Origin of the sequence: Microbispora hainanensis (assembly GCF_006874475.1) — a bacterium.
In the GTDB taxonomy this organism is placed as follows: Bacteria; Actinomycetota; Actinomycetes; order Streptosporangiales; family Streptosporangiaceae; genus Microbispora; species Microbispora hainanensis.
Genome location: NZ_VIRM01000060.1, coordinates 1 through 57397, shown reverse-complemented (window position 1 = coordinate 57397; position 57397 = coordinate 1). Strand labels below are relative to the sequence as shown.

Below are 57397 nucleotides of genomic sequence, written 5' to 3'. Positions count from 1 at the left end.
CCATCACCCAGCCCATCACCGAGCACCACACCGAGCCCCTCACCGTCCGCGTCGCCCAGCGGCGGTTCGGGCACCTGCCGGGTCAGCGCCACCGTCAACGCCTGGAACGACGGCCTGACCGAGCAGATCGCCATCACCAACACCGGCTCCTCCACCGTCAACGGCTGGTCCCTGACCTTCACCCTGCCCGGCGGGCAGACCATCACCAACGGATGGAACGCCACCTACTCGCCCAGCAGCGGACAGGTCACCGCTAGCAATGTGAGCTACAACGGCACGCTGGCCCCCGGAGCCTCCACCGAGATCGGCTTCCAGGCCACCCACACCGGCAACGCCGGCAAGCCCACCGCGTTCACCCTCAACGGGAACCCCTGCACGGTCGCCTAGGTTGATGCGCGGCCCGGACTCCGGGCCGCGCATTTCCGGCTTCCGCGTCAACTCAGTTGCGGCTCCACTGCTGGTTCGCCCCTCCGTTGCAGGCCCACAGGACGATCTTCGTGCCGTTGGCCGTTCCGGCGCTGTAGGCGTCCAGGCACAGCCCGGACTGGACACCGGTGACGGTGCCGTCGGCGTTGAGGTTCCACTGCTGGTTCGCCCCGCCGGTGCAGTCCCAGATGACGACCTGGGTGCCGTTGCCCGTTCCCTGGCCGTAGGCGTCGAGGCACTTGTCGCCGTACACCTGGAGCTGCTTGCCGGAGGTGTGGATCCACTGCTGGTTCGCCCCTCCGTTGCAGTCCCACAGCGCCACCTGGGTGCCGTTGGTGTGCGACTGGCTGGGCACGTCGACGCACCGGCCGCTGGCCAGACCGCGCAGCACGGTGCCGTTGCCGGGGTTGCCGCCGCCCTGGCCCGGTGTGATGGACAGGTTGTCGAACTGGGCGGTTTGGGTGGTGCTGGTGCCCACCCCGATCTGCCCCGCGCCCCAGGTGCCGTCGGTGACCGAGGCCACCTGCGTCCCGTCGATGCTCGCGGTGATGGTGCTGCCGGAGAAGCCCAGGGCCAGGGTGTGCCAGCGGCCGGTGCCGAGCCCGGCGACGCTTCCGCTGCGGATCGTCGTCATCGCGTTGTCGACGTTGTTGCGGATGATCTGCCAGGCGCCGCCGTCGGTCACCCGCAGGTAGTAGGCGTTCAGTCCCTCGGGGCCGAAGGCGTGCTGGGCGCCCGCCCGGCCGATCAGCTCCACGTAGCCGCTCTGCTCCAGCATCACGTCCGCCGAGACCGTGTAGTTGCTCCAGCCCAGGTCGCCCAGCAGGGCGTACGGGTGGGAACCGCCGGTCCAGAGGATCGGCTGGCGCGGGGCCATCTGGCGCACGCATCGGCCGGACCGGCCGCCGCCGCAGCCCACGATCTCGAACGAGCCCTGCATGTCCATCAGGTACTTCGCCTCCCGCCCCACGGCGTAGGAGTCGAAGTCGTCGGCGTACGGCAGGGCCATGGAGCCCCGGGAGGGACTGGTCGTGGTGCCCTTGCCCTGACCCGTCGTGGTGGTGATCGAGTACACGTACCCCGGCTGGGCCGTCAGCGAGAACGCGCCGTTGGACGGGTTGACGTCGCTAGCGTGGACGAAGTAGTCGGCGGAGTTCCCCGAGTTGAGGTTGGTCGCCCACACGTGCACCTGCCCGGTGGACAGCCCGCCGGTCACGGTGAAGTTCAGCGTCTGGGCGCTGGTGGCGTCCATCGTCTCGACGATCGTGCTGTAGTCGGACCCGCTGGGCGACCTCAGCGACACGTAGCTGCCGTTGTTGCGATTGCCGCCGATGTAGCCGCTGGAGGAGTCCAGATACTTCCAGCCGGGAGCGGTGAACTGCGTGGTGTGGGCCATCACCCAGGCGTTCTTGCCGATGGCGTAGTAGCCGGACCACGGCTGCGGCGCCACCGCCACGCCCATCGTGGCGAAGGGCAGGTTCGGAGTGATCGCGGCGATGACCGGCCAGTTGATGTAGGCGGTCATCTTCCCGTCGATGTAGTCCCGGTTGATGCCCCTGGCCATCGCCTTGGCCCCGTCGTTGTAGTCGTCGGAGCCGTTCTCACTGGCCCACAGCACCTTGCCGGAGTTGATCGCGGTGGTGGAGCTGGGACAGCTCGACTGTGGTCCGCGGTAGCCGCAGACGTAGTGCGACCCGAACACGTCCACCGCGTTGCGGAAGGCGGCGTTGTTCGCCGCGTCGTCGGCGACGCCGAAACCCCAGTCGTCGGATGCGACGATCTTCACGTTGCCGAAGCCGCGGGAGTCCAGGGCGGCGTTGAGGTTGACGTACCAGTTGAGATCGCGGCCCTTCTCGTTCCAGCCGCCCAGGTAGTCGATGGTCAGTCCGTGGCTGTTCTTCGCGCAGCCCAGCCAGTCGACCAGGTAGTTGATCGTGTCCTGGGACCAGAAGTTGCCGTTGCCGAGCCAGCCCGGGGCGCCCCAGGCGAGACCCACCAGCTTGATGCCGGGGTTGCGGGCCTTGGCCTGCTCCATCAGCCACCATTCGTAGCCGCGGTTGCAGTCCAGGTCGCCGGAGGTGTGCCGGTGGCTCGGCTCGGCTCCGTCCGTGGAGTTGGTGTCGCCGCCGATCTCGACCTTCAGGATCTGCATCGACGCGCCGTACCCGGGCTTGAACAGGTAGTCGAGGATCTGCGACCGCTGCGGCTCGGGGTAGTCGACCAGCAGGCGGCTGTTGCCTCCGCCGCCGCTGATCGCGCCGACACCGTCGAACGTGCGGCCGCCGGAACCACCGTTGATCGTGATTCCGACCGCCGCGCGCGCCGGCGACACGGCCACGAGGGACATCGCGACGGACAGGAGCGCGACCACCACACTCAGGGCGACACGCGCCACGCTTGCTCTTCGCCGACTCATCGGGGTCCTTTCGCTGGGGGGTGAAGCGAAATCGGCATCGTCCCTCAGGCTGCGGTGCACATGAGGGACGATGCCGAGGGAGTGCCGTCCGCTCAGACGCGGGTCCATTTCTGGTTGTTCTGGCCGTTGCAGGTCCAGATGATGACCTTGCTGCCGTTGGCGGTGCCGTTGTTGTAGACGTCGAGGCACTTGTTGGCGCCGACTGCGGTGATGGAGCCGTCGGAGTTGAGGCGCCACTTCTGGTTGTTCTGGCCGTTGCAGTCCCAGATGATCACGCTGGTGCCGTCGGCCGTGGCCGCGCCGTTGACGTCGAGGCACTTGTTGCCGTAGACGCGCAGCTCACCGGCGCTGGTCGAGGTCCACTGCTGGTTGGACTGGCCGTTGCAGTCCCAGACCTGCGCCAGAGCGCCGTTGGCCTGCGACACCCCGCTGACGTCGAGACACCGTCCCGACGCGACGCCCTTGAGCGCGCTCGTGCTCCCCGACGGCGACGACGGAGACGAAGAAGGAGAAGGTGACGGAGAAGGTGACGTCGGCGGGGTCGTCTGGAACTGCGTCAGGAACTTCCACGCCTCGGCCGAGGTCCAGGTCCGCCAGCCGTCGCAGGCGCACCCGTCTATCGGGCCCGGGGTGTGCCCGCCGTCGAACGCCGCCCAGACCACCGGATAGCCGGACCGGCACCCCGAATAGGTGGTGACGATGTGGCTCAGGCTGCCCGACCGCGGCTCGGGCGGGCTCTGGGCGGTGCAGCCGTTGTTCCTGACGAACCTGTCGCGCAGCCCCCGCCCCTGCGAGATGTTGAGCACCGGGTCGCCGATGCCGTGCACTCCCATGTACGCGATGGGCTGGGTGCCGCCGTTGCACCCGCTGAGCTGGGCGCCGGAGTAGACCACGACCCCGCGGAAGACCGTCGCCCGGGCGCAGGCGAGCGCGTAGCTCATGCCGCCGCCGTAGCTGAAGCCCGTGGAGAAGATCTGGTCGGTGTCGACGCACAGGCCGGCCTCGATCTGCCTGAGCATGTCGTCGACGAAGGTCAGGTCCTGGCCGTTGGGATTGGCCCAGCCGTTGTTGTTGCCCTGCGGCGCGACGAAGATCGTGCTGTTGTTCTCGGCGTCCGCGAGGCGCCTGAGCCCGTAGTACGACCAGTTGTACCCGTCGGTTCCGCCCGAGTCGACGTCGTTGGCGGTGCCGCCGTTCCAGTGGAACCCGAAGACCAGGCGGTAGGGGTGGTTGCCGTCGTAACCGGAGGGCACCCGCAGGATGTAGCTGCGATTCTGGCCGCCGCTCGCGATCGAGTGCGTGCCGCTCGCCAGTGCCGGGGCCTTGCCGCATCCGGCGGTCCCGGCGGCGGCCGCGGCGACCCCGGCGGCGGTCCCGGTAGAGGTCCCGGTAGAGGTCCCGGTAGAGGTCCCGGTAGAGGTCACAGTGCTGTGCGTGGCCGGCGTGGTTCCGGCGAGCGCCGCACCCGCGGTTCCCGCGGCGACGAGCACCGCCGCCGCGATGGTGGAGAAGAAGGATTTGGCGAGGAAGGATTTACGGCTCAACGTGCACAACTCCTTTCGCGGGGTGAAGGTCAGCGATAGCCGGCGGCGACGATGTCGGCCTGCACGGCGTTCTCGGTGGCGTCGGAGGGGTAGCCGGAGACCATCGCGCCTTCGTAGAAGGTCCCGGCGCTGAGGTTGGCGCCGCCGTCGGGCTTGCAGCAGTCGCCGCCGCTGCCCAGGACGATCGCGCCCTGCTTCTTCATGGGGCTGTAGCCGGGGGGAAGCGCGCCGTCATAGAGGGTGTAAAGGCTGCCGGACTGCGCGTTGCTGCCCTTGATGGCGAAGCGCGACGTGCCGTTGTTCTTCAGCGTCGCGGTGACGAACTTGCTGGTGAACGCCCGCTGGTTGGGGTTCCACGACTGGCTGCCACCGGGGTAGAGCCCCCATTCGAGGTCGGCCTGCACCCAGGGACCGGAGCCGGAGCAGCCGCCGAACCAGCAGCTCGTGCCGAAGTAGATGGCGTCCATCGCGCCGGCGGCGTCGGCCTTCCTGGTCGTCTCGCTGTTGCCGTAGTCGAAGCAGCAGCCGCTGTTGACGTGGGTGCCGCTGGTGACCATGTACATGCCCTCGGGCGCGGTGCCGGTCGGCACGCCGGTCAGGTGACCGTCCCGCCAGTAGCTGTTGCCGGGGTTGATGTACAGCGAGTAGGCCTTGTTGCCGCCCACCGACAGCGACTCGGTGGTGGCGATCGCGGGCTTGCTCTGCGGCGAGCCGGGCACCGCGCTCGACCCCTGATACCACAGGTCGTTGCCGCGCCCCGACTGGTCGTACACGACCGTGACGACGCACGTCGTGCCGGCGCAGAAGGAGTCCTGGGCCGCCGCGTCGGCGGAGCCGCCCGTGGTCAGCACACCGATGTTCCTGGTCGCGTTGTCGGAGGAGCGCCGCACCTGGTAGAGGCTGCCGCTGTAGGAGCGGAAGAGCGCCCGCGTCGTGCTGTGCGCGGCCACGCACGGCGTGCCGCCGGAGGCGTAGATGTCGCACGGGCGCGAGCCGGGCGGCGGCGGGCTCGGCGAGGTGGTGGGCCCGCCTCCGGCGGCCGACCACTTCTGGTTGGCCTGCCCGTTGCAGGTCCACAGGATGACGGCGGTGCCGTTGGCGGTGCCTGCGTGGTCCACATCGAGGCACAGCCCCGACTGCACCCCGCTGATCGACCCGTCGGAGTTCTGCCGCCACTTCTGGTTCGCCTGGCCGTTGCACGACCAGATGACCACCTTCGTGCCCGGCGACGTTCCCTGGCCGTAGGCGTCCACGCACCGCGTGCCGCCGAACGTCCGCAGCTCACCCGCCGAGGTGAACTCGTACGCCTGGTTGGCCTGGCCGTTGCAGTCCCAGATCTGCAGGCTCGTGCCGAGCGCGTCGGTGTTGCCCGCCACGTCGAGGCAGCGCCCTGACTGCGCGCCGACCAGCGGCGCCACCGCTGCCGACGCCGGCGCCGACCAGGCGAGGGCGGCGGCGAGGAGGGCCGCGAGCGCTGCCACAAGGCAGGCCGCGACGGCCGCCGGTGAGCGACGCCCGCGAGCCGTACGGCCCGACGAGTCAACCGACGAAGAACCCATTGCTTTTCACTCCTTGGGGGGAAGGCACAGCGGGAAGGCCAGTGGGAAGACACAGTGGGAAGGCACAGTGGGAAGGCACAGCGGGAAGGCGCGGCGAAGACAGCACATGTGCTGAAGTCGGGCAGCCTCGCCGGAGCCGGCGAAAGGCGGTCGTGTCCCACGTGACGGGTCGCCGACGGGCCACTGTGAGAACGGCCGTGCCCGTGGCGTGGGAGACCGAGACGATCGCGGGTCCTGGTCGTGGACCCGATCCGCGCGAAGGCGCATCTACGCGAGGAGGAGGGGGTCAGGGGTCCACGAACCGATTCGCCTCGGCCCGCGGTGCCGGCAATCGGCCCCTGCTGCCTCCTGGCAAGTGAGCGCGCGCCGTGTTAGCGCTAACAAATCGCCAGAGCGTCGATCCTTCCTGCCGGCGGATTGGGGGGTGGCGGGATGCTGCGAAGCAAATACGACCGTCCAAGGGACTGTCAAGAGCCCCGTTTCCCTCGATCAGGCCCGAGTGAGAGCCTGTGGCCCCTTCCCCGTGCTCCCAGCAGGGAACGCTCGCGCTCCCCCGCCGGTCGCGCGCCAATGAAAGATTCACCGGCCTCAGTCGGGCCGCCCTCCTCCGTCCGCCCCGCACCCGGGCGCCGTCGCCTCGTCGAAACGATTCGATTCAACGGCTCTGGAGTGGCGGCGAAGGCGCGCGGGACGGCCTCAGCCGGCCGAGGAGAACAGGCGCTGCTGGATCTCCTTGCGATAGTCGTCGAGCGTGTTGTCGATGTGCGCGGCGGCGGCGTGGGCCGCCGCCTCCGGATCGCCGGCCCGGATGGCCTGGTGGATGGCGTCGTGTTCCTCGACGGCCTTCGCCGCGTGCCCGCCCACCGAACCACGCAGCCCGATGATCGCCGACTGGGCCTGCAGCCTGCGGGCTTCCCGCACCGCGATCTGCAGGAACATGTTGTGCGAGGCCGTGGCGATGGCGGCGTGGAAGGCGTCGTCGCCCTCGTTGAACTGGTCCTCGCGTCCGGTCTCGAACCCGCGGCGGCAGACGGCGGCCGCGTCCTCGATGGCTCGCAGCTCCGCGGGGGCGGCGCGGCGGGCGGCCAGCCGGCTGGTCTCCATCTCCTGCGCCCGCCGGAACTCGAACAGCATGTAGACGTGGTCCAGGTCGGTGGGAAGGAAGAACGACGCGAACCGCCCGGCGCCGAGCATCCCCTCGTCGTCGGCCACGTAGAGGCCGCGGCCCTTCTGGGCGCGCACCCGGCCCAGCGCGGAGAGGATCTTCACCGCCTCGCGGACGACGGTGCGGCTGGTTCCCAGTTGCCGGGCCAGGTCGTTCTCGGTCGGCATGCGGTCGCCCGGACGCAGGCCCAGCCGGGCGATGAGCTCCAGCACCTGCTCGGCCGCCACCTCGTAACCGGGCCGATAGCCGCCCTCACGCGGGGTGTCGGTCACGGTGCTCCTTCCTCGCGATCTCAGTAGAAGTATGACTCCGCATGTCCCGGCACCCGCCCGGCTGCCGGGGACCGCACACCGGTGAGTACGAAACATTCTGGTCGTTCACTTGAAACGTTTAGCCCATGCGGCGATGGCGACATCCGTTTTCGCTGGCCAGAGCGATTCCTGGCATTACGACGACATGACGTGCGTATGCCGGCCAGGAAAATAAGTGTGCTTAAGGTCTTGACGGGCCTTGGTGCCGCCACCGTAATTGGAAGCTGAGCACCCGGAGGAACCCCTTCTTCCGGGCCCTGCGGCTGGACCACACGGCGGGTGTGTGGAGGCGCGCCGCATGCCTCCGCACCGTGGTCGGCCACGTCGGCTTCCATCGCCTCGCTCCACCCCGATCCCTCGTGGTGCCGGGTGAGGCCGCCCCCCATGGAGAAGCACGTGACCGATCGGATCTGGCGTCCGTCCCCACCGATGGCGGTGTCGAGACCGCTTCTGGCCGGTCTCGTCATCGCGGCGCTGACCGTGGCGCTGACCGTGGCGCTGACCGTGGCGCTGACCGTGGCGCTGACCGTGGCGCTGACCGTGGCGCTGACCGTGGCGCTGACCCTGGCGATGACCGTCGTCTCGGCCACCGCGGCCCGCGCCGCCACCACGACCCTCTACGTCTCGCCCTCGGGCACCGGCAGCACCTGTTCGTCCGCCCAGCCGTGCTCACTGCCGGGCGCGCAGACGGCGGTGCGGTCGCGGAACGGCTCAATGTCGGGAGACATCGTCGTGCAGCTCGCCGACGGGGTCTACCGGCTCTCGGCGCCACTGCGGCTGACCGCGGCCGACTCCGGCACCAACGGATATCAGGTCATATGGCAGGCCGCCCCGTCGGCGCATCCCGTCGTCAGCGGCGCCAGGGCGGTCACCGGCTGGACGCTCGCCGACCAGGCGAAGAACATCTGGCAGGCCAACGTCGGCGCCGGGATCGACACCCGGCAGCTGTACGTCAACGGCGCCCTCGCCACGCGTGCGCGCACCCAGGTGAACCGGTCGGACTTCACGGCCAACGGCTCCGGGCTGAGGTTCGGCAGCGGCGCGCTGAGCTACCTGAACAACCTGGCCGGGCAGAACCGGGTCGAGCTGGAGAGCGTCGGTTCGTTCACCGACCGATACGTGCGGGTGCAGAGCATCAGCGGCAACTTCATCACGATGCAGCAGCCCGGCTGGAACAACAACATGTTCGGCTACGACGTGTTCACCAGCCCGCACCGGGCGGGTCCGCTCTACCTCGAGAACGCCTACGAGTTCCTCGACTCGCCGGGTGAGTGGTACATCAACCCCACGACCGGCGTGCTCTCCTACATCCCCGCCTCCGGGCAGAACATGAGCAGCACCAGTGTCGAGCTGCCGGTGCTGCAGTCTCTGGTGAACGTCGGCGGCACCTACGACGCGCCGGCGCACCACATCACGTTCAGCGGCATCACCTTCACCGGCACCAGCTGGCTGGGCCCCAGCAGCAACCAGGGTTTCGCCGACCAGCAGACCGGCGCCTACATCGCGGGCAACTGGAACTGGCCGGCCGACCTGCCGAACTCCTGCCAGGAGGGCTGCCGGCAGTTCGAGGCCACGAGGCCGAACTGGTATCAGATGCCCGCGGCGGTGCAGGTGTCGGCGGCCGACCACATCACCTTCACCGACTCGCGGTTCGTCAACCTGGGCCAGACGGCCGTGGGCATCGGCAACGACGCCAACGCGCACGCCAGCGGCGTCGGCCTCGGCGCCAGTGCCATCACGGTCACCCGGTCCGAGATCGCCCGCAGCTCGGCCGGCGGCATCGTGGTCGGCGGGGTGCGCGCCGACGCCCATCACCCCGGTGACCAGCGGATGGTCAACCGCGACATCACCATCACCGACAACCGCATCCACGACCTCGGGCTCGACTACCGGGGCGTCGTCTCGGTCCTGACCACCTACGTCACCACCAGCGACGTCTCCCACAACGAGGTCTACAACATGCCCTACACCGGCATGTCGATCGGCTACGGATGGGGCGCCAACGAGCCCGGCGGCAGCACCCAGTACGCCAACCGGGGTCTGTACGACTACCAGCCGCGCTACACCACGGCCACCACCGCCTCCGGCAACAAGCTCGTCGGCAACTACGTGCACGACGTCATGCAGCAGATGACCGACGGCGGGTGCATCTACACGCTGTCGTGGAACCCGAACGCGCTGATCAGCGACAACTACTGCCTGCGGACCAACGGCTGGTTCGGGCTCTACTTCGACGAGGGCTCCAAGTACTACACCGTCAGGAACAACGTCTTCTCGAACACCGGCACCTGGGCCACCGCCAACTACTGGGGTGGCGAGAACATGGGCAACTTCACCGTCACGGGCAACTGGTCGACGAACGGCAGCACCAACATCACCAACGGCGACCGCGGCAACGTCGTCAACAACAACGTGACCGTCGCCAACGGCCAGTGGCCGTCGGGCGCCCAGTCCGTGATGTCCTCCGCCGGGCCCCGGAACGGCACGTCGACGCCCTCTCCGTCTCCGTCGTCGCCGCCGGGGAGCACGAGCGCGCTGAAGGGCGTGGCGTCGGGACGGTGCCTGGACGTCACCGGTGTGTCGCAGGCCAACGGCGCTCTGGCGCAGGTCTGGGACTGCAACGGCCAGTCCAACCAGCAGTGGACCTCGACCAGCGCCGGTGAGCTGCGCGTCTACGGCAACAAGTGCCTCGACGTCAACGGCGGCGCCACGGCCGACGGCACCAGCGTGATCATCTGGGACTGCAACGGCCAGAACAACCAGAAGTGGCGCCTCAACTCCGACGGCTCCATCACCGCCGTCGGCGCCAACAAGTGCCTCGACGTCTACAACAACGGCACCGCCAACGGCAGCAAGGTCATCATCTGGACCTGCAACGGCCAGAACAACCAGAAATGGACCCGAGCCTGACCCCGAGCCTGACACCGAGCCTGACCCCGAGCCTGACACCGTCCAGGCACGCGCCGTCGCCGGGGTGATCCCTCTTCATCGGGCGCCCCGCGACGGCAGCACGTGACGCTTCGGCAGAAACCCGGCAGAAACCCGGCGACAGCGCGTCGGCGCGCTGTGCCCTGACCGATTGACCTGTGAGGAAGGAAACCGATGTCCCGACGTCCGTGGCTCACAATGCTGACCACGATGGCGCTGATCACCCCCGGAGCCCTCGCGATCACGGCCTCCCCGGCGGACGCTCTGACCATCCCCGCCTCCGACTACCAGCAGGTGTCGCTCGCCTCGGGCGGCTCCGAGCTGGGTGAGGCGATGTCGCTGGCCGTGATGCCCAACCGGTCGGTCATCCACACGGCCCGTGACGGCACGGTGCGCGTCACCGATGTCAACGGCAACACCAAGGTGGCCGGCAGGCTCAGCGTCTACACGCACGACGAGGAGGGCCTTCAAGGTGTCGGGGTCGACCCGAACTTCGCGTCGAACCGCTATGTCTGGCTCTACTACTCGCCTCGGCTGAGCACGCCGAGCGGTGACGCGCCGAGCACCGGTACGCAGTCGCAGTTCGACCAGTGGAAGGGACACCTGAACCTGTCCCGCTTCACCCTGAAGTCCGACGACACCCTCGACATGAGCAGCGAGAAGGTCGTGCTGGAGGTGCCGAACGACCGCGGGATGTGCTGTCACGTGGGCGGTGACATCGACTTCGACGCCGCCGGCAACCTCTATCTGACGACCGGCGACGACAGCAACCCGTTCGAGTCGAGCGGCTACGCCCCGCTCGACGAGCGGACCAACCGCAACCCGCAGTACGACGCCCAGCGCACGGCGGCCAACTCCAACGACCTGCGCGGCAAGGTCCTGCGGATCAAGCCGCAGCCCGACGGCAGCTACACGATCCCCAGCGGCAACATGTTCCCGCCGGGCACGGCGAAGACCCGCCCGGAGATCTACGCGATGGGCCTGCGCAACCCGTTCCGGATGAGCGTGGACAAGGCGACCGGCATCGTCTACCTGGGCGACTACGGTCCGGACTCGGGTGTGACCAACAGCAGCCGGGGCCCGAGCGGACAGGTGGAGTTCAACCGCATCACCGCTCCGGGCAACTACGGCTGGCCGTACTGCACCGGCACGAACACCACCAGCGAGACCTACAACGAGTGGGACTTCGCCTCCAACAGCAGCGGGCCGAAGTACAACTGCGCGGGCGGCCCGACCAACAACTCCTTCCGCAACACCGGCCTGACCACGCTGCCGGCGGCGAAGCCGGCGTGGATCAGGTACGCGGGCGACGCCGGCTCGCCGCCGGAGTTCGGCTCGGGGTCCGAGTCGCCGATGGGCGGTCCGGTCTACCGTTACGACCCGAACCTGAACTCGGCCGTCAAGTTCCCCCAGGTGCTGGACGGGCGCTTCTTCGCCGGTGAGTACGGCCGCCGCTGGATCAAGGCCATCGAGGTCAAGAGCGACGGGAACTACGGGGAGATCTCCGCGTTCCCGTGGAGCGGCACCCAGGTGATGGACATGGCGTTCGGGCCCGACGGCGCCCTGTACGTGCTCGACTACGGCACCGGAAACAACAACCAGGCGTTGTACCGGATCGAGTACATCGGCAAGGCCAACCGCAACCCGATCGCCAAGGCCGCCGCCGACAAGACCTCGGGACAGGCTCCGCTGACCGTGAGCTTCTCCTCCGCGGGCAGTTCCGACCCCGAGGGCGGCACGCTGGCGTACTCGTGGAGCTTCGGCGACGGCACGACCTCCACGGCGGCCAACCCGAGCAAGACCTACACGACGAACGGCACCTACACCGCCACCCTCACCGTCCGCGACCCGCAGGGGCTGACCGGAAGCGCGAGTGTGATCGTGACCGTCGGCAACACCGCCCCGACGGTGACGCTGACCACCCCGGCCGACGGGCAGTTGTTCTCCTTCGGAGACACCGTGCCCTTCCAGGTCACAGTGAGCGACCCGGAGGACGGCACGATCGACTGCTCGAAGGTGACCGTCACCTACTTCCTCGGGCACGACAGCCACGCACACCAGATCACCTCCAAGAGCGGCTGCAGCGGCTCGCTGAATGTGCCGGTGGACGGCGAGCACGACTCGGCGGCCAACATCTTCGGCGTCTTCGAGGCCTCCTACACGGACGCGGGGGGCCTGACCTCCACCAGTCTCCGTACGCTCCAGCCGCGCCACCGGCAGGCCGAGCACTTCGGCGCCCAGCAGGGTGTCCAGACGGCCGATCACACCACCGCCGAGGGCGGCAAGACGGTCGGCTTCACCGACGACGGCGACTGGATCTCCTTCCAGCCCTACAACCTGGCCGGCGCGACGAAGATCACCGCTCGGGTCTCCTCGGCCGGCGCGGGCGGCCGGATCGAGGTGCGGGCGGGCTCGGCCACGGGCACGCTGCTGGGCACGGTGAACGTCGCGAGCACCGGCAGCTGGGACACCTTCACCGACGTCTCGGCGAACCTCAGCGGCGTGCCGTCCGGCACGACGACGCTCTACCTGGTCTTCCGCGGCCCGACGGGACAGGGTTACCTGTTCGATCTGGACGCCTTCACCTTCGGCACCGGCACGTCGTCCTCCCCGTCCCCGTCTCCGTCTCCGTCCCCCTCGCCCTCGCCCTCCCCGTCGTCCTCGGCGAGCACGAGCGCGTTGAAGGGCGTGGCGTCGGGGCGGTGCCTGGACGTCAACGGCGCCTCACAGGCCAACGGCGCGCTGGCGCAGATCTGGGACTGCAACGGGCAGGTTAACCAGCAGTGGACCTCCACCAGCGCCGGTGAACTGCGCGTCTACGGCAACAAGTGCCTCGACGTCAACGGCGCGGCCACGGCCGACGGCACCAGCGTGATCATCTGGGACTGCAACGGCCAGAACAACCAGAAGTGGCGCCTCAACTCCGACGGCAGCATCACCGCCGCCGGCGCCAACAAGTGCCTCGACGTCAACAACAACGGCACCGCCAACGGCAGCAAGGTCATCATCTGGACCTGCAACGGCCAGAACAACCAGAAATGGACCCGCGTCTGAGTCCACCCGGCACACCCCCCGGCACACCACCCGGCCCCAGGCCGATCACCCATTGATGCGACCGCCCGGCGATGCCTCTTTGTCGAAAGGGGCAGCGCCGGGCGGCGACGGAAGGACAGCCATGCTGCGACATCTGACCCCCGCCGCGCTCGGGCGCATCGCGGGGAGCGACCGGAAGACATCCGTGCTGCGACGCCTGTCGGTGACCGCGGTGGCGCTCGCCGCCGCCGCGGCGATGACCCCCGCCGTCCCCGCCCACGCCGCCGCCTTCAAGGTGCTGGTGTTCTCCAAGACGGCGGCGTTCCGGCACGACTCGATCCCCACCGGGATCCAGACCATCCGCGACCTGGGCGCCGCCAACGACTTCGCCGTCGACGCCACCGAGGACGCGAACGCCTTCACCACGGGTAACCTCGCCCAGTACAAGGCGGTGGTGTTCCTCAGCACCACCGGCGACGTGCTGAACGCCTCTCAGCAAACCGCCTTCCAGTCGTACATCGACGGCGGCGGCGGTTACGTGGGGGTCCATTCGGCCGCCGACACCGAGTACGACTGGCCGTACTACGGGCAGCTGATGGGTGCCTGGTTCAACAACCACCCGGCGATCCAGCAGGCCACCGTGCGGAACGAGGACCGGGCGCACGCCGCGACCGCCCACCTGGGGACGACATGGTCGCGTACGGACGAGTGGTACAGCTTCCGCTCCAACCCCCGCCCGAACGTCCGGGTGCTGCAGAGCCTCGACGAGAGCAGCTACAGCGGCGGCGGCATGGGTGATCACCCGATCACCTGGTGCCACCCCCAGTCCTCCGGCCGGGCGTTCTACACCGGGCTGGGACACACCCAGGAGTCGTACGCCGACTCGAACTTCCGCACCCTGCTGCTGGGCGGGATCCGGTACGCGGCCAAGGCCGTCAACGCCGATTGCCGCCCGGAGACCGGGTACACGGCGCTGTACAACGGGTCGACGACGGGCTGGTCGCAGGTCGGGCCGGGGTCGTTCACCAACAGCGATGCCACGCTGACCTCCCAGGGCGGCATGGGGATGCTGTACTACGCCGCCAAGGAGTTCCACTCCTACTCCCTCAAGCTCGACTGGCGGATGACCGGCGACTCCAATTCGGGGGTGATCGTCGGGTTCCCGCCCACCAGCGACCCGAACACGGCGCTCAACACCGGATATGAGGTGCAGATCGACGCGACCGACACCTCGGACAAGACGACGGGAGCGATCTACGGGGTCAAGTCGGCGGACATCGCCGCGCGCGACGCGGCGCTGAACCCGCCGGGTCAGTGGAACACCTACGAGCTGCTGGTGGAGGGTGAGCGGCTGCAGGTGTTCCTCAACGGCACCAAGATCAACGACTTCACCAATGCCGACCCGGCCCGCTCGCTCCAGCAGGGCTACATCGGCATCCAGAACCACGGCGCCGGCAACGAGGTGGCGTATCGCAACATCCGCATCAAGGAACTGGCCGGCACATCGCCCTCCCCGTCCCCCTCTCCCTCCCCGTCGCCTTCTCCTTCGCCTTCTCCGTCCTCTTCGGCGGGCACGAGCGCGCTGAGGGGTGTGGCGTCGGGGCGGTGCCTGGACGTCAACGGCGCCTCGCAGGCCAACGGCGCCGCGGTGCAGATCTGGGACTGTAACGGCCAGAACAACCAGCGGTGGACCTCCACGAGTGCCGGTGAGCTGCGGGTCTACGGCGGCAAGTGCCTCGACGTCAACGGCGCCGGCACGGCGAACGGCACCAGCGTCATCATCTGGGACTGCAACGGCCAGAACAACCAGAAGTGGCGCCTCAACTCCGACGGCTCCGTCACTGCCGTCGGCGCGAACAAGTGCCTGGACGTGTCCGGTGCCGGCACCGCAAACGGCACCAAGGTGCAGATCTGGACGTGCAACGGCCAGAACAACCAGAAGTGGAACCGGGTCTGACCGGGATCAGCGGCGGACCTCCCGCCCGGTGCCCCGGGCGAGCTCAAGCACCTCCTCCGCGCTGAAGCGGCACTGGTCTCCCTGGACGCTCATGGCCAGGGAGGCCATCGCCGTTCCCCGGCGGAGCGCGTCCTCGGGGGAATCGTCGAGCACGCCCCACAGCACGCCGGCCGCGAAGGCGTCCCCGGCGCCGATCCGGTCGACCGCGACGGTGGGCAGTGCGGGGGCAGCGAAGGACTCGCCGTCCCAGTGGGCCACTGCGCCATCGGCCCCGGCTGTGACCACGACGCGGCCGACCGCCAGCCTCCTCACCAGCTCGTTCGCCAGCGTCGCGGGATCGCCGGTCAGGCCGAAGAGATCGCGCGCGTCCTCGGCCCGGCAGAGCAGCAGGTCGACGTCGGGCGCCACTTCGGCGGCGAACGCGGCGGCCGCCTCCGGCGAGGACAGCGCCGAGCGATAGTTGACGTCGTAGACGACCAGGGCGCCGCGCTCGCGTCCCTCGCGCGCCGCTCGCAGCACGAGCGCGTCCGACCCCGGCGCGAGAGCGGCGGTGATGCCGGTCAGGTGGATGATCCGGGCCTCGCACACGGTGGCCCAGTCGAGGTCGTCGGCACGCAGTGAGCCGAACACGGTGTCGGCCCTGTCATAGAGGACGCTCGTCGGGCGGGGCGGGGAGCCGATCTCGGCGAAGTAGAGGCCGAGGCGCTCGCCGGCCGTCCACCGCACGGTGTCGAGGACGACGCCGGCGCTCGACAGCGAGTCCGCGACCCGGCGCCCGAGGACCGAGTCCGGCAGCGCCGACGTCCAGCGCGCGGACACGCCGACCGATGCCAGGGCGACGGCGACGTTCGCCTCGGCGCCGCCGACGTGCACCCGCAACCAGCCGCAGTCGCGCAGCCGCTCCCCGGCCGGGGGCGACAGCCGCACCATGGCCTCACCCAGCGTGGATACCTGGACGCGTCCGCCGCCGACGGGGCCTTCGCTCCGTTGTTCGCGCATGCCCGAGAACCCACCCCTCTTGACGGACGTCCCTTACTTAGCTTTCATCATACCTATTATGTGTTACATCACATGCACCAAGGGAGCCAGAGACAAGTGAAACAAGGCCATTTGGCGTCCCTCGTAGGAAGCATCTCCCTCGTGACCGCCGGCATCGTCGTCGCGGGCGCCACGCCGGCGCTCGCCGTGCCGCCCCACCCCGGCCGGACCACCATCGTCGTCTCCCCGAACGGGGATGATCACAATCAGGGCACGCCGGGCAAGCCGCTGCGCACCCTGACCGCGGCGCAGGCCATGGCACGCGCGTCGGCGCGGGCGGGAAGCGCCGTGACGGTCGAGCTGAGGGACGGGACCTACCGGCTCGACAAGCCGCTGCGTTTCACCGCGGAGGACTCGGGAACCAGCGCCAAGCCGGTGACCTGGACCGCCGCGAAGGGCGCGCACCCGATCATCTCGGGCGGCCGGGCCGTGACCGGCTGGACGCCGTACGACGCGGGCAAGAACATCTTCGTCGCCTCGGTGCCCAAGGGTCAGGACAGCCGTCAGCTCTACAAGAACGACGCCGCGGTGCCGCGCGCGGCCATCAAGATCGACCGCAGCGACGTGACGATCACCGAGTCCGGCATGGAGATCAAGAATCCCGCGCTGAACTACCTCGCGACGCTGCCGGACCAGAGCCGCATCGAGGTGGAGAGCCAGGGCTCCTTCACCGACCGGTACGCCCCCGTGCAGAGCATCAGCGGGACGACGGTCACCATGCAGCAGCCCGCGTGGCAGAACAACAACTGGGGGTACGACACGCTGGCGCGCCCGTTCGCGGGGGGCCAGTTGCTGCTCGAGAACTCGTACGCGTTCCTCCAGGAGGGACAGTGGTATCTGGACCCGGCCGCCGGCAAGCTCTACTACCGCGCCGCCGCCGGTGAGGACCCGGACGGCGCGTCGTTCGTGCTCCCCTACCTCGAGTCGCTCGTGCAGATCGCGGGCAGCTACGCGAAGCCGGTGCACGACCTGACCTTCTCGGGCATCCAGTTCTCGCACTCGACCTGGCTGTCGCCCGGCTCGCCGATCGGCTACGCCGACCAGCAGAACGGCGCCTTCATCCCGAAGGCCTACCCGCAGCCCGCCGACTATCTGAGCAGCTGCCAGTCGGGCTGCCCGCTGTTCGAGGGCGCGCGCAACGGCTGGAACCAGATGCCGGCGGCGGTCCAGGTGGCCGCGGCCACCCGGGTGAAGTTCACCGACGACACCTTCGCCCACCTCGGGCAGGTCGGCCTCGGCCTTGGTTTGGACGCCAACGCGAACGGAGCCGGGATCGGGCTCGGGGTCACCGAGACGACCGTGCACCACAACCTGTTCACCGATCTCGGTGGCGCGGGGGTCGTCGCGGGCGGCGTGCAGCCGGACGCCCACCACCCGAGCGACCCGGCGATGACGCTGCGCGACATCACGATCGACAACAACTTCGTGACCGACGTCGCGAAGGACTACAAGGAGATGTCCGGCATCCTCACCACCTACGTGGACCACGCCGTGATCGCCCGCAACGAGGTCTCCAACCTCGCGTACGACGGGATCGACACCGGCTGGGGCTGGGGCGCGAACGACGCGGGCGGCAGCCAGGACTACAAGAACCGGGGCCTGTACGCGTACCAGCCGATCTACACCACGCCGACGACCCTCAGGAACACCGAGGTGACCGGCAACCTGATCCACGGCGTGAAGAAGGTCTTCCACGACGGCGGCAGCCTGTACAACCTGTCGGCCAACCCCGGCGCCGTGTTCAGCGGCAACTACATCTACGACACCAAGCGGACGGTGGGCCTCTACCTGGACGAGGGATCCCGCTACGTGACGATGAAGAACAACGTGATCCAGGACTGCGGCGTCTGGGTGTTCACGAACTCCTACGGGACGATCAACAACACCAGCGACAACGTGCTTCAGAACAACTGGTACAACTCGGGCGTCACGCAGACGCCGGACACCGACGTGCACAACAACCGGCTGATCGACAACGTCCAGGTTTCGAGCACGGACTGGCCCGCCGAGGCCCAGCGGGTCATCGAGCAGGCCGGCCTCGAGCCCGGCCTGCGGACCTTCCCGGGGGTCACCAAGTAGTCCCCGGACGACGACGAGGCGGGGAAGCCGTAGGGCTTCCCCGCCTCTCGTATGGGGGACTCTATGAGCGGGCGAGTCCTACGCGGGCGAGCGCCTCATCGCGCCAGCCACCCGCCGTCCACGGGGATGATGGCGCCGGAGACGTAGTCGGACGCCGCCGAGCTGAGGAAGACCGCCGCCCCCGCCAGGTCGTCGCCCCGGCCCCAGCGACCGGCCGGGATCCGCTCCAGGATCGACCGCGACCGTACGGGGTCGTCGCGGAGCGCCGCCGTGTTGTCGGTCGCGATGTAGCCGGGCGCGATGGCGTTGACGTTCACGCCCCGCCCGGCCCACTCGTTGGCGAGAGCACGGGTGAGGCCCGCGATCCCCGACTTCGCGGCCGTGTAGCCGGGCACGTTGATGCCGCCCTGGAAGCTCAGCATGCTCGCCGTGAACACGATCTTGCCGCGGCCACGCTCCAGCATCGGGCGCGCGACGAGCTGCGTGAGGGCGAACTGGCTCGACAGGTCGATCTCGATGACCCGGTCCCACCACGAGAGCGGATGCTCCGCGGCGGGCGCGCGTTCGATCGTGCCCGCGTTGTTGACGAGGATGTCGGGAGCCCGTTCCGCGAGTTCGGCGCCGAGCGCCAGGACGGCGTCACGATCCGCGAAGTCGACCGCCCGGCTCTCGAAGGACCGGCCGAGCGCGCGGATCGATTCGGCGACCTCGTCGTCGGGCCGCGACTGCGCGCTCACGCCGATGATGTCGGCGCCGGCGGCGGCGAGGGCCTCCGCCATGGCGCGGCCGATGCCCCGCCGGGCGCCGGTCACGACGGCGAGACGGCCGTGCAGGTCGAACAGTCCGGCGTGTCCACCCGTTCGCTCGCTCCGCTCGCTCATGCCCGGGCCTCCCCCGCGACGTCCACGAGGATCTTCATCGCCCGGCCCGCCGAGAGGTCGTCGATCGCGGAGGCGACCTCCTCGATCGGGACGACGCCGGAGATGAGGGCCTCCGTGGGGATCACGCCCCTGCCGAGCAGGTCGACGGCGCGCTCGAAGTCCGATCGCTGGTACACCCGGGCGCCCAGCAGCCGCAGCTCGCGCCAGAACACGCGCTGCAGGTCCAGCTCGCGAGGGGCGGAGTGGATGGCCACCACGACGATCGTCCCGCGCACCTTCGCCAGCGCGGTGGCGGAGCGCGCCGCCGCGGCCGCCCCCGACACCTCGAACACCACATCGGCGCCGACGTCGTTCGTCCAGCGCCCGACCTCGGCGGTCAGGTCGGCCGACGCGGGGTCGATCACCTCGAACCCGAGCTCGGCGACGCGGCTCCTGCGGGAGGCGTCCACCTCGGCGACCATGACGTGGGCGCCGGCGTCGCGCGCGACGGTGGCGATGAGCACGCCGATGGGACCGCCGCCGAGCACGACCGCGTGGTCGCCGACCTGGAGGCCGGAACGCCGCACGTCGTGCACCGCGACGGCGACGGGCTCGACGAGCGCCGCCGTACGCAGGTCGAGGCCGGCAGGAAGCGGCACGGCGATCGACGCCGGCACATTCCACCGTTGCTGCAGCCCACCGGGGGAATCGATGCCGACGAACACGAGGTTCTGGCAGATGTGCTGATGACCGGCGAGGCAGGCCGCGCAGGTGCCGTCCCAGACCAGCGGCATGACGGTCAGCGGGTCGCCGACCTTCCAGCCCTCCACGCCCGCGCCGACCGCCGCCACGGTGCCCGACGTCTCATGGCCGAACACGAGGGGCGTGCGCACCCGGGCGTCCATGGCGCCGTGCACGATGTGGAGATCGGTCCCGCACAGTCCGCAGTAGGCTACGGCGATCTGAAGTTCCCCGGGACCCGGCGGCCCGACGTCCACGGAGACGGTCTCCAGACGGCCCTCGCCCACATAAGCTGCACCCTTCATGGGAGTTCTCCCTCTCCTTCGCACCGCACCGCACTGATCCGGCACCGAACCGGCACCGTCCGCGGCGACCTTGCGCACATCATACGTATGCCGTTACTTTTATCACCATCTCTCACCCCCCGATGTGGGAGACAGGACAAAAAGGACTCGCACATGTTCCGTTTCACACGAGCCGGACGCACGGGCCCATGGATGCGCGCGATCAGCGTCGCCGGAGCGTCGGCCGTCGCCCTCACCCTGGCCGCTTGCGGCGGCGATAGCGGCACCTCAGTCGGTTCCTACGGTTTCCCGCAGGTCACGCAGGACGACAAGGCGCCCATCACGGTATGGGTGGACTCCGACAGAGTGAGCGCGGCCGACGCCTTCAAGAAGGCCAACCCGGACGTCAAGATCGACGTCGTCACCTACGACGGCTCGGCGAACGGCTCCAACTCGTTCCGTACGAAGGTGCAGCTCTTCGACCGGGCCGGCAGCGGCTGGCCCGACGTCGTGTTCTCGACGCAGAACAACGACGCGGCGTGGGCGAGCCAGAAGAGCAACGGCAAGCAGGCCTTCGCGGCCGTGCTCAACAGCGGGCTCGTCCCGAAGACCGCTCTCGACTCCTTCACCCCGGGTTCGCTCGACCCGTGCACGGTCGAGGGCAAGGTCTACTGCCTGCGCAACGACCTCGCCCAGGTCGTGCTCTGGTACAACAAGGAGCTGCTCGACAAGTTCGGCTACACCCTCCCCACAACGTGGGAGGAGTACCAGACGCTCGGCGAGAAGGTGGCCAAGGAGCACCCCGGTTACATCGTCGGCGCCGTCGGAGACTCGTTCGCCTCGGAGATCTACTTCTGGAGCGGCAAGTGCCAGGCGAACGGCGTCACCGGTCCGACGACGGTGACGGTCAGCACCGGCACCGCGGAGTGCAAGCGCGTCGCGTCGATGCTCGACGTTCTCATCAAGAACGGCACCACGCCCAACCTGAGCGTGTTCACGCCCGAGTTCGTGAAGAAGTACACCGGTAAGGTGCTCCTGATGCCCGGGCCGGCCTGGTACGCGGGAGCCATCTTCAACAATCCGCAGTCGCTCAACGTCCCCGCGGGTCAGCTCGGCGTCGCGGCGCCGTTGACGTGGCAGGGCGACACCCCCGCGACCGGCAACGTCGGCGGCGGCACCTGGTTCGTCAGCAGCCATTCCAAGAACCTCAAGGCGGCCGAGAAGTTCGTCGAGTTCGTCACGACGGCCGACGACTACCAGGTGAACGTCGCTCCCGGTTACCCGGCCTACGCGCCTGCCGCGGAGAAGTGGCTCAAGAAGCAGGAGTCGAGCGGCTACTACGCGACCGATCTGCAGGCTCTGCTCACGGCCGGGTCGCAGATCTGGAACGGGTGGGGCTCCGGCGTCTTCAGCCAGGAGGCGATCTGGGCGAAGACGATCACTCCTGCGATCGCGAGCGGCAAGAACCTGGTCGACATGCTTCCCGAATGGGAGACCGCGATCAAGAACCAGGCGCAGGTCAACGGCTATACGGTCAAGTGACATGACAGTCATGAACGAGACCGGCCCGTCGGCCACGACGGCACCGCGCGGAGGGCAGGGCGAAAGGAGCGACGCCGGCGAGCGGAGCGCGATGAGCTACGGCTTCGTCGCTCCCTACACAGCGCTGGTGATCGCGTTCGGGGTCCTGCCCGCCCTCTACGCAGTCTTCCTCGCGTTCACCGACAGCGAGGGCGGCTTCGCGGGAATCGCCAACTTCACCAAGGTCGTGAGCGACTTCCGCTTCCTGCCCGCCGTCGCGCACGTCGCGCTCTACCTGGTGATCTGGCTGGTGGCCCTGGTGGTGCTGGTCTCGTTCCTGGCTGTCGTCGTGCACGCGGTCCGGGTGCGGTGGCTGAGCCGGACGCTGAGGTTCGTCTTCTACCTGCCGGGCGCTCTGGCGGGCGCGTCCAGCGTGATGCTGTGGCTGTTCGTGCTCGACCCGACCGCCAGCCCGGTCAGCGGCCTGCTGCATCTGCTGGGATTCTCCAGCTTCGTGCAGGTGATCGTGCCCGCGAACCTCCCTCCGGTGTTCGCCATCATCGCGTTCTGGACCGGCGCTGGCGGCTGGATCGTCATCATGTACGGCGCGCTGAACAACATCAGCCCCGACGTGATCGAGGCCGCGCGCATCGACGGAGCGACCGCCGTGCAGATCGCCCGGCGCATCCAGCTGCCGATGCTGCGCAAGTGGATCTCGTACATGGGCATCATGTCGCTCGCCGCCGGCACGCAGCTGTTCGTCGAGCCGCAACTGCTCTCGCAGGCGAGCAACGCGGTCGTGCCCAACGACTACTCGCTCAACCAGCTCGCCTACCAGTACGCGTTCCAGCAGAACGACTTCAACGGAGCGGCGGCCATCTCCCTGCTGCTGCTCGTCATCGCCCTCGCGCTGTCGGCCGTCTTCGTGACGCGCGGCGGCCTGTTCGAGAAGGACTGAGGTCATGACCACAGTCGACGTCCGTCGCCCGGCGGGGCGAGGGAACAGTGTCAGCGGCTGGAGCGTGCGGACGATCATCGCGGTCGTGGTCGCGATCTTCGTGCTGTTCTTCGTGATACCTATCGTCTGGCTGCTGCTGGCGACGACGAAGTCGGCACACGCGCTCATCGTCGGCAACCCGTTCCAGCCCGGCAGCCTCGGCGACCTGGCCGCCAACTGGACGCAGCTGTTCGCCTTCCAGGACGGCGCGGTGACCGCGTGGGTGGGCAACTCGGCGCTGTACGCGCTGGGTGCGCTCGTCATCACGCTCATCGCGAGCATTCCGGCGGGTTATGCGATGGCGCTGACGGAGTTCCGGTTCCGGCGGCTGCTCCTGGTGCTGACGCTGGTCGTCATGCTGATCCCGAACACCGCGCTGGTGCTGCCGATCTTCCTCGAACTCAACGTGGTGGGGCTGATCGGCAGCCCGCTGTCGGTGATCCTGCCGATGTCGTTCTTCCCCTTCGGCGTCTACCTCACCTACATCTACTTCTCCACCAGCATTCCCCGTGACCTGCTCGCGGCGGCGCGCCTGGACGGATGCGGCGAGTTCCAGGTGTTCACGAGGGTCGCGCTGCCGCTGGCCGCGCCGATCGTCGCCCTGGTCGCGTTCTTCAGCTTCGTCCAGAACTGGAACAACTTCTTCCTGCCCTTCGTGATGCTGCCGTCGAGCGAGGGCTATCCGATCCAGGTCGGCCTGACCTCCCTGCTCGCCTCGACGCCGGCGTTCAATCCGAGCTCCGCCGGCGCCCAGTCGGTGCAGCTGCCCACACTCGCGCTCGCCACCGTCATCTCGGTGCTGCCGGTGCTGATCGTCTTCCTCTTCGCACAACGCTTCCTGGTGGCCGGCATGACGGCCGGAGGCACCAAGGAGTGAGTCGCATTACCGTCACAAAGGAGAACCCGTGAAGGTCACCGGCTATCGCAGCCTGACCACTGCGCACGACTGGGGCCGGCTGATCGGCGACGCCAACGGCGTCATGCCCGAGTCGCGCACCGACGTGCACGTGCTGATCCTCGAGACCGACAGCGGTGTCGAGGGTGTCGGGCTCGGGGCGCACGGCGATATCGACCGCGTCTTCGGCGCCGTCGAGGGCGAGGACCCGCGGGCCGTCTTCTCGCTCTACGACCGGATGGTCGACCGGGTCTTCAAGACCGGCCACTCCGGCGCGACGTTCGGCGCGATCGGCGCCGTCGACATGGCGCTGTGGGACCTCAAGGCGAAGGCCGCCGGCGAGCCGCTGTGGCGCACTCTCGGCGGACGTGACCGGTTCGTCCCGGGCTACGCGTCCGGGCTGGACATCGCACTGGACGACGACGCCCTCGTGCGCCTCTACGAGCGCTTCGCGGAGCGGGGCTTCAGCGCCGCCAAGCTCAAGGGCGGCCGGAGCCTCGAACACGACCGGCGCCGGCTGCTGGCGCTGCGGGACGTCCTCGCGCGCAACTCGGAGGACCCCGCGCTCATGCTCGACGCCAACGAGTCGTGGAACCGCTCGCAGGCCGTGCGCTACATCACGGCGCTGGAGCGGTCGGTGGACCTCGCCTGGGTGGAGGAGCCGGTGCGGCGATGGGACGCGGCCGGGCTCGCCTCGGTCCGGCGGGGCATCCGCGCCGGCGTGGCGACCGGCGAGAACCTCACCGGTCTCGAGCAGTATCGGCCGCTCCTGGACGCCGACGCCGTCGACATCGTCCAGGTGGGCAACGTGTGGGGCATCACGCACTTCCTGCGGGTGGCCGCGGTGGCGCACAGCCGTGACCTGCCCGTGAGCCCGGTGGCCTACCACGCCAACCCGATCGCGCACGCCGCCGTGGCCGTGCCGAACCACCTGGCCTTCGAGGTCCAGGACCTGTCGGCCCCCATCGGACTCCACGTCGACCAGGAGTTCGAGGACGGCGGGATCGTCCTCGGCGACGAGCCGGGCATCGGCATCCGGGTGGACGAGGAGCACATCAACGCCGTGCGGGCCGCCGATCCGCCGGCCGCGATCGACGGGCCCCACGTCCGCCCCAAGCGGGCGGGCCTGCGTCTCGTGCCGGATTCTCTCGTGCCGGGTTCCGAGGACGACCGCGACGGCGTGCGCGCCGGAGAGCGGGTGGGATCGTGAGCGAGCGAACCGGCGAGCACGGCGCACAGCCCCGCGTCCAGCGTCACGCCTTCGTCGTCGGCGTCCGGCCCGAGCGCCGCGAGGAGTACCTCGAACTGCACCGCAACGTCTGGCCGCAGGTCGAGCAGACCCTGCGCGACGCGAACGTCACGAACTACTCGATCTTCATCGTCGGCGACACGCTGTTCGCCTACTACGAGTACGTCGGCGACGACCACGCCGCCGACATGGCCCGCATCGCCGAGGACCCGGTGACGCGCGAGTGGTGGACGCACACCGACCCCTGCCAGGTGCGCATCGCCGAGGAACGCGATCCCGGCGCGCTGTGGCAGCCGCTCGACGAAGTCTGGCACCTGTCGTGATCCGTTCCGTCGACGCGCACGTGCATTTCTGGAACCGGGCCACCGATCCGCAGCCGTGGATCGACCCGGTGACGATGGCGGCGATCGACAGAGACTTCGCGCACGGCGACCTCGAGCGGATGCTCGACTCGACCGGCGTGGACGTCGCCGTCGTCGTGCAGTCGATCAACAGCGCCGCCGAGACGAGGCGGCTGCTGACACAGGCGGGCCCGCGCGTCGCGGGTGTGGTCGGCTGGGCCGACCTCACTGCCGATGTCGCGGCGCAGCTCGACCAGCTCGCCCCCGGGGCGCGCCGGAGGCTGGTCGGGATCCGTCACCTGGTCCACGTCGACGCCGATCCCGGCTGGCTCGGACGACCCGACGTGGGAACGGCGCTCGACCGGCTGGCCGCCCGCGACCTCGGCTTCGACCTGGTGGTGCGGTCGTGGCAGCTGCCGCTGGCCGCGACCGTCGCGGCCGCGCATCCCGGCGTGCGCTTCGTCGTCGACCATCTCGGCGGGATCGCCGAAGCGGACGACGACGACGGCTGGGAGGCCGGCCTGCGCGAGCTCGCCGCACGGCCGAACACCTGCGCGAAGATCTCCGGGCTGGCCGGGCTGGTGAGCGGCGGCGCCGAGCACCCGGCTGCCGCCGGACGAGCCGAGCACCCGGCTGCCGCCGGACGAGCCGAGCACCCGGCTGCCGCCGGACGAGACGGTGCCCGCCTGCGCCGGGCGGTCGGCGTGGCGCTGGAGGCGTTCGGCCCGGAGCGGCTCATGTACGGCTCCGACTGGCCGCTCGCCGAACTGGGAGCAGGCCCGGTCGCCTGGCGAGCAGCGGTGGACGAACTGGTCGGCGAGCTGAGCCCGGCGGAGCGCCAGGCGATCATGTCGGGCACCGCGTCGGCCTTCTACCGGCTCGGCACATCATGACGGCGCAGGCCGCGGAGCTGCTGAAGCGGGGACGGTCGAAGCACGGCGTCATCGGCCTCGGCGGATCGCCGCTCGGCAACTTCGCCCGTCCGATGACCGACGACGAGGCCGCCCTGACGATGCGCCGCGCGTGGGATCGCGGCATCCGCTACTTCGACACCGCGCCGCACTACGGCCTCGGGCTCTCCGAACGCCGCATCGGCGCCGGGTTGCGCGGCCGCCCTCGCGACGAGTTCGTCGTGTCCACCAAGGTCGGACGCCTGATCGTGCCCAATCCCCGGCCCCGGGAACGGGACGACGACGGGTTCGCCGTCCCCGGTGACCTCACACGGCAGTGGGACTTCTCGGTGGCGGGTGTCGAACGGTCGCTTCAGGAGAGCCTGACGCGCCTCGGGCTCGAGTCGGTGGACATCCTGTACCTGCACGATCCCGACCAGGCGTGGGAGGGCGCGACGGGGGAAGGGCTCGCGGCGCTGGCGCGGCTGAAGGCCCGCGGCGTCGTGAAGGCCATCGGCATCGGGACCAACTCCACCGCCGGGCTCGCCGGGGTCATCGAGGACGGGCTCGTCGACGTGATCATGCTGGCCAACCGCTACTCCCTGCTCGACCACACCGCACTCGACTCGGTGCTCGCACCGGCCCATCGCTTCGGTGTCGCCGTGGTGGCGGTCGGCGTCTTCGCCACCGGCCTGCTCTCCACCCCCCGCCCCGCGCCCGGCTCGACGTACGAGTATCGCGCCCCCGGTGCGGACGTGATCGGGCGCGCCGAGCGCATCGCGTCGATCTGCGCGGATCACGGCGTCGAACTTCCCGCCGCCGCGCTGGCCTTCCCCCTGCTGCACCCCGCGGTCTCCGCGATCGCCGTCGGCATGCGCTCGCCACGCGAGGTGGACGAGAACCTCGGGCGGTTCGAGACCGACATCCCCGGCGGGCTCTGGGACGACCTGATCGCCGAGAGCCTGATCCCGGCCGGGGCCGTGCGGACGCGCGAACCCTGATACCCGGGCCCTGATACCCGGGCCCTGATACCCGGGCCCTGATACCCGGGCCCTGTCACCCGGGCGCGGGCGGGGCGTGCGCCCCGGCTCCCACCGTGACGCCGGCTGCGGCGGACGTCACGGTGGCGGCCTTCTCAGGAGCCGTCTTCCTGGCCCATCGCTCCGCGTACGCCGGGGCGGCGCCTGGCCCACGAGCCCAGTATGTGGACGCGCATCGCGGCCGCGGCACCCTGGGCGTCGCGCTGGAGGATCATCGACTCGATCTGCCGGTGCTCGGCGAGCGACTGGAGGAGTTCCTCCCTGTTCGGATCGCCGTTGTAGCGGCTCGACAGCCGCGCCTTGGCGTGGATGCCGTGGATGATCGCGTGACCGAGGCGGTTGCCGGAGACCAGCATGATCATCTCGTGGAAGGCGACGTCCTCCCTGCCGTAGCGGTCCGGGTCGTGCAGGCTCTCCGCGAGCACGTTCGCCTGCTTCTTCAGCTCCTCGGCCTGGGCCGGTGTGATCACGCGGGCGCACTGCGCCGCCATGTCGCACTCGAGCGCCGCCCGGACGTTGATGAGGTCGTCGAGGATGGACAGGGTGGCGTCGTGCCGGATCTGCGCCTCGAGGACGAGGGGGTCCAGCAGGTTCCAGCCGATGGGCTCGAGGACCCGGGTCCCCCGGCCCGGTGTGGCCTTGACCAGGCCCTTCGCCTCCAGGAGCTTGATCGACTCGCGGACCACGGTGCGGGAGACGCCGAACTCCTGGCACAGCTCGGGTTCTGTCGGAAGTACGGTGTCGACGGGATAGGCACCCGATACGATGCGGTCGACCAGATAGGTGACAACGGTGTCGCCGAGGCGCCTCGGGCGTCGATAGCTGGGCGGCTCCAGCGAGCGGGAAGGGCTCCCGGTCGGACCGGATTGAGAGGACGCGGCAGTCACTGGGCCTCCAGGAGGATTATCACCAGCCCAGTATACGTGCCTGCACATATGTAATTCATATGATGTAAGCCACGTCACTCTGCCTCACCTGCGCGAAGGCCGCCGCGGAGCTCCCCGGGAGGCATAGGACGCAGCTCCCAGAGCAACGATCGTCCGGAGGTCTGTGCTCGAAGTAGACGCGCTCGGCCGGACCGGGCAGGCCAGGCGGCCGGAAGGCGCCCGCCGTCACGTTCCGTGTGCCGTCGAGCGGAGTGGGCGCCCGGTTGTTGTAGGTGGCGACGTAGTACGAGCACGAAGCCGGAACCGCGAGCAGGAGCGTCACGAGCACAGCCCGCGCCCACCGAGGGCGTACGCGTCGTGAACGGGGCGCGATCCGGTTCTGGTCGTTCCAGAACACCGCGACCAGTGGGCGCGCTGAGACTGTCAAGCCTGGGCGAAGGCCCTCGTGCTCAGGCCGACTGCCGCAGTGACATCACCGCCCACGGCGCGAGCTCGACGTCGAGATCGAGCACACCGGTTTCCGGCACGGTCAGCGTGAACCTGCGGAGCGCGTCGGCGACCCTGCTCAGGTGCTCGCTCTCGGCGCGGGACGGGTTGAGGGGCGACCCGAGCCGATACCAGGCCTCGGCGACGTTTCCGTGCTCCCAGTCCATGATTTCGACGAGGAACGTGGTGCCCGGCTTCAGCCCGCCGATCGAGTGCCGGATCCTCCGGCTCGGCCCGATCTCGGCCAGCGCGCGCGTCGCCGCGTACGAGCTCTGTGCCCGGACGCCCCGCATGGCCATGTCCTCCGGGTAGTTGAAGAACACCGCCGACACCGCCGACGTCCGGCTGTCCCGGGTCACGACCCCGTCGGACGTCCCGCGCAGCAGCCGGTCGCCGAGCCGTCCCAGCATCGCGAACGCGTGGAACGTGGGCTTGTGGATGCCGGCCTCGTTCACCAGGCCGAATCCGCCGTGAAACGGCCCGATCCCGGCGCCGCCCTCCTCGAACACGTCGGTGAAGGTCCAGTAGGAGATCGAGTCGGCGAGGGTGGCGCACCGCAGGTAGCACCGCGTGATGAAGGTCGCCGCGAACAGGGTGTCGTGGATGAAGTCACGCGATGACGGCGACGTCGACCACTCCGTGATGTGGATCTCCGCGTCGGGGTAGGCGCTGTCGTTCACGAGCCTGCGCAGCAGGGTCAGATCGTCGAACGTCGCGTCGGCGTACCGGGTGATCTGCACGGCCTCGCCGTCGGCGCCGAACGCGAAGTCGGTGGGGTAGGTGTGCGTCGAGATGAAGTCGATCGGCAGTCCGCGCTCCGCGCACCAGGCGATGAAGTCCTCGATCCACACCGGGCGCCAGTCGAGCGCGTCCACGTCGGCCGCGCCGGCCGTCCCGTGCGCCGCGGCGCGGTCCTCGACCTCGCCCTTGTAGCGGTCGTCGGGCACGAAGACGCTCGTCGCGGGCCCGCCCACCTTCAACGCGGGATCGATTCTCTTGATGGCCCTCACGGTCTGCTCGTACAGCTCGAAATACTCGGTCTTCGTCCCGGTCCAGAAGTGGGGCACCAGGTTCGGCTCGTTCCACACCTCGAACCGCCACTCCCGCACCTCGTCGAGGCCGTAGCGGTCGATCCAGTGCTCGACCGTCCGCGTCACCAGCTCGCCCCAGCGCGTCATGTCCTTCGGCGGGCTGCAGTGGGCGCCCCACCAGAACACCGTCTCCGTCGCCGTCGCCAGCTCGCGCGGCATGAAGCCCAGCTCGACGAACGGACGGGCACCGCACTCCAGGATGAAGTCGAACACCTTGTCCAGGTAGCCGAACGTGTAGACGGGCGAGTCGAGGGGCGTGTTCGGGCCGAAACCACCGCCATAGCTCTCCCGGTAGACGAACATGTCGTCGTGGAAGACGCCGTGGAAACGGATGTACCGCACCCCGCAGGCGTCCACGACTTCGGCGAACTGCCGCTGCCAATCCGCGCGCAGCGCCTCGTTAGCCCGCCCGGCGCCGATGCACCAGCTCCACACGTGCGGGAACGCGCTGTCGTCGCACGGCGTGCCGTCGATCATCAACCGGGACTCACTTGTCATGGCTCACTTCTCTTCCGAAAATATTTCGCAATTTGTTCGTTGCTGCCAGGACAGTAGGTGGTGCGTCCGGCCGGCGTCAACGGCCGGACAAGGGAGAATGACTGCAGCATCGGACGAACGAAGGCAGTGGTAGCTTTCGAAAAAGTTTCGTAGCCCGAAGTTCGCAACCGAAGTTCGCAACCGAAGTTCGCAGCCCGAAGGGAGCGCCGATGGCACGGCGAGGTCGTTCCGAGCGAGCCACTCTGGCGGATGTCGCCCGGCTGGCCGGCGTCTCCACGACGACCGCGTCGAAGGTGCTCAACGGGCGCAGCGACGTGGGGGCCAAGACACGCGAGCTCGTCCTCGGCGTCATGGCCGAGATCGGCTACAGGCCGACGGCGACGCGGCACGAGCAGCCGCGCGACCGAAGGCTCATCACCATGCTCGACTTCGTGGAGTCCCGTTATGCCGGGACGGTGCTCCAGGGGATACTCATGGCCGCGACCTCGGCGCAGGCCGAGCTCCTCCTGCGCCTGCCACTCGAGGCGCCGATCAGCACGAACCGCGCGGCGGCCCGTGCCTGGGTGGAGGAGCAGAAGGCGTCCGGCGTCGTCGGCATCGTCGCGCTCGCCGTCGCCGTGCCCGACGCGGTGCTCCTGTCGGCGGAGGAGCTCGATGTGCCCGTCGTCACGATCGACCCGATCGACACGACCGAGTCACGGGTCGTCAGCATCGGCTCCACCAACTGGGCGGGCGGGCGCTCGGTGACCGAGCACGTCATCAAGCTCGGCCATCGCAGGATCGCCTGGATCGGCGGCCCGCCGGGCTCGGCCCCCTCGCTGGAACGCTTCCACGGATATCAGGCGGCGCTCGACTCGGCCGGCATCACACCGGACCGCGCGCTGATCCGCCACGAGGCGTTCTCCGTCGAGGCGGGGCTCCGGCACGGCCGCGAGATTCTCGCGCTCGACGATCGGCCGACCGCCGTCGTCGCGGGCAACGACGAGATCGCCGTCGGCGTCCTCGCCGCGGCCAAGGAGCTGCACATCGCCGTCCCCGGCGAGCTGTCGGTCACCGGGTTCGACGACACGCCGCAGACCGAGTGGACCACGCCCCGGCTCACGTCCGTCCGGCAGCCTCTCGTCGGCATGGGCCGGATGGCCGTCGAGACCGTCGTCGGCATGGCGGACGGCGTCCAGCCCGCCTCCCGGCACCTCCAGCTGGCCACGACCCTCAACGTCCGCGACTCGACGGGCCCCGTCCCGCCGTCTTGATGCGCGCGGGTGCGGGCGGCGACGTGCCGGGCGAGCACCCAGCCGTCCTCGATGGCCATGATCGCGCCCTGCGCCATGTACTGCGCAGGCCGTCGCGGGCCAGGGCGAAGGCCGCGCTCAGGCCGCCGATGCCGCCTCCGACGATCAGGACGTCGACGGCGCCGGCCGATGTGGTCGCCGTCGTCACCTCGAAGGCGGGAAGGCCGGGAGGTTCACAGCCACGCCGTCAGGGACGGCGCGAGGGAGCCGTCGGAGGTGGTCAGCGTGTGCGGGCGTCCGGCGAGGTATGCCGCGACCTCGGCGAGCGGGCCGTCCACGGTGACGGGCTCGCCCTCGCCGGGCAGCTCCCAGCGGTCGCCGGTGCCGGCGGCGACAAGGACGACCGCGGGGCCCGCCGCCCCGCCGCGCTTGGCGGCGATGTCGTCGGCGAGGGCGGTCAGGAACGCGGCGGGCAGGTCGCCGAACGCGATGCCGGACGCCAGGTCGACGGCGTGGACGAGGACCTCGCGGGAACGCATCCACGGAATCTCGGTCGCGGGGACGGTGCGGCCCTGGGCGGTGACGACCTCGGCGTTCCGCTGGTCGTCGTCCAGGCCGGCGATTCCGGCCGCGAGCCGTTCGGCGGACGAGGTCAGCCAGGCGGCCAGCTCCGCGGCCGGTCTGCGGGCCCCGGCTTCGATGTCGGCGTTGCGCTGCTGCGGCGAGGCGTACATCGGGGTCTTCTCGCCGGTGGCGGCCCAGCGCACCAGGTTGCCCAGCGCGTCGGCGTTCGCCGCCACGTGGGCCACCAGGTGCTTGCGGGTCCAGCCGGGAAGCCCGGATGGGGCGAGGTAGTCCTCCTCGCCCCATCCGGCGACGGCGCCGAGGAACAGGTCGGTGCCCGTCGCGCACCAGCTCAGGGCGTCGCCGAAGGTGCGGCGCATCAGGCCGCCCCGTCCTTGACCACCGTGTTCTCCAGCCGGCCGATGCCCTGGATCTCGGCGACGACGCGCTCGCCTCCGGTCAGGTAGCGCTTCGGGGTGCGCGCGTGGCCGACGCCGCCGGGGGTGCCGGTGGCGATGACGTCGCCGGGGTTGAGCCGCACGACGGTCGACACATACTCCACCAGCGCGACCGGGTCGAAGAGCAGGTCGCCGGTGTTGTCGCGCTGCATGACCTCGCCGTCGACGGTGAGGGCGACCTCCAGCTCGGGGCGTACGCCGCCGGGCAGTTCGTCGGGGGTGACGACGTAGGGGCCGACGGGGGTGGAGGAGTCCCACATCTTGCCCTGCAGCCACTCGCGGGTGCGGAACTGCCAGTCGCGGCAGGTGATGTCGTTGAGCACGGTGAAGCCGGCGATCGCGGCCTCGGCCTCGGCGCCCTTGGCGCGGCGGACCCGCTTGCCGATCACGACGGCGAGCTCGACCTCCCAGTCGAACTCGCCGGTCTCCTCGGGACGCGCGATGTCGTCGCCGGCGCCCACGAGGCAGTCGGCGAACTTGGCGAACAGGGTCGGATATTCCGGCAGGTCGCGTCCCATCTCCTGAATGTGGTTCTTGTAGTTCAGGCCCACGCACACGACCTTCGAAGGCCGCGGGACGACCGGGGCGAAGCCGGCGCCCTCGGCGGGATAGGTCGTGGCGGCGTCCGCGTCGACGGCGGCGGCCCTTGCGGCCCAGTCGTCGTGGGACAGGAGCTCGCCGAGGTCGGCGGCGCCGAGGTCGACCAGCCGGTCGCCGTCGAGCCGTACGGCGCGGGTCGAGCCGTCGACGCGGAGGGTGGCGAGCTTCATCGGGTGGTCCCTTCGATGTGGGTGCGGTTGAGCTGCAGGGCCTCGAAAACCGGGGAGTCGCTGAACCGGAACAGGTCCAGGGCGCCGGAGTCGGAGTCGGTGGAGCCGGCCTCGGACCGGGCCGAGAAGGGCTGCCAGGACGGAACGGCGAACAGGTCGCCGCGGGTGACCGTCCAGGTCCTGTCGCCGACGGTCACCGTGCCCGAGCCGTCGAAGACCTGGTAGACCGACGAGCCGGTCTCGCGGACCGGGGCGGTCTCGGCGCCGCGCGCGATGCGGTGCATTTCGGCGCGGATCGTGGGCAGCACGTCGGAGCCGGTGGCCGGGTTGGTGTAGCGGACGGCGGCGTGGCCGGGTTCGACGGTGCCGCCGAAGCCCTCGGCCTCCAGGGCGAGCTGGTCGGCCAGGGCGCGGTCGGTGAACTCCCACTTGTAGGACAGCAGCGGGGTGCCCGGGGTGAGCTCGCCCACTGACAGCGGGCGCAGGCCGGGGTGGCCCCACAGCCGTTCGGAGCGGGACCGCTCGGGGGTGGTCCGCTCGGCGTCGCTGATCTCGTCGCGGCCGAGCTCGAAGAACTGCGTCTCGGTGACGTACTGGAAGGGGATGTCCAGGCCGTCGATCCAGGCCATCGGCTCGCTCGTCGCGTTGTGGTGGGCGTGCCAGTTCCAGCCGGCCTGCGGGAGGAAGTCGCCGCGGCGCATCGGGACCGGGTCGCCGCCGACGACCGTCCACACGCCCTCGCCCTCGACGACGAAGCGGAAGGCGTGCTGGGTGTGGCGGTGCTCGGGAGCGTCCTCCCCCGGCATCAGGTATTGGATCGCGGCCCACAGCGTGGGCGTCGCGAAGGGCCGGCCGCCCAGCGCGGGGTTGGCCAGCGCGATCGCCCGCCGCTCTCCCCCGCGGCCGACCGGGACCAGCTCGCCGGCCTGCGCGGCGAGCCGCCGCAGGTTCTCCCAGCGCCACAGGTGCGGCACCGCCCGCGAACGGGGATGCGCCGGCATCAGGTCGCCGATCTCCGTCCACAGCGGCACCAGCAGCTCCTGCTCGAAACCGCGGTAGAGATCTTCGAGCGCGGGGGTGACGTCGGGCTGGTCCGGTGCGTCGATCGCCCGGAGCCGCACCGGCGACTTCGGCGTGGTCACAGGGGTGCTCATACGGCTAATGTTGCTGCGCCAGCTCATAGAAGAACGCGAAATTCTGCCTTGCAGAACCGAGGGGCCGTGAGCAAGCCGCTGAAGAACCCGCCGACCTACCTGATCAACAGCGTGGACCACGCGCTGCGGATCGCCGCGATGCTGCAGCTGGAAGGCGAGCTGAGCCTCTCGGAGGTGGCCGAGAGGCTGGGTGTGGCCCGCTCCACCGCGCACCGGCTGCTCGCGATGCTGGTCTACCGCGACTTCGCGGTCCAGGACGAGCGGCGCCTCTATCGGGCAGGCCCGGTCCTGGAGCTCGCGGCCCACTCCCCCTCGGCCGCGTCCCGGCTGCGGGCGGCCGCCCTGCCGCACCTGCACCGGCTGGTCGGCGTGCTCGACGAGTCCGCCAACGTCGTGGTGCGCACCGGGGACACGGTGCGGTTCATCGCCAGCGTCGAGTGCGCCCAGGCCCTGCGGGTGGGGTCCCGCGAGGGCATGGTGTTCCCCGCCCACCGCACCACGGCGGGGCTGCTGCTGCTGGCGGAGCTGACCGACGAGGAACTCGAGGCGGTCTACCCGCCCGAGCGGTACGCCGGCCGCCCCACCGAACGGCCCGACCTCGCCCGGCTGCGGGCCGAGCTGGCCCGGGTGCGGCGCAAGGGGTTCGCGCTCAACCAGGGCCGCAGCGAGCGCGGCGTGGTGGCGGTCGGCGTGCCCATCAGGGACCCGGACGGGAACGCCCTCGCCAGCCTGTCGGTGTCGATGCCGAGCGGACGCTACGACAAGCACCGGCTGCCGTCGCTGGTCGACACCCTCACCCGGGCCGCGGGCGCCGTCGAGGCCGATATCGGCCGGCGATGTCCCGTGGGGGCTCAGATCGGTGGGCAGCTCGCGCCGCCCCCGCCGCTCGATGAGCGTCAACAACCTGTTCGTCGCAATCTTGTACAGCCAACCTAACGCCCCTGGAGCGCCCTGGCGTTGTCGCCGAAGGTCCAGCCCTTCGACCCGTCCCAGTTGATCGACCAGGTCATCAGGCCCTTGAGCCGGCTTCCGAAGCTGTTCCAGCCCTGGCTCACCAGGGACGGCGACATGTAGCCGCCTCCGGCGCCGGCCAGCGCCCTGCCGCCGGTGTGGACCGGGGACGCGACCACCGCTCCCAGGCCGCCCGTGCAGGACCAGGGAGAGAGGCTTCCGGATCGCCCGGTCGCCATGGATCGACGGGCACTTGACGTTCCGAATGTTATCGGTAACTCTTCTCTGCATCACCGGAATCCTCCGGGTCCCTGGTGGCATACGGAGAAAGAATGTGATCGATAACATACCCTACGACCGGCCCGTGCCGGGGCACCGCCGGGCGGAGCGCCGGCTCGCGGCGCGGGTCCGCACCGTCGCCGAGGCGTACGCCCTGCTCGCACCGAGCCTCGCCGGCTTCCTGCTCTTCCTGGTGGCGCCCATCTTCGGCGTGGCGGCGCTGAGCCTGTTCGACTGGAACCTGATGGGCGCGCCGTCGTTCGTCGGGCTGGACAACTACCGCGAGCTCGCCGCCGATCCCGAGGTGTGGCGGGCCGTGCTCAACACGATCTACTACGTGGTGCTCAACATCCCGGCGCAGACCGTGCTGGCGCTGCTGCTGGCACTCGCGCTGAACCGGCGGATGCGCGGCGGCAAGGCGCTCCGGGTGGTCTTCGTGCTGCCCTGGATGGCCATGCCGGTGGCGCTCGGCATCATCTGGTCCTGGGTGTTCGACCCGAGGTACGGCGTGGTCAACCAGGTGCTCGGCATGGTGGGGATCGACGGCCCCAACTGGCTCACCGACCCCGCGTGGGCCATGCCGGTGATCGCCTCGGTGAACGTCTGGCAGTACACGGGCTACACGATGCTCATCCTGCTGGCCGGGCTGCAGGCGATTCCGCACACGCTGTACGAGGCCGCGGCGATCGACGGCACCACGCCGGTGCAGCGGTTCTTCACGATCACCCTGCCACTGCTGCGGCCGTCGCTGTTCTTCGTGCTGGTGACGAACACGATCGGGTCGTTCCAGATCTTCGACACGGTCTTCGTGATGACCCAGGGCGGCCCCGGTGGCGCCACCGACGTGCTGAACTTCCACATCTACCAGCAGGGGTTCCAGCTCTTCCGGTCCGGCTACGCCTCGGCGCTGGCGATGGTGCTGTTCGCGCTGATCCTGCTGGTCACCGCGGCACAGTTCCTCTACTTCCGCAAGCGCACCGTCTACGACTTCTCCTGATGACCCCGATGAAGAGGACCGGATGAAGAGATGAAGAGGGTCGCTCTGTATCTTGCGCTCCTCGCGGGCGCCGTGGTCTCGGTCGCGCCCTACCTGATGACGCTGAACTCGGCGTTCAAGGAACCCGCGCAGGTGCTCACCACCCCCGCATGGGAGCCCGCCTTCCCCCTCACGTTCGACAACTTCGCGCAGGTCTGGTCGGAGTACGACATGGCCGGCTTCCTGCTGCACTCGCTGGTCTACGCCGGAGCCGTCACGGCCGGCCAGGTCGTCTTCAGCACGATGGCCGCCTACGCCTTCGGCCGGATGTCGTTCCCCGGGCGCGACGCCCTGTTCTGGGGCTACCTCGCGACGATGATGGTGCCGCAGATCGTCACCCTCGTCCCGCTCTTCCTGATCATGCGGGAGTTCGGGCTGATCGACACCTATCTCGGGCTGATCCTGCCCACCGCGTTCGGCACACCGTACGGGATCTTCCTGGTGCGGCAGTATTTCCGCACGATTCCGAGGGACCTGGAGTCGGCCGCGCGCATCGACGGCGCGGGCACGCTGACCGTGCTCGTCCGGGTGCTGCTCCCCCTGAGCCGGCCGATCCTGGCCACCCTCGCGACCATCACGTTCATCACGACCTGGAACACGCTGCTGTGGCCGCTGATCGTCACGAACGGCGACGCCACCCGGGTGGTCACGCTCGGCATCTCGGCCCTGAAGGGTCAGTATTCCTCCCAATATCACCTGATCCTGGCGGCCGCCGCCCTCGCACTGCTGCCGCTCATCGTGATCTTCCTGCTGTTCCAGCGGCACATCGTCCGTTCCATCGCCCTCACCGGGCTGAAGTAACCACCCCCCGTAGAGAGAAGGGCATATCCATATGTCCAGAAAAATCGCGTTATCTGCCGTCGCAGTGGCGACCCTGCTGTCCCTCGCCGCGTGCGGCGGCGCGGACGACGAGGACTCCAGCGGCGGCACCGTCACCCTCAGGTACGCCCTGTGGGACGAGGTGCAGAAGCCGCCGATCGAGCAGTCGATCCGCGAGTTCGAGAAGGCCCACCCGGCCATCAAGGTGCAGATCGAGCTGAACAACTGGAACGACTACTGGAGCAAGCTGCAGACCCAGCTCGCCGGGCGTTCGGCCCCCGACGTGTTCTGGGACCACGTCTCCTACTTCCCCAAGTTCAGCAAGGAGGGCGTGCTCACCGACCTGGCGCCGCTCATCGCTCAGGACAAGGTGGACACCTCGATCTACGACTCCAAGCTCGCCGAGGGCTGGAAGGTGGACGGCAAGGTCTACGGCCTGCCCAAGGACTGGGACACCATCGGCCTCTTCTACAGCACCAAGGCCCTCAAGGACGCCGGGCTCACCCCCGCCGACCTCGACGGCCTCACCTGGAACCCCGACGACGGCGGCACCTTCGTCAAGACGCTGCAGAAGCTCACGGTCGACGAGAACGGCAAGCACCCCGACGAGGCCGGCTTCGACCCCAAGAAGGTCAAGCAGTACGGCCTCGCCATGCAGGCCCCGACCGGTCAGCAGGACTGGTGGAACTTCGCGCTGCAGAACGGCTGCGCGCTCCAGGACAAGCCGTGGGGCCGGTGGACCGTCGACCAGCCGGCCTGCGTACAGGCCATCCAGTTCGTCCAGGACCTGCGGCTGAAGTATCACGTCGCGGTGCCCGCCACGGTCACCAACCCGCCCAACGGCCCGTCCCTCGACCAGGTGGTCGGGCGCGGCGAGGCGGCCACCGCGATGGACGGAAGCTGGATGCTGCGGGCGTTCGACACCGCGCTGCCCAACGGCGGCTTCGGCGTCGCCGACCTCCCCGCGGGCCCGGCCGGCAAGGGCAGCGTCTACAACGGCCTGACCGAGGCCGTCTACGCCGGCACCAAGCACCCGAAGGAAGCGTGGGAGCTGCTCAAGTGGCTGACGTCCGAACGCCACCAGAAGGCCGTCGCCCAGGCGGGCGCCGTCTGGCCGGGCATCACCTCGCTCAACGACGTCTTCGCCGACGCGTGGAAGGCCAAGGGCGTCGATGTCACCGGCTTCAAGAAGGCCGCCGAGGGCACCACGATGGGCTACCCGCTGACCGAGGCGGCCGACGTCTACAACGTCAAGGCCCTCGACATCTTCAACCAGGTCTGGCTGGGCCAGCTGTCGCCGCAGGACGCCGCCCAGAAGATCACCACCGAGGCCAACGCCGCCATCAAGTAAGGTCTGACTCATGGAAGTTACCGGTCACATGCCTCCCCAGGACGCTCCCCGGACGCGCTCGGCGAGCATCTGGGACGTCGCCCGGGTGGCCGGTGTCTCCCAGCAGACCGTGAGCCGCGTCATCAACGGCAAGGCCCGGGTCAGCGAGGCGACCCGGGCCAGGGTCCTCCAGGTCATCGCCGAGCTCGGCTACCGGCCCAACCGGCTGGCCCAGGCGCTGGCCGGAGGGCCGGTCCGCTCGGTCACCGTCCTCACCTCCGACACCGCCCTGTACGGCGCCGCCGCCACCCTGCGCGGCATGGAGGAGGCGGCGAGAACCGCCGGGTTCTCCGTCGGCATCAGCGTGCTGGAGCGCGGCTCCGGCCAGGCGGACATCGCCCTGCGGCTGAACCGGCCCGGGGAGGCGGTCATGGTGATCGCCTTCGACGACGCGGGCGTGCGCGCGCTGCGGGCGCTGCCCGCGGACGTCCCGGTCACCGCGGCCGTCGAGCGGCGGCCCGACGACGGTCCCGACGACCCCTGGCAGATCTGGCTGGACGACCGGGCGGCGGCCGCGCACGCGACCCGCTACCTGCTGAGCCTGGGGCACCAGACCGTCCACTACGTGGCCATCCCCTCCTCCACCAGCGCACTGCCGCAGCGAACCCAGGGCTGGCAGGACGCGCTCCGCGCCGCCGGCCGGCCGCTGCCCGAGCCGCTGCCCGGCGGCTGGAGCCCCCGATCCGGCTACCTCGCCGTACGTTCCCTGCTCGCGGACCGTTCGGTCACCGCGATCCTGTGCGGCAACGACGACCTGGCCCTGGGCGTCATGCGTGCCGCCCGCGAGGCCGGGCGGGACATCCCCGGCGACCTCAGTGTGGTCGGCTTCGACGACTCCCCGCCCTCGGCCTACCTCAACCCCTCGCTCACCACGGTGCGGCTCGACTTCGAAGGTCTCGGCCGGGCCTGCTTCGGCCTGCTGCACCGCAGGCTGGACCCGCAGAACGCCGCGGCCGTCCCGGCCTGGAGCGAGCCCGAACTCATCGTGCGGGAGAGCAGCGGCCCGGCGCCCTCCTGAACTCCCGAGCCCGCCTGACCTCCCGATCCTCCACCGGCCCTCCGCCACGCCATGCGGGTGGAGCGTTCCGCATGTCATGCCGTCCTTCTCCTTCGCCGTCGAAAGGCCGAGATGATCCACCACGACTCCGAACACCGCCTGTGGGTGCTGTCCGGGCCGTCCTCCTCCTATGTGCTGCACCTCGACGCGGCCGACCGGCCGCGCGTCCTGCACTGGGGCCCCCGGTTCACCCCCGAGCAGGCGGCCTCGCTCCTGCTACGGCTGCCCCAGCCCGGCTTCCGGCCCGTGGAGGACCCGCTGGAGGGCTCCTTCGACCTGGTCGCGACCGGGGGCCTGTGCTACGGAGACGCCGGGTTGCAGGTGCGCTTCGCCGACGGCACCCGCGACCTGGAGCTCGTCTTCACCGGGCAACGCCGCACCGATCGGGAGCTGGTGCTGGCGTACGCCGACCGTCACTACCCGCTGGCCGTGGAGTGCCACTACCGCCTGTCCGGCGACGTGATCGAGCGCCACCTGGTCCTGCGCAACGAGGGCGAGCCCGTCACCGTCGCGCGGGCGGACTCCGCCACCTGGGTGCTCCCCCGGCTGAACGGCTACCGGCTCAGCTCCGTACGCGGCCAGTGGGGCGCCGAGACCCGCGTGCACCGCACCGAGCTGCCGTACGGCGAGACCGTCATGACCAGCCGCAGAGGTGTGACCAGCCACCAGGCCAACCCCTGGGCGATGGTCGACGACGGCACGGCGGGCGAGGAGCACGGCGCGGTCTACTCCTGCGCGCTGGCCTGGAGCGGGAGCTGGCGGCTCACCGCCCAGCGCCTGCCCACCGAGCGGGTGACGCTGTCCGCGGGGTTCGGGCACGACCCCGTGACCTGGGAGCTGGGCACCGGAGAGGAGCTGGTCACGCCGGTGTGCGCCGGGCTCTACACCGAAGGCGGCTTCGGCGCCGCCAGCCGCGCCTGGCACGACCACCAGCTCCGGCATGTCCTGCCACATGCCGGCGAGCTCCGGCCGGTGCTCTACAACTCCTGGGAGGCGACGGGCTTCGACGTCTCGCTGGACGGGCAGATCCGGCTGGCGGAGTCGGCCGCCCGGATGGGCGTGGAGCTGTTCGTGGTGGACGACGGCTGGTTCGGCGCCCGCACCCACGACGCCGCCGGGCTCGGCGACTGGTATCCCAACCCGCGCCGGTTCCCCGACGGGCTCGGGCCGCTGATCGACCGGGTGCACGAGCTGGGCATGCTGTTCGGGCTGTGGGTGGAGCCGGAGATGGTCAACCCCGACAGCGACCTCTACCGCGCCCACCCCGACTGGGTGATCCACCGGCCGCATCGGCGGCGCACCGAGCACCGCAACCAGCTCGTGCTCGACCTGTCCCGGCCGGAGGTCGGGGACTGGCTGTTCCGGACGCTGGACGAGTTGCTGGCCAAGAACGCCATCGACTTCCTCAAATGGGACATGAACCGCCCCTTCACGGAGGCCGGCCCGGACGAGCGGCTGTGGCTGGGCCACGTGCACACCCTGTATGACGTGCTCGACCGGCTGCGCGCCGCCCACCCGCACGTGCGGATCGAGTCGTGCAGCAGCGGCGGCGGCCGGGTGGACCTTGGCATCCTGCGCCGCACCGACCAGGTGTGGACCTCCGACAACACCGACGCCCTCGACCGGCTGGACATCCAGCACGGTTTCTCGCAGCTCTACCCGGCGCGGGTGATGGGCGCGTGGGTCACCGACAGCCCCAATCCCTACACCGGCCGGGAGATCCCCCTCGACTTCCGTTTCCACGTGGCCATGGCCGGGCTGCTCTCGATCGGCGGGGCCCTGGACGAGTGGAGCCGGGCCGACCTGGATCGGGCGGCCGAGCTCGTCGCCGACTACAAGCGGATCCGGCGACTGGTCCAGCACGGCCGGCAGCACCGCCTGCTGCCGCCGGGCGGCGAGCTGTCGGCCGTGCAGTATCTCGCCCCCGACGGCGCCGAGGCCGCCGTGCTCGTCTACCGGCGCGCCCGCCGGTTCGGGCACGCCGATCCGGGGATCCCGCTGCGCGCCCTCGATCCGCAGGCACGCTACCGCGACGCGGTCACGGGAGAGGTCCACCACGGGGCCGTGCTGCTCACCCACGGCCTGTTCCCCGAGCTGGCTCCCGGCGACTACGCCAGCGCCATGATCCACCTGGTCAGGGAATAGGCGTGCCGGAAGCAGGAGGCCCACCGGGCGCCCGGTGGGCCTCCTCGCCTGTCACCTGGAGGTCAGGACCAGGCGGTAGGCGCCGTTGGCGTCCTGGTTGGCGATCGGGATCGTGACACTGCCGTTGGTGACGGTGTAGGCGTTCGACCACACCCGGGTCGCCGCCGCCACGTTCGTCTTGCGGCCGGAGCCCGGGACGTACTCGAGGGTCGCCGTGACCGAGGAGCCCAGCCCGCCGATCCCGTCGACGCGGATCGAGTTGTCGCCGGCCTGGCCGCCGAAGACCAGGCTGAACGTCCTGCCGTCGTAGGCGGCCACGCCGTCGTTGTTCGTGGCCGGGGTCACCTTGACGATGTTGCCGGTCTGGTCGGCGTACCACTTGTACATCCAGTACGACGCCGTCGGCTGGCCGTTGTTCAGCAGGCCGTTGAGCGTGCCGGCCTCGTACCAGAACGCCCGCTCGGCGTCGCGCACGCCCTCGCGCTCGAACTGGGCGACGTAGTGGTTGACGCTGCTCGGCACGTCGATCTCGCCGGTCGTGGCGTACTCGTTGATGGAGATGGGCCGCGGCGAGATGCCCAGCTCGCGCTCCAGGGCGCGGTAGGCGCGGACGTTCGCGGTGACGTTCCGCCATCCGCCCAGCTCGTGCCACGACACGACCTCGGGCAGGGTGTTCGTGGCCTTGGCGTTGTTGAGGAAGGACCGCATCCGGTTGATGTCCAGGTAGGAGTAGCTCGGGCCCATGATGGGCTTGTTCGGCTCGCTCTGCCGGATCCGCTGGTAGGTGCGCACCCACCCCTCGTTGAAGGAGACGCCCGCCGCCGACGGCCAGGTCCAGTCCGGCTCGTTCCACGGCTCCCAGGCGTCGATGTTGCTGACGCCCGCCGACTTCGCCGCCGCGATCATCTTGTCGATCCGGCTGTACCAGTCGTTCCAGTTCGTCCAGTTGTACGGGAAGCCGTCGAAGCTGTCGGCCATGTCGACCGTGATCACCGCGCCGATGGCGGCGGCGTTGCGCCAGACGTCGAGCGTGTCACCGATCGGGACCGGGGAGCCGTTCGGCCGGTGCTCGTGCAGCGGCGGCGGCTGGCGGAGCTGGTGCAGCTTCAGCGGCTGCATGATCGACACCGGCGGGGTGTTCGCGTCGGACAGGCCGTAAAGGGTGCCCGACGCCACGCGGGTGACCGGGCGCACGACGCTGCTCGCGTCGACCACGAGGGCACTGCCCCCGCCGCCGGTCGTGGTGTTCCACTTCTGGTTGCTCTGCCCGTTGCAGGTCCACAGGATGACGGCGGTGCCGTTGGCGGTGCCGCCGTGGTCCACGTCGAGGCACAGGCCCGACTGCGTCCCCGTGATCGACCCGTCGGAGTTCTGCCGCCACTTCTGGTTCGCCTGGCCGTTGCACGACCAGATGATCACCTGGGTGCCGGGCGAGGTCTGGTTGTTGTAGGCGTCCACGCACCGGGTGCCGTTCATCGTGCGCAGTTCGCCGGCCGAGCTGAACTCGAAGCCCTGGTTGGCCTGGCCGTTGCAGTCCCAGATGTCCAGCGTGGTGCCGAGCGTGTCGACGTTGCCCTTCACGTCGAGGCACCGGCCGGAGGCGGCGCTCACCAGCGGCGCGGGGGCCGCGGAGGCCGGCGCCGTCCCGGTGAGCGCGGTGGCCACCAGGGTGACGAGCACCGTGAGCAGGCCCAGGGCGACGGCGCTCGGCGACCGTCGCCGCCCGGTCGCCGGGCGAACGGGTAAGTCGTGCATGGTTCTTCTCCTCGTTGGGGGCGTGAGGGTCGTTGGGGGCGTGAGGGTCGTTGGGGGCGTGAGGGTCGTTGGGGGCGTGCAGGTCGTTGGGCGTGAGGGCGGGAACGGCGGAGGCGCGCGGAAGTCGCGCCCCCGGCCGCTCGGCGTCACGGGATCCGCGTCACTGTTTTGAGTTATCGGTAACATCAGGGTGTAGAGCGTGCCGTTGACGGTGTCAAGCCCCGGCGACTCGCCCGGATGCTTCACCGGGCCACGATGCCGCCTCAATCCGCAGGTCAACCGAGCTTGTGCAGATTCACCCCGGACGTGGACGATTCATCGTCGCAGAGCGTCTCTCTTGACGATCATCTGTGGTAGCGGTAACACTTGCGCCCGTCGGCTGTCACGTCCAACTGCCCAGGAGTGCCCGTGGACCGAAGAGGCGACCACCAGGGCGTGGCGCCGCCCGGTGGTGACGGTGGAGAAGAAAACGGCCAGGTCTCTGATCACGGAGACCTGGCCTGGTGAACGTCGACGACCGTGGTCAGACGGCGATGACGGTCCACTGGTTGTCGGTGCTGTTCTGGGGCGTCCACATGCCGGCGCCGGAGCCGGTGGTGGCCGGCTGATCACGCTTGCCCGCGTTCTGCCGGGACCGGCCGGCTGGGCGGCCGGCCCCGGGTTGTGCTACAGCGGTGTCCTCGTCGTGGTGATCGAGGTCCCACGACGAGGACACCGCCGTGATGCGGACGGCCGGCGATCGGCTGCCGGCCGGCCACGTGCGTGAGCGGCTTGGCGATGCCGGCGGCTCAGCCGCAGCTCGCCGCGCTGTAGGCGACGTCGTAGGACGAGGTGACCTGCTTGCCGTCGATCGTGGCGGTCGCCTTCACGGTGACCGTGCCCGCCTCGATCTGGGCGGCCCGGGTGTTGAAGGACTGGTAGGCCTGCTTGCCCGGAGCCACGTCGGCCACCGTCTTGGACCCGTACGGGGTGGTCAGCGTGATCGTCGCCGGCACGCCGGAGTCGTTGACGGCCGTGACCGCCACGTACGCCGAACTGCCGATGCAGCGGGAGGACGCGGTGACGGTCAGCTTGACCTCCGGCTCGGGCGGCGTGGCGGAGTCGAGCGCGACGGCGAAGATGTGCATCGTGGCGACCCCGTTCGCCGCCGCCGGGCTGATGTCGGGCAGGTCGACGCGGGAGATCTCCTTGTTCTGCAGAGCTACGCCGGAGTAGTAGATGGTGGCGGGGGTGTTCTGCCGCTGGTTGTTCGGCCGGTTCTGGTAGGGGGCCACGACGGCGGCGTCGCTCCCCGACCCCGGCGCGCCGTACCAGTCGGGCGAGCTGAGGGTGAAGGTCTGCCTCGTGCCGTCCTTGTAGACGACGGTGGCCGGTCCGGACACCGCGCCGTAGGTCCCGGTCAGCAGGAAGCCGAGCGTCTTGCCGGTGCCGGTCACCTTGAGGGACTGCCCGGAGGCGATGGCGTTGTCGGGGGTGCCCACCGCGACGTCGGGCCACCTGAAGGTCAGCCCGTTCTTGGTGACGGTGGCCCCCGGGGTGACGCCGGCCGACGCCAGCGCCTGGGCGGAGATGCTGGCGCCGTTGCCGTCGAAGTTCCCGGGAGCGGTGTTGGTGTCGTCGGTGACCGCGACGTTGCTGAAGAACTCCTCCAGCGGCTTCTCCCCGCCGCCCCACACCTGCACCGTGGCCGTCGTGGACACGGCCCAGTCCTCGCCCCCTTCGGTGCCGCCGACGACGGCGGTGACGGCCGCGGGGCCGCCTGCCGCGCCGGTGGCGGGAGTGAAGGTGAACTCCACCGTGGCCTTCGCGTCCGCCGACAGCGGCCCGACGCCGGCCTGCTCGGGGGTGACGGTCCACCCCTCCGGCACGGTGAGGGACACCGTCGCCGACGCGAGCGCCTCCTCCACCGCCGTGACGGTGACCTGGACCTTCGCCCCCTCGCCCGGTGTGACCTCGACCGGTGCGGTCACCGTGACCTTCTGCAGCGCGTACGCCCGGTAGGTGTGACCGGCCTGCGCGATGATCTTGACGGCATCGGGCTCGGTCTTCTCCACCGTGACCGTGCCGCCGCCGGTGACGTCGCGGACCTTGTGACGACCGGCGAGGATGCCGCCGCGCACCTTGACGACACCGTCGCGGTCGGGCGTGATGAGGTATTCGTCGGCCTGCCCGTCGCTCCACGCCGCACCGACGGTGTGGCCCCCGCGGCCCCGCAGGCCCCGCACCTTTCCGTTCCGCCAGGCGCCCGGAAGCGCCGGCAGCACGTGCAGCTCGCCGGTGTGGCTCTGCAGCAGCATCTCGGCGATGCCGGAGGTGGCGCCGAAGTTGCCGTCGATCTGGAACGGCGGGTGCAGGTCGAACATGTTCGGCGCGAGCCTGGCCGGCGTGACCAGGAGGCGGACCAGGTCGTGCGCCCGCTTGCCCTCCTCCATCCGCGCCCAGTAGTTGATCTTCCAGGCCAGCGACCAGCCGGTGCCGTCGTCGCCGCGCAGTTCGAGGGTCCGCCGCGCCGCGTCGTACAGCTCGGGGGTGCCGCGCTTGGTGATCTGGTTGCTGGGGTGCAGGCCGTACAGGTGCGAAACGTGCCGGTGGTTCCGCTCGGTCTCGATCCAGTCGTACAGCCACTCCTGGATGTTGCCGCGCGAGCCGATCTTCATCGGGGCGAGCCGGTCCTTGGCGGCCAGGACCTGCGCCCGGAAGCTCGCGTCCACACCGAGGACCTCGCCGGCCTCCGCGCAGCCGTCGAACAGGTCGCGAAGGATCTGGTTGTCCATGGTGGGACCGGCGGCGACGCTGGCGTTCGCGTGGTGGCTGAGCTCGGGCGAGTTCGACGGGTTCGTGACGAGATATCCGAGATTCGGCTCCTCCACGAGAGTGTCGAGGAAGAACTGCGCCGCACCCTTCATCGCCGGATAGTTCTTCCTCAGGAACTCGACGTCGCCGGTGAACAGGTAGTGCTGCCAGATCATGGTGGCCAGCCACGCGCCGCCGGTCTGCCACATGCCCCAGAACGCGCCGTCGACGACCGAGGTCGCCCGCCATGCGTCGGTGTTGTGGTGGGTGACCCAGCCGCCGGCGCCGTACTGGACCTCGGCCGTGCGGGCGCCGGTGACCGTGAGGTCGTTGATCATGCTGAACACCGGCTCGTAGCACTCCGACAGGTTGGTCGTGTCGGCGGGCCAGTAGTTCATCGGCAGGTTGGCGTTGATGGTGTATTTCGAGTCCCACTGTGGGCTCATCGAGTCGTTCCAGATGCCCTGGAGGTTGGCCGGCTGGGTCCCGGGGCGCGAGCAGCTGATCAGCAGGTAGCGGCCGAACTGGAAGAGCAGCGCGGAGAACTGCGGGTCGTCGACGGCACCGTGCTGGGTGATCCGGACGTCGGTCGGCTGGTCGGCCGCGTCGGTGCGGTCGAGTTCGAGCGTCGTCCGGCCGAACAGCTCCTGATAGTCGGCCACGTGCCGGCCGCGCAGCGTGTCGTACGCCGTGCCCTGGGCGGCGTCGAGGTGCCGCCGCGCGATGCCCTGGTAGTCGCCGCTGACGTCCTTGTAGTTCACGTAGCTGGAGCCGATGGAGATGAGCAGCGTCACGCTGTCGGCGGCGGACACCTGGAGCGTTCCGCCGGAACTCGTGACGGTGCCGCCCTCGGCGACGGCCTTGGCCAGCGCCAGGAACTTGACCTGGCCGGTGATGCCCTCGAAGTTTCCCGAGACGCCGTCGAGCGCGACGGTGGAGCTGTCCGGGCTGGTGAGCGTCGTGCGCTGGGGGCTGTCGAACGTCGCGCTGAAGGTGATCGAGCCGGGCTTGTCGGCGGTGAGGCGGACGACGATGACCTGGTCGGGCGCGCTGGCGAACACCTCGCGCTTGTATCGCACGCCGTTCAGCAGATAGTTGACGGACGTGACGGCGGTGGTGAGGTCGAGCTGGCGGTTGTACTCCGTGAACCCGCTGGTGCCGGGGAAGGTCAGCCTGATGTTGCCGACCGTCTGGTAGGCGAGCTGGCCCGCGGGCTTGCCCAGCATGTTCTGGTCGATCAGCGTCTGGGCCTGGGTCCACTGGTCCTCGAAGACCAGGCGGCGGATCTCCGGCAGCGCCGCCAGGCCCTTGGTGTTGCTCTGGTCGTACGGCCCGCCGCCCCAGACGGTGTCCTCGTTGAGCTGCAGGCGCTCGGTGTCGACGTTGCCGAACACCATGGCGCCGAGGCGTCCGTTGCCGATGGGGAGGGCGCGGAGCCAGTCCGTGCCGGCGCCCTTGTCATACCAGAGCGCCATGTCGTCGGCGGCGCGCACCTCGGAGGGCGCCACCGATCCTGCTCGGGCGACCGCCGTCCATTGCATCGGCAGCATCAGAGCCCCGGCTCCGACCGTGCCGATCTTCATTAATTGCCTTCGCGTCAGATCTGGCATTCGCTCTCCATGCGCATGGCGGCCTTGCCGGCGGCCGGCGCCGCGCCCATGGGCTGCGAGCCCCACATCGGGGAGACGGGCGGGGTTCGGCGGGACCGGCTGCGTGACGAGGCTGTGTAGGGGGTGATGGCAAAGCTACAAAGATTTGATGTATCGGTCAACGATGTCTAGCAAAACCCCCAAAAGGCGGTCATCTGACCCCTCAGTTCCCGGAATACATCTAACCTTTGACGGGGGAAGGCCACGCGGGCGCCGGGTAGCGGCGCGAGGCCGCGTCCTGTATCCGTAGAGCAGCAGCGATTCCCCGGCGACCACGCGCGACGACGTGCGGGCAGGCCGCATCCGCTCCCTGCACGCCAGGGTGACCGGGGAATCCCCCGTTCCGGCCGACCCCTGGGAACCTACCTGCCATGTCACGCACAGACGATGTAGTGGACAGCATCAAGCGGATGATCCTCGACGGCGTCCTGCGGCCCGGCGACCGTCTGCCCGTCGAGAAGGACCTCGCCGAGTCGCTGGGCGTCTCGCGCGGAGCGTTGCGCGAGGGGGTCTCGGCGCTGTCGATCCTCGGGATCGTCAGCACCCGGCAGGGCGACGGGACGTACGTCACCAACCTCGACGCGACGCAGTTGCTGGCTCCGATGGGCTTCGTCGTCGACCTGCACGGCCAGGGCGACCCGCGGCACGTGTACACCGTCCGGCGTCTGCTCGAATCGGAGGCGGCCCGGCTCGCCGCGACCAGCATCACCGACGAGGCGCTCTGCCAGGCCAGGGACCTGCTCGGCGAGTCGGCCCGGATCGTGGATCAGGCGCCCCACGACCACGAGCGTCTCATCGAGATCGACATCGCCTTCCACCGCATCATCGCCGCCCATACCGACAACCCCGTCCTGGTCGGCCTGATCGAGGCGTTCGCCCGGCGCACCGTCCGCGGCCGGCTGTGGCGAAGCCTCCACGAGGAGGGCGCCGACCGGCGTACCCACGACGAGCACGTGGCGATCTGGGCGGCGCTCGCGGCACGCGATCCCGAACGGGCGCGCATCCGGATGGCCAACCATCTCGTCGGGGTCGAGGAGTCCCTCCCCCGGCTGCCCGACGACGGCCCCGCACAGTGATCACCGCACCGTGATCACCGCGTCCTGATCACCGCACCGTGATCACCGCACCCTGGTCACCGCGTCCTGATCACCCCCCGGGACGTGACCGGCCGAGGTTCTCCCGCAGCCAGGTCTCCGTGGTGCTGACGTGCACCAGCGCGGCCGCCTGGGCGAGCGGGGCGTCGCCGGCCGCGAGCGCGCGATAGATGGCGGCGTGCTCGGCGATCGTGCGGCCGGCCGCGTTCTCCTCCACAAGCCCCCGCCAGACCCGCGCGCGGAGAGTTCGGCTGGCGATGCCGCCGAGCAGGGCGGCCAGGGACTTGTTGCCCGTCGCGTCGAAAACGGCCCGGTGGAAGGCGTCGTCGTGGTGGTTGAGCGCTTCGATGTCGTTCTGCGCCGCGATCATCGCGTTGAGATGCCGCTCGACGTCCGCGAGTTGCCCGGCGGTGATCCGGGCGGCGGCCAGACCCGTCGCGACCGGCTCGAACAGCCGCCGCACCTCGGTGATCTCGAGCAGATCGTCGCCCCGCATCATCTCGACGGCGAGGCCGACTCCTTCGAGCAGCAACTCCGGGGAAAGGCTCGTGACGTAGGTGCCGTCGCCCCTGCGCACCTCCAGCACGCGTGTGGTGACGAGGGAGCGGACGGCCTCCCTGAGCAGGTTGCGCGACAGGCCCAGCTCGGCGGCCAGGTCCTGTTCTGGAGGCAGCCGGGCGCCCGGGGGAAGCGTCCCGTCCTTGATGCGCTGCCTGATGCGTTCGATCGCCTGCTCGGTCAACGACATACGTGCATTTTGGTATGCCGGGACACCAGACCTCCACACGGTGCCTCCGCGCACCGAGAACGCCCCCGGACCCCGGCCGCGCCCGCGCCCGGGGAGGGGCGCCACGGCGTGGGCGGCCCGGCACTCACCTGGCGTGCCACGCCGTCCCCGCCGGGCAGACATGCGATGTGTCCGGTCGCCGCGCGCGGACGGTGGCGGCCGAGACGTCGGATCCCTTGCTGATGAGGGTCGCGCGCGTAACGGAATATCACCATCCTTATCCAAAGGTCTGGACACTAGAGCGGTTTTGAGCATAGAAAGACATCCCATGTCCTGTCGTGATTAGCCCACTCACGACGAACCTCGCTCATGCCCCGCACAGCGGCGCGGACATCATCCGAGCGTCGGCGACGGCATGGCAGCCGTGGTGCTTCAGAAGGAGAGACGATGGAACGCAGACGGTTCGCACTCGCCGCGGCCTTAGCCATATCCGGGTGCCTCGCCGCCGCTTGCGGCGGCGACGGCGGCACGGGAGACGGCGGCTCCGGCGGCGGGAACGACGCGGCGGCGAAGCCGGTCATCGGCGTCGACTACCCGCGTTCCGACACGGACTTCTGGAACTCCTACATCAGTTACGTGCCGAAGTTCGCCGGCGAGCTGGGTGCGGAGGTCAAGACCACCAACTCCCAGAACGACATCGCGAAGCTCACCGCGAACGTGCAGACCCTGATGAGTCAGGGTGTGAAGGGCGTGGTCATGGCGCCGCAGGACACCGCGGCGGTGGCGCCCACGCTGCAGCAGCTCGAGAACAAGAAGATCCCCGCCGTGCTGGTGGACACCCGGCCCGACACGGGAAACGCCTTCATGGTCGTACGGGCCGACAACCGCGCGTACGGGGAGAAGGCCTGCAAGTTCCTGGGTGAGAAGCTCGGCGGCAAGGGCAAGGTGGTCATGCTGGAGGGCGACCTGGCCTCCATCAACGGCCGGGACCGCACCGAGGCGTTCAACGACTGCATGAAGCAGAACTATCCCGGCATCACGGTGTTCGGCGAGGCGACGAACTGGGACGGCGCCGTGGCCTCGCAGAAGCTCTCCACGGTCATGACCGCGAACCCCGACGTCAAGGGCGTCTACATGCAGTCGAGCTTCGCGCTCGCCGGCACGCTGCAGGTGCTCAAGCAGCGCGACCTCCTGGTGCCGCCGGACGACCCCAAGCACGTCTTCGTCGTCTCCAACGACGGCATCCCGCAGGAGCTCAAGGACATCGCCGCCGGGAACATCGACGCGACCGTCTCCCAGCCCGCGGACCTGTACGCCAAGTGGGCGCTGTCGTACGCTCAGGCCGCGATCGAGGGCAAGACCTTCCAGCCGGGCCCGACCGATCACGACAGCACCATCATCCAGGTGCGGCCGGGCCTGCTGGAGGACCAGCTGTCCGCGCCGCTCGTCACCGCCGACGGCGGCACCTATGGCGGGATCCCCAGCGTGAAGCACGACGACAAGTCGCTGTGGGGCAACAACCTGAGCTGAGAGGGCGTGACTGATGGAAGAGTTCGCGGGAGGGCCCGCGAGCCCTCCACCCGCCCGTGAGGGCGGGCCGGTCCGTGCGGACCCGCCCGTCGCCGAGGCGGAGAACATCACCAAGAGGTACGGCGAGACGACGGCGCTGGACGGTGCCCGCATCACGATCAGGCCCGGGGAGGCGCACGCGCTGGTCGGGCGCAACGGTGCGGGCAAGTCGACGCTGGTCTCCATCCTGACCGGGCTGCAGGCGCCGGACGAGGGCGAGGTCCGCTTCGCCGGGTCCCCCGCGCCGCGGCTGTCCGACCGGGACGCGTGGCGGGAACGGGTCGCCTGCGTCTATCAGAAGTCCACGATCATCCCTGAGCTGACCGTGGCGGAGAACCTCTACCTGAACCGGCACGACCGCAACCGGCTGGGGCTGGTCGGCTGGAAGAGCCTGTGGCGGAAGGCGGCGGACCTGCTGGAGGCGTGGTCGGTGGACGTCGACGTCCGCCGGCCGGCCGGGGAGCTCGGGGTGGAGCAGCGGCAGTTCGTGGAGATCGCCCGGGCGCTGTCGTTCGGCGCGAGGTTCATCATCCTCGACGAGCCCACCGCCCAGCTCGACGGCGCGGCGATCTCCCGGCTCTTCGACCGGATGCGGGCGATGCGCGAGCAGGGGGTCACCTTCCTGTTCATCAGCCATCACCTGCAGGAGATCTATGAGATCTGCGACACGGTCACGGTGTTCCGGGACGCCCGGCACATCCTCACCGCGCCGGTGGCGGACCTGCCGCAGGGCGAGCTGGTGGCGGCGATGACCGGTGAGGCCGCGGGGCTGCGCGAGCACGCCGTACGCCCGGCGGTTCCGGAGCAGGCCCCGGTGGTCCTCGACGTCCGGGGCCTGTCCGACGGCGACGTCTACCAGGACGTCGACCTCCGGGTGCGGGCCGGGGAGATCGTGGGGCTGGCGGGCCTGGGCGGCAGCGGGAAGACCGAGCTCGCCGAGGCCATCGCCGGGCTGCGCGCTCCCCGGGACGGCACCCTGGAGGTGGCCGGGAGCCGCCCGCGCCCCGGCAGTGTGCCGGAGTCGCTGGCCGCCGGGGTGGGCTTCGTGCCCCGCGACCGTCACGATCAGGGGCTGGTCCCCCTGATGTCCATCGCCGACAACACCACGCTGACCGTGCCGGAACGGCTCGGTCAGGCGGGGTTCGTCAGCGGCCGGCGCAAAGACGCGCTGGCCCGCGAGATGATCACGAATCTCGCGATCAAGACACCCGGCCCGGAACTCCCCGTTTCCGGGCTGTCCGGCGGCAACCAGCAGAAGGTCGTGATGGCCCGCGCCCTGGCCAGCGACCCCCGCCTGCTCGTGCTGATCACGCCGACGGCCGGAGTCGACGTCCGGTCGAAGGAGTTCCTGCTCGGCAAGGTCGAGGAGATCGCCGAAAACGGGACCGGCGTCGTGATCGCCTCCGATGAACTTGACGACCTGCGGCTGTGCAACCGGGTGCTCGTGATGTTCCACGGCCGCGTCGTCGCGGAACTGGCCGCCGGCTGGCACGACCACGAGATGGTGGCCGCCATGGAAGGAGTCGACCTCGATGCCTGACAGCACCACCGCTCCCGCCACCACGGGACACCCTCCGAGCCCACCGGCGCCGGAGGAAGCGGGAAGACGCCGCCCGGCGATCCCCCTGGCACGGCTGCGTGACTTCGCGCTCGTTCCCGCGATCATCGTGATAGCGATCGTCGGGCAGATCGTCAACCCGATCTTCCTGCAGAGCGACAACCTGATCAACATCCTGCAGACCATGTCGGAGATCTCGCTCCTCGTCCTGGCGCAGACGCTCGTGCTGGTCGCCGGCAGGATGGACCTGTCGCTCGAGTCGACCTTCGGGCTGGCCCCCGGCGTGGCCGCCTGGCTGACGGTCGCCGCCGGGACGGGACCGGGGCTCGGGCTGCTGCCCGGCGCCTGGGGGATCCCCGTCACCCTCGCGGTGGGAGTGCTGATCGGGGCGGTGAACGCGCTGTTCATCGTCCGCTTCGGGCTCAACGGCTTCATCGTCACCCTGGGCATGCTGATCGTGCTGCGCGGCCTCCTCACGGGCATCTCCGGCGGGCAGACCTTCTTCAACCTGCCGGAGTCGATGACCTACTTCGGCTCGGCCATGTGGCTCGGCGTGCCCGCGTCCATCTGGATCTGCCTGCTGCTGTTCGCCGCCGGCATCGTGGTCATGGGCTTCACCCGGTTCGGCCGCTCGCTGTACGCGATCGGCGGGAACGTCGACGCCGCCAAGGCCGCCGGAATCCGCACCGACCGGGTGCTGTGGATCGTGCTGATCTCCGCGAGCCTGCTGGCCGCGATCGGCGGTCTCCTGCTGACGGGCCGGCTCGCCTCCGTGGCCGCGGCCCAGGGCGACGGCGCGATCTTCACGGTGTTCGCCGCGGCCGTCATCGGCGGAGTCAGCCTCAACGGCGGCAAGGGCACCGTGTTCGGCGCGTTCACCGGCATCCTGCTGCTCTACATGATCCAGAACGTCCTCACCCTCGCGGGCGTCCCCGCGCAGTGGATCCAGGCGCTCAACGGGGCGATCATTCTCACCGCGCTCGTGATCTCCCGCCTCACCGGCGGCAAGTCGCAGGATTGACGAGAGGGGGAGGCCGATCGCGGCGCCGGTCTCCCCCTCTCCTCTCCTCGCCGCGTACGGCTCCGGTCACGCGGACAAGCGCGTCACGAGGGAAGCAGCGGCAGCAGCGCGTTGAGGCGCCCGGACGCGAAACCGGACAGGTCCAGCGAGCAGAAGGTGAACCCGGCGCCGCGGACCGCGGCGTCGACGCGCTCGCGCAGCTCGCACGCACGCGGGATGGCGGCGCCCGGAACCTCGACCCGGGCGAGGGTGCCGCCGGCGTGGGCGCGCACCCGGCACACCGGGAAGCCGAGATCGCGCAACGCGGCCTCGGCGGTCTCGATCCTGCGCAGGATCTCCGGCGTGACCGGGTCGCCGTAGCTCACCCGTGAGGCCAGGCAGGGCGCGGCGGGCTTGTCCGCGGTGACCAGGCCGAGCTTCCGGCTGACCGCGCGGACGTCGGCCTTGGTGAGCCCGGCGTCCACCAGCGGTGCGATGGCCCCACGCTCGGCCGCGGCCCGCTGCCCGGGCCGGTGGTCGCCGAGGTCGTCGAGGTTGGTGCCGAGCGCGATCCGGGCGCCCATGGCGGCGGCCAGCGGCGTGAGCGCGTCGAACAGCGCCGACTTGCAGTGGTAGCAGCGGTCGGCGCCGTTGGCGGCATACTCGGGCCTGCCGGCCTCGTCCGTGCACACCTCCAGATGGGCCAGGCCGTGGGCGCGCGCGAAGTCGCGGGCGGCGGCCCGCTCGGAGGCGGCCAGACTCGGGGAGACGGCGGTGACGGCCAGTGCGCGCCGGCCGAGCACCTTCGCGGCGGCGAAGGCGAGCAACGCGGAGTCGGCGCCGCCGGAGTAGGCGACGACGACGGCGTCCTCATCGCGCAGCCGGGCCGTCAGCCGGTCCATGGCGTCGCCCGCCGCACCCGCCGCGTCCGCGCCCGCCGTGTCCGCCCGGCCGGCGTCCGCCGGTCCGTCTCCCCCAGGACCGGGACGATCAGTCATGGGAGGCCTCTCCTGCGAAGGCACGCGAGCCGGCGAGGCTCTCCTCGACGCCGAGGACGTGCAGGGCGGCGTGGAGCCTGGCCCGTTCGGAGTCCCGCGCCAGCAGAGCCCGATGGACCGCCCGGTGCTCCCGGAGGGTGCGATGAACGGCCTCGGGGTCGCTCATGCCGCGCCAGATCCGGGCTCGTACGGTGCGGCCCGACATGTTCTGGATGACGGCCGCGAGGACGGCGTTGCCGCAGTGGGAGGCGATGAGCGCGTGGAAGTCCTGGTCGAGGGCGACCAGTTTCTCGTGGTCGACAGGATCGCAGGCGGCCACCGTCTCGGCCTCGTCGAGCAGGTCGCCCAGGTGGACGAGATCGGCGTCCGGGATGCGCGTGGCCGCCAGCGCCGTCGCCTCCGCCTCCAGGATCCTGCGCACATGCAGGAACTCCCCCGCCCCGGCGTCAAGGTGGATGTCGGCGACGAAGCTCATCCCGTCGAGCAGCAGGTCGGGCGAGAGGCTGGTGACGTAGGTGCCGTCGCCCTGCCGGGTCTGCAGCACCCTCATGGCGACCAGCGCGCGGACGGCCTCGCGCAGCGTGTTGCGGGCGACACCGAGCTGTTCGGCCAGAATCTTCTCGACGGGGAGCTTCTGCCCCGGGCGCAGCTCCCCATCGATGATCATCTGCTTGATCGTGTCGATCGCCGTCTCGATGACGCCCACGTCAGCCTCCCCATTGGTGACCATCAGGGTAGCGGTACGCATCGATCGACTCAGGGTGCATACGAGCGCTGTAACCGGGCTTTTCAGGCAGCAGATAGTGGCCGCGCTCGATGCGGACGGGGTCGGTGAAGTGCTCGTGCAGGTGGTCGACGTACTCCAGCACCCGGCCCTCCAGGCTGCCGCTCACGCACACGTAGTCGACCACGGCCATGTGCTGGACCAGCTCGCACAAACCGACGCCGCCCGCGTGGGGGCAGACGGGCACGCCGAACTTGGCGGCCATGAGCAGCACCGGCACGATCTCGTTGACCGACGCGAGCCGGCAGGAGTCGATCTGGCAGAAGTCGATCGCCCCGGCCTGCAGGAGCTGCTTGAACATCACCCTGTTGTGGCAGTGCTCGCCGGTGGCGACGCCGACGGGGGCGATCGCCTTGCGGATGGCGGCGTGGCCGAGGACGTCGTCCGGGCTGGTCGGCTCCTCGACCCACAGCAGCTCGTACGCCGCGAGCCGGTTGACCCACTCGATCGCCTGGGGCACGTCCCACACCTGGTTGGCGTCGACCATGAGCGTGCGGTCGCCGAGCTCCTCCCGGGCGATCGACAGCCGGCGGACGTCGTCCTCCACATTGGCGCCGACCTTGAGCTTCACGTGGGTCCAGCCGTCGGCGACGGCCTCGCGGCACAGCCGGCGCAGCTTGTCGTCGTCGTAGCCGAGCCACCCCGGAGAGGTCGTGTACGCCGGATAGCCGTGCTCGGCCAGCTCGGCGATCCGCTCCTCGCGGGTGGGCGCGAGCCGGGCCAGCATCTCGACGGCCTCGGCGGGGGTCAGCACGTCGGACAGATAACGGAAGTCGCAGGCCGCGACCAGCTCCTCGGGCGTCATGTCGGCGACGAAGCGCCACAGGGGCTTGCCGGCCCGGCGGGCCGCCAGGTCCCAGGCCGCGTTGAGCACGCCGGCGGCGGAGATGTGGACCACACCCTTCTCCGGCCCGAGCCAGCGCATCTGGCTGTCGGCCATGATCTCCCGATAGAGGCCGCCGAGGTCGCCGGCCAGCTCGTCCACGTCGCGTCCGGCCAGCCGCGCCCCGATCTGCCGGGCGGCGGCCACACACAGGTCGTTGCCCCGCCCGATCGTGAACGTGAGACCGTGCCCGGCCAGGTCGCCGTCGTCGGTTTCCAGCACCACGTACGCCGCGGAGTAGTCGCCGTCCGGGTTCATGGCGTCCGAGCCGTCGAGCGTCGCGGAGGTCGGAAACCTGATGTCGATCACGTTCACCGAGGTGATCGTCGGCATGGGCGAACTCCAATTGATCCGATGAATATGGATGGAACAGTAGGATCACACCGACCATAGGTCAAGGCAAGCCCCCCGATATCCGGCCGAAGGCTTTACTTAAACCCGATGAATCTGACAGGCTCTCCACGCGTACGCCCCTGAGAACCAGTGGAGAGGTCAA

At 69.9% G+C, this 57397-nt stretch carries 43 protein-coding genes; 23 read left to right on the top strand and 20 right to left on the bottom strand.

The window, feature by feature from the left end:
- On the top strand, nucleotides 1-387 hold a 387-nt coding region (locus FLX08_RS34185), incomplete at its 5' end, for a cellulose binding domain-containing protein (protein WP_244313100.1).
- A 52-nt stretch (nucleotides 388-439) separates the two neighbouring features.
- On the opposite strand, the gene FLX08_RS42600 is transcribed toward FLX08_RS34185, so the two are convergent.
- The 4 genes from FLX08_RS42600 to FLX08_RS34165 all read right to left on the bottom strand — a co-directional run bounded on the left by FLX08_RS42600 (nucleotide 440) and on the right by FLX08_RS34165 (nucleotide 7382).
- Nucleotides 440-2821 (bottom strand): ricin-type beta-trefoil lectin domain protein, encoded by a 2382-nt coding sequence (locus FLX08_RS42600; protein ID WP_244313099.1) that lies wholly within the window; start codon nucleotides 2819-2821, stop codon nucleotides 440-442.
- A gap of 113 nt (nucleotides 2822-2934) precedes the next feature.
- Nucleotides 2935-4386 carry a lectin gene (locus FLX08_RS42595; RefSeq protein WP_142624393.1) on the bottom strand — a complete coding sequence of 484 codons (1452 nt, stop codon included), beginning with the start codon at nucleotides 4384-4386 and terminating at the stop codon, nucleotides 2935-2937.
- Nucleotides 4387-4415: 29 nt separating this feature from the next.
- Nucleotides 4416-5945: an arabinofuranosidase catalytic domain-containing protein gene (locus FLX08_RS34170; protein ID WP_142624392.1), complete on the bottom strand. Its 1530-nt coding sequence runs from the start codon at nucleotides 5943-5945 to the stop codon at nucleotides 4416-4418.
- Nucleotides 5946-6641: 696 nt separating this feature from the next.
- Nucleotides 6642-7382, bottom strand: coding sequence for a FadR/GntR family transcriptional regulator (locus tag FLX08_RS34165; RefSeq protein ID WP_208761833.1), 741 nt, complete (start codon nucleotides 7380-7382; stop codon nucleotides 6642-6644).
- A 435-nt stretch (nucleotides 7383-7817) separates the two neighbouring features.
- Between FLX08_RS34165 and FLX08_RS42590 the strand changes: the two genes are divergently transcribed.
- The 3 genes from FLX08_RS42590 to FLX08_RS34145 all read left to right on the top strand — a co-directional run bounded on the left by FLX08_RS42590 (nucleotide 7818) and on the right by FLX08_RS34145 (nucleotide 15339).
- Nucleotides 7818-10331: a lectin gene (locus FLX08_RS42590; RefSeq protein WP_244313098.1), complete on the top strand. Its 2514-nt coding sequence runs from the start codon at nucleotides 7818-7820 to the stop codon at nucleotides 10329-10331.
- Between the two features lie 192 nt (nucleotides 10332-10523).
- The gene (locus FLX08_RS34150; protein WP_142624390.1) at nucleotides 10524-13403 is read left to right on the top strand and encodes a lectin; all 2880 of its coding nucleotides are present in this window, start codon (nucleotides 10524-10526) and stop codon (nucleotides 13401-13403) included.
- Nucleotides 13404-13524: 121 nt separating this feature from the next.
- Nucleotides 13525-15339, top strand: coding sequence for a lectin (locus tag FLX08_RS34145; protein ID WP_142624389.1), 1815 nt, complete (start codon nucleotides 13525-13527; stop codon nucleotides 15337-15339).
- Nucleotides 15340-15345: 6 nt separating this feature from the next.
- On the opposite strand, the gene FLX08_RS34140 is transcribed toward FLX08_RS34145, so the two are convergent.
- Nucleotides 15346-16338, bottom strand: a complete 993-nt coding sequence (locus tag FLX08_RS34140; protein ID WP_142624388.1) for a sugar kinase — start codon at nucleotides 16336-16338, stop codon at nucleotides 15346-15348.
- A gap of 141 nt (nucleotides 16339-16479) precedes the next feature.
- Between FLX08_RS34140 and FLX08_RS34135 the strand changes: the two genes are divergently transcribed.
- Entirely contained in the window at nucleotides 16480-18456 is a 1977-nt protein-coding gene (locus FLX08_RS34135) for a right-handed parallel beta-helix repeat-containing protein (protein ID WP_208761832.1), read from the top strand.
- 95 nt (nucleotides 18457-18551) lie between these two features.
- Here FLX08_RS34135 and FLX08_RS34130 read toward each other — a convergent pair whose 3' ends face one another.
- Both FLX08_RS34130 and FLX08_RS34125 read right to left on the bottom strand, forming a co-directional pair.
- Nucleotides 18552-19337: an SDR family oxidoreductase gene (locus FLX08_RS34130; RefSeq protein WP_142624386.1), complete on the bottom strand. Its 786-nt coding sequence runs from the start codon at nucleotides 19335-19337 to the stop codon at nucleotides 18552-18554.
- On the bottom strand, nucleotides 19334-20362 hold the full coding sequence (locus tag FLX08_RS34125; protein WP_142624385.1) for a zinc-dependent alcohol dehydrogenase: 1029 nt from the start codon (nucleotides 20360-20362) through the stop codon (nucleotides 19334-19336). The genes FLX08_RS34130 and FLX08_RS34125 overlap by 4 nt, the downstream gene beginning before the upstream one ends.
- A gap of 192 nt (nucleotides 20363-20554) precedes the next feature.
- On the opposite strand from FLX08_RS34125, the gene FLX08_RS34120 reads away from it, so the two are divergent.
- The 7 genes from FLX08_RS34120 to FLX08_RS34090 are packed head-to-tail and all read left to right on the top strand — an operon-like array spanning nucleotide 20555 to nucleotide 27235.
- Nucleotides 20555-21883: an ABC transporter substrate-binding protein gene (locus FLX08_RS34120; protein ID WP_208761831.1), complete on the top strand. Its 1329-nt coding sequence runs from the start codon at nucleotides 20555-20557 to the stop codon at nucleotides 21881-21883.
- Between the two features lies 1 nt (nucleotide 21884).
- On the top strand, nucleotides 21885-22820 hold the full coding sequence (locus FLX08_RS34115) for a carbohydrate ABC transporter permease (protein WP_142624383.1): 936 nt from the start codon (nucleotides 21885-21887) through the stop codon (nucleotides 22818-22820).
- 4 nt (nucleotides 22821-22824) lie between these two features.
- On the top strand, nucleotides 22825-23736 hold the full coding sequence (locus FLX08_RS34110) for a carbohydrate ABC transporter permease (protein WP_142624382.1): 912 nt from the start codon (nucleotides 22825-22827) through the stop codon (nucleotides 23734-23736).
- Nucleotides 23737-23764: 28 nt separating this feature from the next.
- Nucleotides 23765-24964: a mandelate racemase/muconate lactonizing enzyme family protein gene (locus FLX08_RS34105; protein ID WP_142624381.1), complete on the top strand. Its 1200-nt coding sequence runs from the start codon at nucleotides 23765-23767 to the stop codon at nucleotides 24962-24964.
- Entirely contained in the window at nucleotides 24961-25326 is a 366-nt protein-coding gene (locus FLX08_RS34100; protein ID WP_142624380.1) for an L-rhamnose mutarotase, read from the top strand. Before FLX08_RS34105 ends, FLX08_RS34100 begins: the two co-directional genes overlap by 4 nt.
- Nucleotides 25323-26237: an amidohydrolase family protein gene (locus tag FLX08_RS34095; protein ID WP_208761830.1), complete on the top strand. Its 915-nt coding sequence runs from the start codon at nucleotides 25323-25325 to the stop codon at nucleotides 26235-26237. The genes FLX08_RS34100 and FLX08_RS34095 overlap by 4 nt, the downstream gene beginning before the upstream one ends.
- Nucleotides 26234-27235, top strand: coding sequence for an aldo/keto reductase (locus FLX08_RS34090; RefSeq protein ID WP_142624379.1), 1002 nt, complete (start codon nucleotides 26234-26236; stop codon nucleotides 27233-27235). Before FLX08_RS34095 ends, FLX08_RS34090 begins: the two co-directional genes overlap by 4 nt.
- Nucleotides 27236-27369: 134 nt before the next feature.
- Here the strand turns inward: FLX08_RS34090 and FLX08_RS34085 are convergent, their stop codons facing one another.
- The gene (locus tag FLX08_RS34085) at nucleotides 27370-28161 is read right to left on the bottom strand and encodes a FadR/GntR family transcriptional regulator (protein ID WP_167530678.1); all 792 of its coding nucleotides are present in this window, start codon (nucleotides 28159-28161) and stop codon (nucleotides 27370-27372) included.
- Between the two features lie 449 nt (nucleotides 28162-28610).
- Nucleotides 28611-30236 (bottom strand): GH39 family glycosyl hydrolase, encoded by a 1626-nt coding sequence (locus FLX08_RS34080; protein WP_142624377.1) that lies wholly within the window; start codon nucleotides 30234-30236, stop codon nucleotides 28611-28613.
- Between the two features lie 209 nt (nucleotides 30237-30445).
- Between FLX08_RS34080 and FLX08_RS34075 the strand changes: the two genes are divergently transcribed.
- On the top strand, nucleotides 30446-31489 hold the full coding sequence (locus tag FLX08_RS34075; protein ID WP_142624376.1) for a LacI family DNA-binding transcriptional regulator: 1044 nt from the start codon (nucleotides 30446-30448) through the stop codon (nucleotides 31487-31489).
- On the opposite strand, the gene FLX08_RS43525 is transcribed toward FLX08_RS34075, so the two are convergent.
- From FLX08_RS43525 to FLX08_RS34055, 4 genes are read right to left on the bottom strand one after another with little or no spacing between them, the layout of a single operon-like run.
- Nucleotides 31449-31676 carry an FAD-binding protein gene (locus FLX08_RS43525; protein ID WP_208761829.1) on the bottom strand — a complete coding sequence of 76 codons (228 nt, stop codon included), beginning with the start codon at nucleotides 31674-31676 and terminating at the stop codon, nucleotides 31449-31451. The genes FLX08_RS34075 and FLX08_RS43525 overlap by 41 nt on opposite strands.
- 25 nt (nucleotides 31677-31701) lie before the next feature.
- Entirely contained in the window at nucleotides 31702-32412 is a 711-nt protein-coding gene (locus FLX08_RS34065; protein ID WP_142624375.1) for a maleylpyruvate isomerase family mycothiol-dependent enzyme, read from the bottom strand.
- Nucleotides 32412-33260 (bottom strand): fumarylacetoacetate hydrolase family protein, encoded by an 849-nt coding sequence (locus FLX08_RS34060; RefSeq protein WP_142624374.1) that lies wholly within the window; start codon nucleotides 33258-33260, stop codon nucleotides 32412-32414. The genes FLX08_RS34065 and FLX08_RS34060 overlap by 1 nt, the downstream gene beginning before the upstream one ends.
- On the bottom strand, nucleotides 33257-34414 hold the full coding sequence (locus tag FLX08_RS34055; RefSeq protein ID WP_142624373.1) for a cupin domain-containing protein: 1158 nt from the start codon (nucleotides 34412-34414) through the stop codon (nucleotides 33257-33259). Before FLX08_RS34055 ends, FLX08_RS34060 begins: the two co-directional genes overlap by 4 nt.
- A gap of 66 nt (nucleotides 34415-34480) precedes the next feature.
- Between FLX08_RS34055 and FLX08_RS34050 the strand changes: the two genes are divergently transcribed.
- Entirely contained in the window at nucleotides 34481-35350 is an 870-nt protein-coding gene (locus FLX08_RS34050; RefSeq protein ID WP_142624372.1) for an IclR family transcriptional regulator, read from the top strand.
- On the opposite strand, the gene FLX08_RS34045 is transcribed toward FLX08_RS34050, so the two are convergent.
- Complete coding sequence (locus FLX08_RS34045) at nucleotides 35347-35544, bottom strand: hypothetical protein (protein ID WP_208761828.1); 198 nt, start codon at nucleotides 35542-35544, stop codon at nucleotides 35347-35349. The genes FLX08_RS34050 and FLX08_RS34045 overlap by 4 nt on opposite strands.
- Nucleotides 35545-35699: 155 nt before the next feature.
- Between FLX08_RS34045 and FLX08_RS34040 the strand changes: the two genes are divergently transcribed.
- The 5 genes from FLX08_RS34040 to FLX08_RS34020 all read left to right on the top strand — a co-directional run bounded on the left by FLX08_RS34040 (nucleotide 35700) and on the right by FLX08_RS34020 (nucleotide 42091).
- Nucleotides 35700-36641: a carbohydrate ABC transporter permease gene (locus FLX08_RS34040; RefSeq protein ID WP_208761827.1), complete on the top strand. Its 942-nt coding sequence runs from the start codon at nucleotides 35700-35702 to the stop codon at nucleotides 36639-36641.
- A 30-nt stretch (nucleotides 36642-36671) separates the two neighbouring features.
- Entirely contained in the window at nucleotides 36672-37481 is an 810-nt protein-coding gene (locus FLX08_RS34035; RefSeq protein WP_142624370.1) for a carbohydrate ABC transporter permease, read from the top strand.
- A 64-nt stretch (nucleotides 37482-37545) separates the two neighbouring features.
- On the top strand, nucleotides 37546-38850 hold the full coding sequence (locus tag FLX08_RS34030) for an ABC transporter substrate-binding protein (protein ID WP_167530677.1): 1305 nt from the start codon (nucleotides 37546-37548) through the stop codon (nucleotides 38848-38850).
- 10 nt (nucleotides 38851-38860) lie between these two features.
- Entirely contained in the window at nucleotides 38861-39907 is a 1047-nt protein-coding gene (locus tag FLX08_RS34025) for a LacI family DNA-binding transcriptional regulator (RefSeq protein WP_208761826.1), read from the top strand.
- A 111-nt stretch (nucleotides 39908-40018) separates the two neighbouring features.
- Nucleotides 40019-42091 (top strand): alpha-galactosidase, encoded by a 2073-nt coding sequence (locus FLX08_RS34020; RefSeq protein ID WP_142624368.1) that lies wholly within the window; start codon nucleotides 40019-40021, stop codon nucleotides 42089-42091.
- A 51-nt stretch (nucleotides 42092-42142) separates the two neighbouring features.
- Here the strand turns inward: FLX08_RS34020 and FLX08_RS34015 are convergent, their stop codons facing one another.
- Both FLX08_RS34015 and FLX08_RS34010 read right to left on the bottom strand, forming a co-directional pair.
- On the bottom strand, nucleotides 42143-43846 hold the full coding sequence (locus FLX08_RS34015; protein ID WP_142624367.1) for an RICIN domain-containing protein: 1704 nt from the start codon (nucleotides 43844-43846) through the stop codon (nucleotides 42143-42145).
- A 788-nt stretch (nucleotides 43847-44634) separates the two neighbouring features.
- Complete coding sequence (locus FLX08_RS34010; protein WP_244313097.1) at nucleotides 44635-48180, bottom strand: glycoside hydrolase family 95 protein; 3546 nt, start codon at nucleotides 48178-48180, stop codon at nucleotides 44635-44637.
- 479 nt (nucleotides 48181-48659) lie between these two features.
- Between FLX08_RS34010 and FLX08_RS34005 the strand changes: the two genes are divergently transcribed.
- The gene (locus FLX08_RS34005; RefSeq protein ID WP_142624366.1) at nucleotides 48660-49364 is read left to right on the top strand and encodes a FadR/GntR family transcriptional regulator; all 705 of its coding nucleotides are present in this window, start codon (nucleotides 48660-48662) and stop codon (nucleotides 49362-49364) included.
- Between the two features lie 70 nt (nucleotides 49365-49434).
- Here the strand turns inward: FLX08_RS34005 and FLX08_RS34000 are convergent, their stop codons facing one another.
- On the bottom strand, nucleotides 49435-50130 hold the full coding sequence (locus FLX08_RS34000) for a FadR/GntR family transcriptional regulator (RefSeq protein WP_142624365.1): 696 nt from the start codon (nucleotides 50128-50130) through the stop codon (nucleotides 49435-49437).
- 426 nt (nucleotides 50131-50556) lie between these two features.
- On the opposite strand from FLX08_RS34000, the gene FLX08_RS33995 reads away from it, so the two are divergent.
- Genes FLX08_RS33995 through FLX08_RS33985 form a run of 3 tightly spaced genes read left to right on the top strand, consistent with a single transcriptional unit; the run spans nucleotide 50557 to nucleotide 54257 of the window.
- Nucleotides 50557-51639 (top strand): sugar ABC transporter substrate-binding protein, encoded by a 1083-nt coding sequence (locus FLX08_RS33995; RefSeq protein WP_142624364.1) that lies wholly within the window; start codon nucleotides 50557-50559, stop codon nucleotides 51637-51639.
- Nucleotides 51640-51652: 13 nt separating this feature from the next.
- The gene (locus FLX08_RS33990; RefSeq protein ID WP_142624363.1) at nucleotides 51653-53218 is read left to right on the top strand and encodes a sugar ABC transporter ATP-binding protein; all 1566 of its coding nucleotides are present in this window, start codon (nucleotides 51653-51655) and stop codon (nucleotides 53216-53218) included.
- Nucleotides 53211-54257: an ABC transporter permease gene (locus tag FLX08_RS33985; RefSeq protein ID WP_142624362.1), complete on the top strand. Its 1047-nt coding sequence runs from the start codon at nucleotides 53211-53213 to the stop codon at nucleotides 54255-54257. The genes FLX08_RS33990 and FLX08_RS33985 overlap by 8 nt, the downstream gene beginning before the upstream one ends.
- A gap of 83 nt (nucleotides 54258-54340) precedes the next feature.
- On the opposite strand, the gene larE is transcribed toward FLX08_RS33985, so the two are convergent.
- Genes larE through FLX08_RS33970 form a run of 3 tightly spaced genes read right to left on the bottom strand, consistent with a single transcriptional unit; the run spans nucleotide 54341 to nucleotide 57234 of the window.
- Nucleotides 54341-55234 (bottom strand): ATP-dependent sacrificial sulfur transferase LarE, encoded by an 894-nt coding sequence (gene larE / locus FLX08_RS33980; RefSeq protein WP_208761825.1) that lies wholly within the window; start codon nucleotides 55232-55234, stop codon nucleotides 54341-54343.
- Nucleotides 55227-55940, bottom strand: coding sequence for a FadR/GntR family transcriptional regulator (locus FLX08_RS33975; RefSeq protein WP_142624361.1), 714 nt, complete (start codon nucleotides 55938-55940; stop codon nucleotides 55227-55229). Before FLX08_RS33975 ends, larE begins: the two co-directional genes overlap by 8 nt.
- A 1-nt stretch (nucleotide 55941) precedes the next feature.
- The gene (locus FLX08_RS33970) at nucleotides 55942-57234 is read right to left on the bottom strand and encodes an L-fuconate dehydratase (RefSeq protein WP_142624360.1); all 1293 of its coding nucleotides are present in this window, start codon (nucleotides 57232-57234) and stop codon (nucleotides 55942-55944) included.
- Between the last annotated feature and the right edge of the window lie 163 nt (nucleotides 57235-57397).

Bases quoted from the DNA above. Each gene is read 5' to 3' on its own strand.
- FLX08_RS33995 (WP_142624364.1), top strand. From the start codon at position 50,557: ATGGAACGCAGACGGTTCGCACTCGCCGCGGCCTTAGCCATATCCGGG.
- FLX08_RS34025 (WP_208761826.1), top strand. From the start codon at position 38,861: ATGGAAGTTACCGGTCACATGCCTCCCCAGGACGCTCCCCGGACGCGC.
- FLX08_RS33985 (WP_142624362.1), top strand. From the start codon at position 53,211: ATGCCTGACAGCACCACCGCTCCCGCCACCACGGGACACCCTCCGAGC.
- FLX08_RS34020 (WP_142624368.1), top strand. From the start codon at position 40,019: ATGATCCACCACGACTCCGAACACCGCCTGTGGGTGCTGTCCGGGCCG.
- FLX08_RS34140 (WP_142624388.1), bottom strand. From the start codon at position 16,338: ATGCGCGAACAACGGAGCGAAGGCCCCGTCGGCGGCGGACGCGTCCAG.
- FLX08_RS34145 (WP_142624389.1), top strand. From the start codon at position 13,525: ATGCTGCGACATCTGACCCCCGCCGCGCTCGGGCGCATCGCGGGGAGC.
- FLX08_RS34130 (WP_142624386.1), bottom strand. From the start codon at position 19,337: ATGAGCGAGCGGAGCGAGCGAACGGGTGGACACGCCGGACTGTTCGAC.
- FLX08_RS33990 (WP_142624363.1), top strand. From the start codon at position 51,653: ATGGAAGAGTTCGCGGGAGGGCCCGCGAGCCCTCCACCCGCCCGTGAG.
- FLX08_RS33970 (WP_142624360.1), bottom strand. From the start codon at position 57,234: ATGCCGACGATCACCTCGGTGAACGTGATCGACATCAGGTTTCCGACC.
- FLX08_RS34035 (WP_142624370.1), top strand. From the start codon at position 36,672: ATGAAGAGGGTCGCTCTGTATCTTGCGCTCCTCGCGGGCGCCGTGGTC.
- FLX08_RS34150 (WP_142624390.1), top strand. From the start codon at position 10,524: ATGTCCCGACGTCCGTGGCTCACAATGCTGACCACGATGGCGCTGATC.
- FLX08_RS34120 (WP_208761831.1), top strand. From the start codon at position 20,555: ATGCGCGCGATCAGCGTCGCCGGAGCGTCGGCCGTCGCCCTCACCCTG.
- FLX08_RS34170 (WP_142624392.1), bottom strand. From the start codon at position 5,945: ATGGGTTCTTCGTCGGTTGACTCGTCGGGCCGTACGGCTCGCGGGCGT.
- FLX08_RS34060 (WP_142624374.1), bottom strand. From the start codon at position 33,260: ATGAAGCTCGCCACCCTCCGCGTCGACGGCTCGACCCGCGCCGTACGG.
- FLX08_RS34005 (WP_142624366.1), top strand. From the start codon at position 48,660: ATGTCACGCACAGACGATGTAGTGGACAGCATCAAGCGGATGATCCTC.
- larE (WP_208761825.1), bottom strand. From the start codon at position 55,234: ATGACTGATCGTCCCGGTCCTGGGGGAGACGGACCGGCGGACGCCGGC.
- FLX08_RS34110 (WP_142624382.1), top strand. From the start codon at position 22,825: ATGACCACAGTCGACGTCCGTCGCCCGGCGGGGCGAGGGAACAGTGTC.
- FLX08_RS34065 (WP_142624375.1), bottom strand. From the start codon at position 32,412: ATGCGCCGCACCTTCGGCGACGCCCTGAGCTGGTGCGCGACGGGCACC.
- FLX08_RS34075 (WP_142624376.1), top strand. From the start codon at position 30,446: ATGGCACGGCGAGGTCGTTCCGAGCGAGCCACTCTGGCGGATGTCGCC.
- FLX08_RS34000 (WP_142624365.1), bottom strand. From the start codon at position 50,130: ATGTCGTTGACCGAGCAGGCGATCGAACGCATCAGGCAGCGCATCAAG.
- FLX08_RS34080 (WP_142624377.1), bottom strand. From the start codon at position 30,236: ATGACAAGTGAGTCCCGGTTGATGATCGACGGCACGCCGTGCGACGAC.
- FLX08_RS34115 (WP_142624383.1), top strand. From the start codon at position 21,885: ATGACAGTCATGAACGAGACCGGCCCGTCGGCCACGACGGCACCGCGC.
- FLX08_RS34090 (WP_142624379.1), top strand. From the start codon at position 26,234: ATGACGGCGCAGGCCGCGGAGCTGCTGAAGCGGGGACGGTCGAAGCAC.
- FLX08_RS34125 (WP_142624385.1), bottom strand. From the start codon at position 20,362: ATGAAGGGTGCAGCTTATGTGGGCGAGGGCCGTCTGGAGACCGTCTCC.
- FLX08_RS34015 (WP_142624367.1), bottom strand. From the start codon at position 43,846: ATGCACGACTTACCCGTTCGCCCGGCGACCGGGCGGCGACGGTCGCCG.
- FLX08_RS34055 (WP_142624373.1), bottom strand. From the start codon at position 34,414: ATGAGCACCCCTGTGACCACGCCGAAGTCGCCGGTGCGGCTCCGGGCG.
- FLX08_RS34010 (WP_244313097.1), bottom strand. From the start codon at position 48,180: ATGCAATGGACGGCGGTCGCCCGAGCAGGATCGGTGGCGCCCTCCGAG.